The following is a 57,671-nucleotide window of genomic DNA, read 5'->3' on the forward strand; positions in this document are numbered from 1 at the left end:
AGAAGAAGTGGTGTTTCAGAGGATTGGCCGCCCCGGGACCGTCCGCGCCGATGCGTGTCCGGTGCTCCCTGCCGAGCGACTAGAGAACACTACCCCTGTCGGAGGCCGTGGGCAAATCCCAGTGCCCGATGATCCGGGTGCACGCCACGCGGCCGACCTTGACGTACTCGCTGTTCGGGTGGTCGTTGGACACGATCCAGTGGCGGGCTGCTTCGGGGGCCCGGCCGCCCTTGGTGTGGCGGCGCATGAGTCGGGTGTCCCGTACGTGGTCGGCGGCATCCACGTACCAGAGTTCGCTCAGCAGGGTGCGGACCTCGGACCAGGGAGCGTCAGCGTTGGCGAGGTAGTTGCCCTCGGTCACGACGAGTCGGGTGTGTGGTCGGATCACGTGCCGAGCGGCAACCGGTTCGTCGAGTGTCCGGTCGAAGTCGGGGGCGTAGATGTCGCGGAAGCGCTCGGCGAGGACTCGGCGCAGTAGGGCTACGTACCCTCCAGCGTCGAAGGTGGGCGGGGATCCCTTGCGGTCGCGCAGGCCGAGGCGTTCGAGTTGGGCATTGGAGAGGTGGAAGCCGTCCAGCGGGAGGTAGGCCGCTGTCTCGGCGCCCTCCCGGCGGTTGATCTCGTCGACCAGGTAGCGGGCCAGTGTCGACTTTCCGGCCCCGGGCGGGCCGGCCAAGCCGAGGATGGTGCGGCCGACGGCGCGGGTGCGACCGTGCAGCAGGTGGAGGGCCGATGCGACCAGTGCCGCGCGGCCGTTGAGCGGAGACGGTCCGATGGGCGACTGTCCCGGGCCTTCGGACGCCACCCGGCGGGGCTCCGCAGCATCTGGAACAGAGCTGATCAGAGCAGAGGCGTCGGGTGGGGTGCTGCTGCCGCTGTCGCCGTCCACGTGCATGGCCGCACCCTACTCATCAGGGTTGGTGCTGGGAACCCGAGTCATCGGTGCTGTTGCTGAGTACCGGAGCCTCCAGCGTCAGCGTGCCCGCGTCGGCATCCAATCGGGCGGGGACGCCGAGCGGCACGGTGAGGCTGCTGGGGCCGTGGCCGAAGCCGAGTTCCCAGAGGACCGGTACGCCGAGCGGACCGAGCCGGTCGAGCATGAGCTCGCGTACCTGGTCGAGCGGACCGCAGCCTTCCCAGGAGCCGAGCGCGATGCCCGCCACGCCGTCCAGGGCGCCGGAGCGGATCAGCTGGGTGAGGACGCGGTCCAGCCGGTACAGGTGTTCGTTGACGTCCTCCAGGAGAAGGATCGTTCCTGCGAAGGACGGGCGGGCGGTCGGGGCACCCCGGTCCGCAGCGAGGGTGGAGGCGCAGCCGCCGGCCGTGAGACCGCGGGCCCGACCGGGCACCAGCGCTTCAACGGTGGGCGACGTGAGCTGCAGCGTGTCCGCGGGGTGGAAGAGGGTGCGGCGCAGGTGCTCCGCCGTCGGACCGTCGGCGATGAAGGCTGCGCCCGAGGCCATCGGCCCGTAGAGCGTCGGGATGCCGAGGCGCCATGAGATGGTCTCGTGCAGGACGGTGATGTCGCTGAAGCCCACCAGTGCCTTCGGAGGCGCACTGCGGAGCGCGTCCCAGTCGAGAAGGTCGACCATCCGTTGCACGCCGAAGCCGCCTCTGGCGCAGATGACGGCGGCGATGGTGGGGTCGAGCCAGGCGCGCTGGAAGTCCGCGGCACGGGCGGCGTCGGTGCCGGCCAGGTGGCGGATGGTCGGATGGGTGTCCTGGAGGTGCTCGGCGGGCACGACCTCGAGGCCCCAGCTGCGAAGGATCCCGGTGCCGGCGGAGAGCCGGTCGGGTTCGAGCGGGCCACTCGGAGCGACCAGTGCGACCCGGTCCCCGGGGACCAGGCGGCGCGGCCGTCGGTCCGGGGTGGGAGGCTGGAACCGAACCATGGGCGAGGTCCTCTCTCGGGGAGGCGGCGTATGGCGTTCAGCCACCAACCGTATGCCCGCTCGGGTGGCTCCTGATCACCCGTCTGGTCCCGGTCTCTCGTCGGCAGGGCAACTCGTGGACAGAAGAGGCCCCAGTCATGTCGACGGCGGAGCTTTTCGTGGACGGAAACGGCCCAACCGGGTCGTCCACGGAGCATGTCATCAACAGAGACAGTCCCGAATGGAAGCGTTCCCCTGCCGAATCCTCCGCTCTCGGACAGACTCGTCGTCGGACCTTCGTATCGACAGCCGCGCACCCGTACCGTCCGGCGCGGTGGTCCGGCCCGGTCCAGCCCGGCCGCCAGGCGACGGCCGAGCCGGAGCGAGCGCCGACCTGAGAACCGGCGCGAGGACCGCTGCGCCGAGGCGGAGCCTTCAGCGCATGCCCATGACCTGTCGGACTTCGGCCAGCGTGGCGTCGGCGCAGGCGTTGGCGCGTTCGTTCCCGGCGCGGAGGACGGCACGCAGGTGGGCCCGGTCGGCCGCGAACTCGGCTCGGCGCTCGCGGATCGGGCGGAAGTACTCGTTGACCGCCTCGGTGACGCGCCGCTTCAGCACGGCCGAGCCGCCGTCACCGATCTCCTCGGCGATCTTCTGCGGCTCGCCGTCTTCGCACAGGGCCGCGAGCAGCAGCAGGCTGGACACCTCGGGGCGCTGCTCGGGGTCGTAGCCGATCCGCCGTTCGGTGTCGGTCTTGGCGCCCCGGATCAGGCGCGCGGTGTGGTCCTCGCCCATGCCGAGGGCGATGGCGTTGCCCCGGCTCTTGCTCATCTTCCCGCCGTCGGTGCCCAGTAGCAGCGGGGCGTCGGAGAGCAGGGCCTCAGGTTCGGCGAAGACCGCGGCGCCGTACCGGTCGTTGAAGCGGCGGGCGATGGTCCGCGCGGTCTCCAGGTGCGGCAGCTGGTCCCGACCGACCGGGACCAGGTTCCCTTTGCAGGAGAGGATGTCTGCGGCCTGGTGCACGGGATAGGTGAGCATCAGTCCACTGACCGAGCTCTGCCGGGAGTGCACGATCTCGTCCTTGACCGTGGGGTTCCGCTGGAGTTCCGCGACGCTGACCAGGCTGAGGAAGGGGAGCATCAGCTGGTTGAGGGCGGGCACGGCGCTGTGGGTGAAGATCGTGGCGCGTTCGGGGTCGATGCCTGCCGCCAGGTAGTCGAGGACGAGTTCCTCGGCGCGTTCGGCGGGTCGGTCGGCGGTGTCGCGGTCGGTGAGTACCTGGTAGTCGGGGATGACCACGAACAGTTCGACACCGAGCCGCTGCAACCGGACCCGGTTCTGCAGGGTGCCGAAGTAGTGGCCGAGGTGGAGCGGTCCGGTGGGACGGTCCCCGGTGAGGATGCGGTAGCGGCTGGGGTCCTGCTGGACCTGGGCGGTGCTGGTCTGCACTGCTGGTTCTCCTTCGGGCGGGCCGACGGCGGGTTGCCGGTGGCTGGCGGTGCGTCGGCACGACTGCGCCGCCAGCCGGCGGCGGTGTGCCGGTGGGGCGCGTCCATCGGTGCGGCCCGCGAGGGAGACGAAGCAACAGGGCCGCCCGTACGGACGGCCCTGCGGTCATGCATGAGTGGGAGCCGCCCTAGGACGGCCACCAGCTCAGGCATGGAAGATGCTTCATGGCTGCGAGGTTAGCGCTTCGCCACCGGTGGCTGCCAGGGCCTTTCCGGACTGCCGGTCGCCGGTCAGGCTTCGAACGATCACTGTCGGGGGTTCCTCACGGCGGGCATCCCTCCGGAGGAACTCGGCGGCCGCGACCTGACCGACCGTCCGCCCGGTCGGTAACGGCTTGTCAGTCTTCCGATTCCCCTTGGCTGGCCATGCGCCGGTACGGCAGGATCATCCGACCAGCTTTCGGAGGGCCCGTACTGATGACCTTGCTCGACCAGTCCGCATCCGACGACTCCCCGGACCGGTCCAGGCCGCCAGACCGCGCCGTAGCGGACGCCGAGGCCACCACGGCGGCCTGGCTCCTCGCCGGCCTGGCGAGCAGACTCCGCACGGCGTACGAGCAGGGCGCCGACATCCGGCTGCTTGCGGAGGCCTGCCGGCAACCCGAGTCGGAGGTGCGGCGACTGCTGGAATTCGCCGGGGCCAGGTCCGACCTGCGGCCGGGCGGACTTCCGCTCACCCGCACGGCAGGTCGCGCCGCCGGTCCGGCGGTGCCCTTCCCGGAGTGGCAGGAGTTCCGGCGGATCCGCCGGCCGACGCCCTCCCGCCGACTGAGCCGGCTGCACCCGCGCGGTGAGCCGGCGCCCGAACCCGAGCCGGCACCAGAGCCCGAGCCGACGACGCCCGAACAGGAACCCGCAGGCGGCGGGTCGGGCCATCCGGCGGAAGATGCACCCGCATCGGCCGAAGCGCCGACGCACGTGCAGCCGCACGACCACACGGCCGCCCCGCTGGGAGTCCTGATCGGCGCCTCCCCCGCTTACGCAGAACCGCCGAGCGCCCTGAGCTCCTCGGCCCCGCGCCGGGTACCGGTCGACCTGGTGCGGGTGAGCCGGGGCACCAGCCTGGTCGTACTGCCCTCCTGGCGCACCGCCATCGCGGTGTCGGTGCCGACCGAACAGCTGCTCGCGGAGACCGGGCTGGCCTTCGAGGACCTGGCCGGCGCCCGGCTCACCGTGCTGATGAACCCGGACGCGCTGCACGACCGCGAGCTTGACCTGCGCACCTGGCAGACGGAGGGCGGGCCGGCGGCCACCGGCGGATGACGTCCGTCAGCGCCCGGCGTTCGGCACGTACCCGAGGTGCACCGGGGCCGGCGGCTGGGCAGCGGCACCAGCCGGCGGCTGCGCCAGGCTCTCCCTGAGAGCCGAGAGCAGTGCGGGCAGTTGCGGTGGCCAGAGCGCCTCGGCCCGTTCGTCCGCCAGATCGGCCGGGCTCCACCAGCGCCAGCCCAGGATCCGGTCCACCGCGTGCGCCGCGCTGACATCGCCCAGCGGGCCGCGGCGGGGTCCGCTGGTGAAGTAGATGTGCTCGTGCTGACGGACCGGGGTGCCGTGCCAGGTGAAGTCGTGTTCCCAGGTGCAGAGCAGCGGGCCGGGCGCGAGATCCGTCCAGCCCGTCTCCTCCCACAGTTCGCGACGCGCGCCCTCGGCCGGCGACTCGCCGGGCTCGATCCCGCCGCCCGGCATGGTCCAGTGCACACCCACCTCGACGTTGTCGGACCTCAGCAGGAAGACCGCGCCGTCGGATGCCAGTACCGCGGTTCGCGCTGCTCGCCTCGGAGTTCGCATCGAATCACCCTCGCAGGGAGCGCTGTCGTTGTCGAGCGGGATCAGCGTCCTGCTCCCGGCGGTTGGCGGGAAACCCGGGCGCCTCGGGCGGCACCCCGGTTCTACGCTGTGCCCATGCCCGTACCTCTGATCCTCCTGCCCTCCGATCCGCTGACACCGCGCCGGCCGGACCCGCACTTCGTGTGGGAGGCCCAGCTCATCCGCGAGTCGGGTGGAGCGTACGCGCTCATCGACCATGACGCGCTGGTCTCCGGGGACGCCGTCGCGGCGGTCCGCCGGGTGCCGGAGGGGCACGGACCGCTCTGGTACCGGGGCTGGATGGTGCCCGTACCGGCCTACACCGCGCTCGCCACCGCCCTCACGACACGCAGCTGTTCGCTGCTGACCCCGCCTGCCGCGTACGCCGACGCCCACGAACTGCCCGGCTGGTACTCGGTCTTCGAGGGTGCGACGCCGCCGAGCGCCTGGATTCCCGGCGGCGAACCGGACTTCTCTGCACTCGCGGACGCCGCACGGCGGATCGGCGGGCAGGGTCCGGCCGTCGTCAAGGACTACGTCAAGTCCCGTAAGCACGAGTGGGACCAGGCCTGTTACGTGCCCGAGCTGGCCGATCTGGACGCACTTGGCCGGGTGGTGTCCCGGTTCGTGGAACTGCAGGGCGAGTTCCTGACCGGCGGCGTGGTGCTGCGCCGGTACGAGGAGTTCGTGCGGGACGCGGACGGGCATGCCGTCGAGGCCCGGGTCTGGTGGGTGGACGGCGAACCGGTCCTGGTCGGCCCGCACCCCGACTGCCCCCAGGCCAGAGTTGACCCGGATCTCTCCGAAGTCCAGCCGCTGGTGCGCGCATTGGGCTGCCGCTTCATCACCACCGACCTGGCCCAGCGGGCGGACGGGCCGGGCTGGCGGGTGGTCGAGGTCGGCGACGGCCAGGTCAGCGGTCTGCCGCACGGGATCGACGCCACCCCGCTGCTGACCTCGCTCCTCGCCGCGTGAACAGTCGGGCGGGGTAACAGGGGTGAGCAGCGGGGGCGTGGCCGGCGGTGCCGTCAGCCTGCTGCGGGGATCGCCGTGGGCTGCTCCCGGTCGAGCTCTCCGTCCGCGATGAAGGCGCGCCACAGCCCGGCGTACGCGCCGTCCCGGCGCAGCAGTTCCTCGTGCGTCCCGTCCTCGACCACCCGGCCGCAGTCCAGTACCACGATCCGGTCGGCGCGCTGAGCGGTCGTCAGGCGGTGGGCGATGACCAGGGTGGTCCGCCCGCCGGCCAGCCGGTCCGCCGCGTTGTTGACCGCCGCTTCGGTGGCCAGGTCGAGCGCGGCGGTGGCCTCGTCGAGCAGCAGGATGTCGGGGGCGACCAGTTCGGCGCGGGCGAGCGCGATCAGCTGGCGCTGCCCGGCGGAGAGGTTCCGGCCCCGGGCGGTGACCTCGTGGTCGTAGCCGCCCGACAGGCCCATGATCATCTCGTGTGCGCCGACCGCCCGGGCGGCGGCCTCGACCTCCGCGTCGGTGGCGGTGGTCCGGCCGTACGCGATGGCCTGCCGCACCGTCCCGGCGAACAGGTACGCCTCCTGCGGGACGACGCCGAGCCGCTGCCGGTACTGGGTGAGGTCGTACCGGGTGATGTCGGTGCCGTCGATCCGGACGGTGCCACCGGTCGCGTCGTAGAACCTGGCGACCAGCTTGACCAGGGTGGACTTCCCGGCGCCGGTCTCACCGACCAGGGCGACGGTCTGCCCGGCCGGGATGTGCAGGTCGACGGCCGACAGGACGTCCGGGTTGCCGTCGCCGCCGCCGTTGTAGGCGAAGCCGACGTTCTCGAACCGGATCTCGCCGCGCAGCTTCGCCACCCGCACGGGATCGTCCGCGTCGGGCGTACTGGTCGGTGTCCGCAGCAGTTCGCGGATCCGGTCGAGGCCGACGGACGCCTGCTGGTATCCGTCGAAGATCTGCGAGAGCTGGTTGACCGGCGCGAAGAAGAGGTCGATGTACAGCAGGTACGCGACCAGCGCGCCGATGGTGAGCGTCCCCGAGTCCACCCGTGAGGCGCCGGCGATCAGTACCAGGGCGGCCGCCGCACTGGACAGGAACTGCACGAACGGGAAGTACAGCGAGATGTACAGCTGCGCCTTGACCCGGGCGTCGCGGTATTCGAGGCCGCGCGCCACGAACCGGGTGGCGTTGGTCCCCTGCCGGCGGAACGCCTGGACGATCCGCATGCCGGCCACGTTCTCCTGGAGGTCGGCGTTGACCGTGCTGATCAGGTCCCGGGAGATCTGGTACTGGACGGTCGACTTGCGGCGGAACACCACGGTCGCGATCACCAGCAGCGGGAGCACCGTGAAGACGACCAGCGCCAGGCCGGCGTCGATGAACAGCAGCGCGACCAGGATCCCGGCGAAGGTCAGCACGCTGATCACGGCGGTGACCACACCGGTCTGCAGGAACGACGATATGGAGTCCACATCGGTGGTCATCCGCGTCATGATCCGGCCGGAGAGCTCGCGCTCGTAGTAGTCCAGGCCGAGCCGGTTGAGGTGGGCGAAGATCTTGAGCCTCAGGGTGTAGAGCACGCGCTCCCCGGTCCGTCCGCTGACCCTGGTCTCCGTGCTCTGGACCAGCCAGTCGAGCAGCACGATCGTGAGGGCTGCCAGCGCGGCGGCCGCCACCCCGGACATCGCGGCCTTGCTGACACCGTCGTCGATGCCGTGCCGGATCAGAACCGGGAGCGCGAGTCCGGCCGCGGTGTCCAGGGCGACCAGCAGGAGGGCGAGCACCAGCTGGCGGCGGAAGGGCTTCAGCAGGCGGACGAGGCTGAAGTCCGGGTCGCTCGCTTCGGCCTCGGGGATCGGGATGTCCGGGGTGTCCGTGGCCGGCGCGAGTGCGGCCACCTTGGTGAGCAGGTCCGCCCTGTCCTGGCCGGCCGAGGCGGACGGCCAGGACCGGCCGGCCCTGGGACGCCCGGCCCCGATGTGCCGCTCGCCTCGCTTGGGGTGCTCGACGCCGTTGACCCGCTTGACTCCGTTGACCCGTTCGATCCCCTTGACGCGCTCGATCGCGCTGACCCGCTCTGCTCCGTTGACCCGCTCGGCCCCGTGGACCTGCTCGGTCGGCTCACCGGAACCGATGGCCGTGGGCGCCGAGGCGCGGTGGCCGGACGCGGTGGGGGCCTCGGCGTCGGGATCGGTGATCAGCGCGCGGTACAGCGGACATCGCTGTTCGAGTTCCTCTTGGGTGCCGACGTCCACCAGGCGGCCGTGGTCGAGCACCGCGATCCGGTCTGCCAGGTGCAGGGTGGACCTGCGGTGGGCGATGAGGAGGGTGGTCCGGCCCGCCATCACCCCGCTGAGCGCCTCATGGATCTCGGCCTCGATCTGCGGGTCCACCGCGGAGGTGGCATCGTCCAGCAGCAGTACCCGCGGGTCGCTCAGGATGGCCCGGGCGAGGGCGATCCGCTGCCGCTGACCGCCGGAGAGGGTGAGGCCCTGCTCGCCGACCTTGGTGTCGTAGCCCTCGGGCAGCTCGCGGATGAAGCCGTCGGCCCGGGCGGCCACGGCGGCCGCCTCGATCTGCGCGTCGGTCGCGTCCGGCCGACCGTACGCGATGTTGGTCCGGACACTCTCGGAGAACAGGAAGCTGTCCTCGGGGACGATGCCGACGGTGGCCCGCACCGAGTCGAGCGTGAGCTCGCGCAGGTCGTGGCCGTACAGCCGGATGGTGCCCGCAGTCGGGTCGTAGAACCTCGGTACGAGCTGCGCGACGGTCGACTTGCCCGAGCCGGATGCACCGACCAGTGCCAGCGTCTCACCCTCGGCGAGTTCCAGGCTCAGCTGCTTGAGCACGAGCTCGCCGTGCCGCGAGCCGTCCGGTCCGCTGTCCCGGGAGTCGCCCTGCGCGTTGGCCGGCGCGCCGTCCCGTGCGGCGTCCGGTGCATCCTCTTGCACGTCGTCCCGTACAGCGCCGAAGCTGAAGTCCACCTGGTCGAACTGGAGCGCGGGGGCTCCCGGGACGGCGCGGACCACCGGCCGGTCCGACGCCTCGGGCCGGTCCGCGCCGGGCAGGACGCCGGGCAGGACGAGGTCGGCCGCGTCCGCGTGCTCCCGCACCACGGGTTGCTGGTCCACCAACTGGAACACTCGCTCCACGCCGGCGCGGGCCTGCTGGCCGACGGTGATCAGCATGGTGAGCATCCGGACCGGACCGGTCATCTGCGCCAGGTAGGCGGAGAAGGCCACGAAGGTGCCCAGCGAGACCTGGCCCCGCACCGCGAGCCAGCCGCCGAGGGCGAGCACGGCGACCTGCCCGAGCGCGGGCACCGCCTGCATCGCCGGGGTGTAGCGGCTGGTGAGCCGGATCGAACGGAGGCGAGCGCCGTACAGGCTGCGCGAGGCCTGCTCCAACTTCCCGCGTTCCTGTGCTTCCTGGCCGAAGCCCTTGACCACCCGAACGCCGCCGACGGCCCCGTCCACGACGCCCGCGACGGCCGCCGCCTCCTGCTGCGCCGCCCAGGTGGCGGGGAAGAGCCGCTTGCGGCTGAACGTCGCGATCCACCAGAGGGCCGGACCCATCACCAGTGCGACCAGGGTGAGCGGCGCGGAGAGCCAGAGCATCACCAGGATCGACATGCCGAACATCAGGAAGTTGCCGGTCATCATCGGCAGCATCGACAGCAGGCCGTTGACCAGCTGGAGGTCGGAGGTCGCCCGGCCCACCACCTGGCCGATGTCGAGCGAGTCCTGTCGGGTGCCGTCCAGCCTGCTGAGCGAGCGGAAGAGGTCCGCCCGCAGGTCGTGCTGGACGTCCACGGCGAGCTGGCCACCGCAGTAGCGGCGGACCTGGGTGCAGAGGAAGACGAGGACGGCGGCCAGCAGCAGCACGCCCGCCCACGGCGCGAGCGGACGGGTATGGGCCGTGATGACGTCGTCGATGATCAGCTTGGTGATCAGCGGCACGACGGCCGTGACGGCCATGCCCGCCAGCGAGGCTCCGAAGGAGAGCAGCACGTTCCGCCGGTAGCGCCAGCAGTAGTGCGCGAGCCTGGTGAGCCAGCCGGGCTCGGTCTCGGGCGCTTGCCGCCGGGCCGGCTCGGGACGGGGGTGGGCGCCGCTCGCCGAACGGGTGGATGCCGAGCCTGTACCGGACAGGTCTCGGTCTGCCCTGCCACCTGGCGAAAGCTCCGCTGCGGATCCATGAGTCTCAGGCATATTTAGGGATACTAACCATTCGGTCGAGCAGGAGTCCATCGGGTTTCCGGCGGGAGCCCGACGGGCGTGCAGTGACTCGAACAGCGCGCGGCCCGAGCTGCTTCCCGCCTCCCACCAGCCTGGACGAACCGACGGTCGCGCGACACCGGTCGGGCGGTCTCGACGGGGACCACCATTGGTCCTAGGCCTGCCCCAGGGCGGGCGCTTGCACCGTGCACCCGGCCGGGTTGCCCGAATCCCCGCCGGACTCGCCGTGCTCCCCGACCGGTCCGCCGTGCTCCCCGACCGGTCCGCCGTGCTCCCCGACCGATTCGCCGCAGACAGGGCGGCAGTCGGCCCGAACAGCCGATCACCCCGGCATCCTGGCCGGTCCGCCCACCGCGCCGCCCCGACCGACGCCGCGTCCGGAACCCGCCGACAAGCCGGGTGCATCTGGCGGCAGCGGGGCCGATCGGCCGGATGTCCGGGTCAGCCGGTCACATCTGCCGCGCCGCCGGCCGCGGCCGCGAAGGCACCCAGGGCCAGGCTGTGCAGCAGCGCCGCCATACCGTCCCGGCTCAGGCCGGACCGCTCCCCCTGCGCCAGCTGCGGTCCGGCGCTGTGGGGGGTCGAGTTGAGCAGGCCGAAGACCGCGTGCACCGCCGCCCGGGCTGTCTGCTCGGCGCCGTCCTCGGCCAGCGAGGGGAACGCCTGGCGGACGACGTCCACCCAGAGCTCGACATAGCCCCGCTGGAGGCGCCGCACGCGCCGCCGGTCCTCCTCCTTCAGATGGAGCAGCTCCCGGTCGTGCAGGACGATCAGGTCCCGGTCGTCCAGCGCGAAGTCCACATGGCCGCCGATCAGGGCATCGAGCGCGCCGAGGGCGTCCGGCGCGTCACCCGCCCGCCGGCGGCCCTCCTCCAGCAGCCGCTCGCTGATGCCGACCAGAAGGTCGGCGAGCATGGCGTCCTTGCCGGAGAAGTGCCGGTACAGGCCCGGGCCGCTGATGCCCACCGCCCTGCCGATCTCGTCGACACCGACACCGAGGAACCCGCGCGCCGCGAAGAGGCGCGCGGCCTCCTTCCGGATCTGGTCGCGGCGTGAGAGCGCGGAGGGAGCCTGGGCGTTCAGCATGCCGTCCATCGTAGACAGTCGAGTTATCGACGGTTAACCTGGCGACAGGAGTTAACGCTCATTAACAGGGCGGCGGACCCTCCTGTCCGCGTGCCCACCTGGCTCCGAGGGCAAGGGAGCTCTTGGGATGGTCTTCTCAACCGTCGGCCCGGCCGCAGCCCGATCCGCAGGCGCGGCCCCGGGACTCTTCACCGGCGCAGGCACGGGTCCGTTCGAGCCGGTCGCCTCGCCCGCCGCCGCTGCTCCCGCCCCCCGGCTGGAGAGCTCGGTGGACACCGGCTCGGCGGCGTTCCGCACGAACACCGCCGCACACCAGGCCCTGGTGGCCGAACTGCGGGAGAAGCTGGGGGCCGCCGCCCTCGGCGGCGGGGCCAAGGCCCGCGCCCGGCACACCTCCCGGGGCAAGCTGCTGCCGCGGGACCGGGTGGACACCCTGCTCGATCCGGGTTCCCCCTTCCTGGAACTGTGCCCGCTCGCGGCCGACGGGCTGTACGACGGTGCCGCGCCGGCGGCGGGCGTGATCGCCGGGATCGGGCGGGTGGCCGGTCGCGAGGTGGTGGTGGTCGCCAACGACGCCACCGTCAAGGGCGGCACCTACTACCCGATGACGGTCAAGAAGCACCTCCGCGCCCAGGAAGTCGCCCTGGAGAACCGGCTGCCGTGCATCTACCTGGTGGACTCCGGCGGCGCCTTCCTCCCGATGCAGGACGAGGTCTTCCCGGACCGCGACCACTTCGGGCGGATCTTCTACAACCAGGCGCGCCTCTCCGCCGCCGGGATCCCGCAGATCGCGGCGGTGCTCGGCTCGTGCACCGCGGGCGGCGCGTACGTCCCGGCGATGAGCGACCAGGCGGTGATCGTCCGCAACCAGGGCACCATCTTCCTGGGCGGGCCGCCACTGGTGAAGGCCGCGACCGGCGAGGTCGTCACCGCCGAGGAGCTGGGCGGCGGTGAACTGCACTCCCGCACCTCGGGCGTCACCGACCACCTGGCCGAGGACGACGCCCACGCCCTCTCCATCGTCCGGACCATCGTGTCCGAACTCGGTGCCCGGGCCGCCAAGCCCTGGCCCCTGGCCCCTGCCGAGCCGCCGGCACTGGACCCGACGAGCCTTTACGGCGCGGTGCCGGTCGACCCCCGTACCCCGTACGACGTCCGCGAGGTGATCGCCCGGATCGTGGACGGCAGCCGCTTCGCCGAGTTCAAGGCGGAGTACGGCGCCACCCTGGTCACCGGCTTCGCCCGGATCCACGGTCACCCGGTCGGGATCGTCGCCAACAACGGTGTGCTCTTCGCCGAGTCGGCCCTCAAGGGCGCCCACTTCATCGAGTTGTGCGACCAGCGCGGCATCCCCCTCCTCTTCCTGCAGAACATCACCGGTTTCATGGTCGGGCGGCAGTACGAGGCTGGCGGCATCGCCAAGCACGGCGCCAAGATGGTCACGGCCGTCGCCTGCACCCGGGTGCCGAAGCTGACCGTGGTGATCGGCGGCTCGTACGGCGCGGGCAACTACTCGATGTGCGGCCGGGCTTACTCACCTCGCTTCCTGTGGATGTGGCCCGGGGCGAAGATCTCGGTCATGGGCGGCGAACAGGCGGCCTCGGTGCTGGCCACCGTGCGCCGCGACCAGTTGGAGGCACAGGGCGAGGACTGGCCCGCCGAGGCCGAGGAGGAGTTCAAGCGGCCCGTCCGCGAGCAGTACGAGCGGCAGGGCAACGCCTACTACTCGACGGCCCGGCTCTGGGACGACGGCGTGATCGACCCCATGGACACCCGTACCGTGCTCGGTCTCGCCCTCACCGCCTGCGCCAACGCCCCGCTCGCCGACCCCCGTCCATACGGTGTCTTCCGTATGTGACCTCCCCCGTGACGCGACCTGCCCCGTGCGGCCTGCCGCATCCGGGCGGGCACGAACCAGCAGCCGCGAACCAGCAGCCGCACTGTCAGCCGACGGCCCGGAGACGACCGCTCAATCGTCCGCCGGGCCTACCCCCCGACCCCGGTGCCCGGCCCCATCCCACGGTTCCCCTCGACCCGGAGGAACGCCTCCCATGTTCGACACAGTTCTGGTCGCCAACCGAGGCGAGATCGCGGTACGGGTGATCCGTACCCTCCGGAAGCTCGGTGTCCGATCGGTCGCCGTCTTCAGCGACGCCGACGCCGACGCGCCGCACGTCCGCGAGGCCGATGTCGCCGTCCGGCTCGGGCCGGCCGGGCACAGCGACAGTTCGGCCATCGAGACCTACCTGCGGACCGACCAGATCCTGGCCGCCGCCCGCCGCACCGGCGCCCAGGCCGTCCACCCCGGGTACGGCTTCCTGGCCGAGAACCCGGCCTTCGCCCGAGCCTGCGCCGAGGCCGGTCTGGTCTTCGTCGGCCCGCCGCCCACCGCGGTGGAGCTGATGGGCGACAAGATCAACGCCAAGGAGGCCGTCCGCGCCGCCGGGGTGCCCGTCGTCCCCGGCAGTCAGGGCGACAACCCGACCGACGCCGAACTCACCGCAGCCGCAGCGGAGATCGGCTACCCGGTACTGCTCAAGCCCTCGGCCGGCGGAGGCGGAAAGGGCATGCGCCTGGTCCGCGACCCGGACGACCTGCCCGCCGAACTGGCCGCCGCCCGCCGGGTCGCCCGGACCGCCTTCGGCGACGACACCCTGCTGCTCGAACGCTGGGTGGACCGGCCGAGGCACATCGAGGTGCAGGTCCTGGCCGACACCCACGGCCGGACCGTCCACCTCGGTGAGCGCGAGTGCAGTCTGCAGCGCCGCCACCAGAAACTGATCGAAGAGGCACCCTCCGTTCTGCTGAACCCGGAAACCCGGGCGGCCATGGGAGCGGCCGCCGTCCGGGCCGCCGAGGCCTGCGGCTACACCGGTGCCGGCACCGTGGAATTCATCGTGCCGGGCGTCGACCCCGACGGGCCGGCCCCCGACGGCGTCCTCGACTTCTTCTTCATGGAGATGAACACCCGTCTCCAGGTGGAACACCCCGTCACCGAACTGGCCATCGCCATCGGCGCCGACGCCGGACAGCCCGAGCGACTCGACCTGGTCGAGTGGCAACTCCGCGTCGCCGCGGGCGAATCCCTGACGTTCGGCCAGAACGACATCTCCTTCCTGGGCCACGCGATCGAGGCCCGCATCTGCGCCGAGGACCCAGAGCGCGACTTCCTGCCCACCGGTGGGCGGATCCTGCTGCTGGACGAGCCGCACGGCCCCGGTATCCGCGTCGACTCCGGCATCGGCCCCGGCACCGAGGTCGGCAGCCGGTACGACCCCATGCTGGCCAAGGTCATCGCCTACGGCCCCGACCGACCGACCGCGCTGCGCCGCCTCCGCGCCGCGCTCGCCGAGACCCGGATCCTCGGGGTGACCACCAATACGGGCTACTTGCGACGGCTGCTCGGCCACCCCGATGTCGCAGCCGGAAGGCTCGACACCGGCCTCGTCGAACGGACCGCAGAGCAGCACCCCGAGCTGCTCGCCTCCCCGTACGCCGCCCACCCGGCCGTCGGCGGACCGTCGGAGACGGCACACATCGACAGTTCCGCTGGTGCACCTCCTTCCGCCACGGACGGCGCTTCCGCCACCCCCGTCGGCGCTTCCCCCGTCGAGACGCTCTACTACGCCGCCGCCCTCAGTCGACATCTGGACCTGGTGCCAGCCGTCGCCTCCGACGGCTGGACCGACCCGTTCTCCGTCCCCTCCGGCTGGCGCCTGGGCGGCGCGCCCGCCTGGACCACCCACCGGCTCCGGCTCCCGGGGCACGAGCCCGTCTCCGTTCTTGTCCGCCCCGCCGCCGACCGCAACGTATCGGACACCGCTGACAAGTCCCCGAGCACCATCTCCGACCTCTCTGTCCGCCTCGGCGAGGGCCCGACCAGGCGCGCCCGCGCGACCCGGGCCAGCGGCCGGCTGCACCTCACCGTGGACGGCTTGCAGAGCACCTTCACACACGCCACTGACATCGGCCCCGGCAACACCGCCGGCCCGGTCACCTGGCTGGGCATCGACGGCGACGCCTGGCCGCTCCACCCCCACGACCCGGTCGCCGACCGGACCTCGGCGGCCGCCGCCCACCACGGCGCGCTCACCGCACCGATGCCGGGCACCGTGACGGTGGTCAAGGTCACCGTCGGCGAACAGGTCCGACGCGGCCAGCCGCTGCTGGTCCTGGAGGCCATGAAGATGGAACACGTGATCGCCGCGCCACACGACGGCACGGTCAGCGAGCTGCGCGCCACCGCCGGAACCACGGTCGCCATGGAGGAGTTGCTGGCCGTGGTGGCGCCTTCCGACGAGGACCCCACCGAGGTGACACCATGACCTCCGCCCCGTTTCCGGCCGCGACCGCGGCTGCGACGCCGTCCGCGGCCCGAGAGCCAGACACCGTCGACCTCGGCCTGCCGCAAGCCGTGAAGGACCCTTCGCTGCCCGCCAGGGTGCGCATCCACGAGGTCGGTCCGCGCGACGGGCTGCAGAACGAGAAGTCGCTCGTGCCGGTCGGGGTCAAGGCCGAGTTCATCGAACGACTCGCCGCCGCTGGGCTGCGGACCGTCGAGGCGACCAGCTTCGTCCACCCCAAGTGGGTGCCGCAGCTGGCCGACGCCGAGGAACTGATGCCCAGGCTGACCGGACTCGCGGAGCGCCACCCGGGCCTGCGGCTGCCGGTCCTGGTACCGAACGAGCGCGGCCTCGACCGCGCCCTCGCCCACCACGCCACCGACATCGCGGTCTTCGCCAGCGCCACCGAGGCCTTCGCGCGGCGCAACCTCAACCGGTCGGCCGACGAGGCCCTGGAGATGTTCCGGCCGGTCATCGGCCGGGCCGCCGAGGCGGGCGTCCCGACCCGGGGCTATCTCTCGATGTGCTTCGGCGACCCGTGGGAGGGACCGGTCCCGCAGTCGCAGGTGATCGACTTCGGTCTGCGCCTGCTCGATCTCGGCTGCACCGAGCTCAGCCTCGGCGACACCATCGGCGTGGCCACCCCCGGCCAGGTCACCGAACTGCTCGCCGGCTTCGCGCGGGCCGGGGTGCCCGCCGATCGGATCGCCGTCCACTTCCACGACACGTACGGCCAGGCGCTGGCCAACACCCTGGCCGCGTTGCGCAGCGGGGTCACCGTCGTGGACGCCTCCGCCGGCGGTCTCGGGGGCTGCCCCTACGCCAAGAGCGCGACCGGCAACCTCGCCACCGAGGACCTGGTCTGGATGCTGCACGGGCTCGGCATCGAGACCGGAGTCGATCTGCGCGCCCTGGTCGCGGCCAGCGGCTGGATGGCGCGGCAGCTCGGCCGTCCGAGCCCGTCCCGTGCCGTCCAGGCCCTGTACCACCAGCCGGCCTGACCGTTCCGGTCTTTCCCGGGCCACTGGCCTCTCCCGGACTCCGGATCCCCCGGGGCTCCGCCCATGAACCACCGGCCGCTGCGGCCGCCACACAGTCGGCACCGTCGGCCTTCCGAGCCGCGACCCAGGAGGATCACCATGCTCGACCACCGTCTGGACCACGAGTACGAGGAATTGCGGCGTACTGTCGCCGAGTTCGCACAGGACGTGGTCGCCCCGAAGATCGGGGAGTTCTACGAGCAGGGCGAGTTCCCGTACGAGATCGTCCGGGAGATGGGGCGGATGGGCCTGTTCGGCCTGCCGTTCCCCGAGGAGTACGGGGGCATGGGCGGTGACTACTTCGCGCTCTGCCTCGCGCTGGAGGAACTGGCCCGGGTGGACTCGTCGGTCGCCATCACCCTGGAGGCGGCGGTCTCGCTGGGCGCGATGCCGATCTACCGTTTCGGGACGGAGGAGCAGAAGCGCACCTGGCTGCCCCGGCTGACCTCGGGCGAGATGCTCGGCGCCTTCGGGCTGACCGAGCCCGAGGGCGGCTCGGACGCGGGCGCCACGCGGACCACCGCTCGTTTCGACGAGGCCACTGACGAGTGGGTGATCAACGGTACGAAGTGCTTCATCACCAACTCCGGAACGGAGATCACCGGCCTGGTCACCGTGACCGCACTGACCGAACCGATCGCCCGTTCGAGTGAAGATGGCTCGGATCTCTCGCCACGGCGCGAGATCTCCTCCATCATCGTCCCCACCGGAACCCCGGGGTTCACCGTCTCGAAGAAGTACTCCAAGGTCGGGTGGAACGCCTCCGACACCCGCGAACTGTCCTTCACCGAATGCCGAGTCCCCGCCGCCAACCTGCTGGGCGCGCGTGGCCGCGGCTACGCCCAGTTCCTGCGGATCCTCGACGAGGGCCGTATCGCCATCGCCGCCCTGGCCACCGGCCTGGCCCAGGGCTGCGTCGACCAGTCAGTCCTCTACGCCGGTACCCGCCGGGCCTTCGGCCGACCGATCGGCGCCAACCAGGCCATCCAGTTCAAGCTCGCCGACATGGAGATGCGCGCACACACCTCCCGCCTCGCCTGGCGGGACGCCGCCTCCCGGCTGCTGCACTCCGAACCCTTCAAGAAGGAGGCGGCGATCGCCAAGCTCTACTCCTCCGAAGCCGCCGTCGACAATGCACGGGAGGCCACGCAGATCCACGGCGGGTACGGCTTCATGAACGAGTTCCCGGTCGCACGGTTCTGGCGCGACTGCAAGATCCTTGAGATCGGCGAGGGCACCTCCGAGGTCCAGCGGATGCTGATCGCAAGGGAGTTGGGCGTCACGTCCTGAGGCGCTGCGTCACGCCCCGGGGTGCGGCGCACGTACTGAGGTGAGGAGCCGTGCCACATCCCGAGGCGCTGCGTCACGCCCCAAGGCGCTGCGCTCCAGGACACCAGGCCTGCCCAGCCCCCCAGGCTCGGGACACCAGGCTCGGGGCGCCGCGCCCGAGGGCACCGGGGCCCGAGCCACTGCATCCGGATCCGGAGGCACTGCGCCCCGGGGCATTACCTCCTGCGCCTCCAGGCTCTCCGGTGGCCCGCGATCAGGGCCGCCGGAGAGCAAGGGCCGATCCTTCGTCAGGGAATCACGATCACAGGCCGGTTGGCCCGCCTGGCCAGCCGGCCGGAGACCGAACCGAAGAGTTTGCCGAGCAGGCCGTGGGTGCTGCCGACCACGATCGCGTCCGCGGCGTACTCCCGGCCGACCTCCTCGATCTCGTGGCAGATGTCACCGCCGCGCTCGACCAGGATCCAGGGCACCCCGGCGAGGAAGTCGGCGCAGGCCAGCTCCAGGCCGAGGACCTCCGTCCGGTGGTCGGGCAGGTCCACGAAGACAGGGGGCTCACAGCCGGCCCAGACCGTGGCCGGCAGGCGGTTGGCGACGTGGACGATCACCAGTCCGCACTGCGAGCGGCGCGCCATCCCGACCGCATACGCCAACGCACGCTCGCTGGAGAGCGAGCCGTCGAAACCGACCACGACACCATGCTGGAAGGCCGGGTCGCAGGAGCGGACGGGCTGCTCCTGGGGGATCGGGCCTTCCTCCCCGTCGGCGCCGCCCGCTCCGCGAGGTCCACGCGGCCGGCCGACGGGCGCCCCGGCGCCATCCGTCATGGCGTCTCCCATCTGCTCTCCCCTGTGCTCACCCCTGCGCTGCCGGGGCTTCGGCCAGCCTCTGCGGACGACATCGCTGACGAAGGCCGCTCTGGGCCGCCAGCTGCCCGCTCCGAGCCCTGAGATGGCCTCACGCGCCTCGGCAGGCTCGGCAGGCTCGGCAGGCCCAGCCGACGTGCCGTGCCCAGCAGTCGCGGCATGCCCCGTCTGTGCCCCACGGCCGGCAGAGCCCTCCTGGCTGGCGGATTGTCCGCACGCAACGGAAGCCGCGGACACGCCGGAAGACCCCGGCGCAGCGGACTGACCCGAGGCGGTGCCCCCGCTCGGTTCAGGGGGCCTTGGCCCAGTGGGCGCGGGGATGTTCGGAACCGCGTCCACCGGCCGCGCGGCAAGATCTGCATCAGGAGATCTGGAGGACTCAAAACCGGCCATGGCTCAAGGCTCTTCGAGAAGGGTTGGCCAACAGGAAACGACGTGGTTATCGAGGCAACAGGCCCGCCCATGACACCTATTCGGTCTCCGCAGAGCAGCACCGATTGTGACCTGTTCCTTTCAGAGTACGACGGGTGTGAGGCTCGGCCCAGCAGCAGAGCGTTGAAACGGCGACGATCCCGCTAACGGGCGATGCGTGCACCGGGCATTTCGCGCCCCCGATCGGCAATCTCGCGCCTGCCGAGAAAGAGGTTCCCTGGAGCTTCGCCGAGGAGACGCGTCGACGCAACAGGACCACCACACAACGTGACCCGACTGTCATCCGAGCACCTTCGCTCCGTCGATGGCTCCGGGGGCAGTTGGCCGATCGGGCGCCCATACCACCCCATAGATCCCAGCTGTCCCGTTGGCCCATGACACTCCGATTTCAGCCAATTACGTTCGGTTCGGGACTACCTCTGGCAAGTGCCTGATGCATACCCCGGGGCGCTGGCAGCATGCAGCGCATGCCCCTGCTCCTGTTCGATCTCGACAACACGCTGCTGCCCAGGGATGCCGCGTTCATGGCCTGGGCCCAGGACTTCCTCGACGAACACCAACTGCCCACCGGCGACCTGAGCTGGTTCGCCACCATTGACGGTGGCGGCTACGTGCCGCGCAGCACCGTCCTGGGCGCAGCCAAGCGCCGCTACGGACTCGACCACTCCCTCGACTTCCTCCTCGCGCACTACCGCCGAGGCATCAACTCACACATCCACTGCCCCGCCTCGCACATCGAGGCCCTGAAGTCCGCCAGAGCGGCGGACTGGACGCTCGGCATCGTCAGCAACGGCAACACCCGGCCGCAGTTGGAGAAGATCCGCCGCACCGGGCTCGGCCCGCTGGTGGACGGCTGGGTGATCTCCGAGGAGGCCCGGTGCGTGAAGCCGGACCCGAAGATCTTCGAGATCGCCGCCAAGCGCTGCGGCGTCCCGCCGACCCACGGCTGGACCTCCCGCACCTGGATGGTCGGCGACTACGGACCCGCCGACATCGCGGGTGCCGAAGTAACCGGGCTGCGCAGCGTCTGGCTGCACCACGGCCGCCCCTGGGCCGAGGACGGCTACCGACCCACCCTCAGCGCGGCCGGCCTGCCGGAGGCCGTCGGCCTGGTCCTTAGCGCGAGCAGCGCCCCCTCCCCCAAGCCCCGCCAACGGCCGGTCGGCCGGAGGAAGTTCGCCACGCCAGCCTCAAGTCTCGCACCACGGGCAGCAGTTGCCGGGGGACGGCTCTCGCTCAGCGGCGACGGTTCGTCGGCGCGCCGGTACGCCGCGTTCTCCCGACTGGCCGAACGGGCCGACGGCACGACCGGCTGAGGCGGCACGGTCGGCTGAACCTGGCTGGATCGGGCGGGCCGGCGAGCGGTGCGTCGACTGTGCCGGGCTCCGGTCGGACGGAGCGCGCTGCACCGGTGAGGTGCGATGGCGGTGCGGACCTCGGGCGGGCTGCCCCACCGGCCCACCGGGGCTCGCTCGGGGTGGCACAGCCCCGCCAAAGCCTCCGTGGGCCCCCTGGGGCTTGCGGCCCCCTGGAGCCATACGAACGCGGCAGGGCCGCCAGAACGCCGCGTACCGCGCTCGCACAGTCCGCCGAAGCCCCGCCAACGCGTCATCACCAGCGCGTCACCACCAGCGCGTCATCGCCCACGCGGCCAACCCCGATCGGGGGCACGGCAGTAGGGTGCTACGGCAGTACTTCCGTGTCGGCAATACAGCGGTTCACCGAAACTGGTGGCGGTGCACACACCCCTACCCGGGCGGGTCGCCGGGGCTCGCAAGATCGCAGCGCGGCGGGCCCGTCGACCGCTGTGAAGCGACCACCCGTCACTTTCGTCCATCCGGTTTGTCCATCCGGGCAGTTGGCCCCGGAAGGCCGACCGATCCGGCAGCACAAGCAATCGCAGTCACCCGCAGCAGAGGACTGCCGTACTGCCGGCAGAAGACCGTCCCCCGCGTCCGCTCACACCGATGAGTCCGTGGACGGCGACTGTCCCACCCGGCGTCAGGGATCCGGGAGATCCGGGCGCGTGTGCCACGCCGATCGAGCGTCCCCGGCCTCGCATCGACTCGGTGGACCCGCCTGCAAATCGGCTTCGCGGGTCACCAGTACCGTCGCGAGCGAGTCGCACCATCCAGAGCGCCATGCACCACCATGCACCACCACGCATCGCCGCACCTCGCCACGCACCACCGCACGGCCCGCACACCCCGGACGGCGGCGGCGACCTGAGCCGTACGTCGGCACCGCCACGAGTCAGGAGTCCACCGTGTCGTCGTTGGCCTGTTCGAGCCTGCGCCGAGGCCCTGCGACAAGTCCCACAAGGCGACCCCGACCACCTGTCATGATGACCCGTTCAGGCGCTTGATGGCGGGGAAGTGGGCCGCGCAACGGGCTCGCGGCAGCGCACGTTGAGAGGGCGCACGCCCCCTTCTTGAACCGTCTGTTTTCAGTCAATCTCAGCCCACCCCCTACCCCTTGGGCAAAGCCGCAGTCCAGACCGTTCCGCGCTGCACAGCCCGCCCTGATCCCGAGTGACGGGTCGTGCGACAACAAGCCACCGTTCCTCCTGCCCCCTTCCCAGAGGGGTCGCGGGATGCCACGCTTCGTGATCGAATGCATCACGCCAAATTGCCATGTCGACATAGCGTCGGATGGTGAACTTGTCACAACGGCAACGGTCCACCCAGTAGATTCGATCTTGGCGAACAGTGCGGCACCACGGCACCACCACACCACACCACCGAGGGGGCTGGAGCGCCTTGAGCAGGGTGAGCAGGAGCGACGCGGGTCCTGACGGCGGCCAGTCGCCGACCGGTCGCACGAGCCGGGCCGCCGGAGGGGGCGCACCCGCGCAACCGCCGATGCCGACTCCGGCGACCAGACTGCCTCGGCTGCCGCAGACCGGCCTGCCCGCCGCCGTCCCCCGTTCCGCCAGCGCCGCCCAGTCCGCGAAGCCCTACTACGGCCCGCACGGCCCGCACGCATCCCGCCCGGGCATCGCGACCCCCTCCGCCAACCCGTCTGCGGGACAGGCAGGTTACCCGGTCACCGCCGCTCCCCAGTACTCGGCCACAGGTCCGCTGGCCGACCTGGCGTCGGAGGGCGGCGTGCCGCTGGTTCCGGGATCCGGCGCCGGTCACTTCCCGGTCCAGTTCGCCGGTCATGCCGGCGGCCAGCACGGCCCGACCGCCGGCATCGCGACCGTCACCGGCGCGGCGTCGACGGCATCGACGGTCGCCACGGCTGCCGCGGCGGCCGCCGGTTCGGCAGGCGCCGTGGGTGCAGCCGGTTCCGCTGGCCCATCCTCAACCGTACTGACCTCCGCACCAAGGAAACTGTCGGGTCGTCGGCGGCGCGAGACCGTCGCCGTGCTGATCTTCGGCGGCGCACCCATCTTCGAGAGCTCCATCCCGCTCTCGGTCTTCGGGGTGGACCGCCAGGACGCGGGAGTACCCCGGTACCGGCTGCTGGTCTGCGCCGGCGAGGAGGGCCCGCTCGCCACCACCGGCGGCCTCACCCTCACCGCACCGTACGGCCTGGAGGCGCTCGCCCGGGCCGGCACGATCGTCGTACCGGCCTGGCGCTCCATCTCCCAGCCGCCACCGGTCGAGGCCATCGCCGCCCTGCGCAAGGCGCACCACGAGGGCGCCCGGATCATCGGACTGTGCACGGGTGCGTTCGTCCTGGCCGCCGCGGGCCTACTGGACGGCCGGCCGGCCACCACCCACTGGATGTACGCGCCGACGCTGGCCAAGCGCTACCCCCGGGTCCACGTCGATCCGCGCGAACTCTTCGTCGACGACGGCGATGTGCTCACCTCGGCCGGCACGGCGGCAGGGATCGACCTCTGCCTGCACGTCGTACGGACCGACCACGGCGCGGAGGCGGCCAACGCGCTGGCCCGCCGGCTGGTGGTGCCGAGCCGACGCAGCGGCGGAGGACAGGCCCAGTACATCGACCAGTCATTACCTGAAGAGATCGGCAACGACCCACTCGCCGAGGTCGTGACCTGGGCGCTCGAAAACCTCAATCAGCAGTTCGACGTGGAGGTGCTCGCCGCCCGCGCCTACATGAGCCGCCGGACCTTCGACCGGCGCTTCCGCACCCTGACCGGCAGTGCGCCGCTGCAGTGGCTGATCACTCAGCGGGTGCTGCAGGCGCAGCGGCTGCTGGAGACCTCCGAGCTGTCCGTGGACGATGTCGCACGCCGCTGCGGCTTCCGCTCACCGGTCGCGCTCCGGGGCCACTTCCGGCGCCAGCTGGGGGTCTCGCCCGCCGCGTACCGGACCAGCTACCGCGCCCGGCGGCCCGCTTCGGGCGGCGCCACCGTGCCGCCGCAGGGGCACCCGGCCCAGGGCCACGGTCATCACGCGCCGGGGCATCCGGCGGCGAGCGGCTACCCGGCCGAGCGGCTGTCGGGTCTGACCGGTGCCACCGGTCCGCTCGGTGCGGCCTCCGCCCCGGCGGGCATGCCCGCCGGGGCTCTTGGGGCCACCGGACCGGCCGGGGGTGCTCCGGGCGCCGGGTTCGGCGCTCAGGCCGGTGCCTCCGGGGTGACCGGGACGGCGGTCACCGGAAGCCAGGCGGGCGTGGGTCCGACGGGCGGGACCGCGCCGGCCGGCGCTGCGGCGGGTGCGCCACCCGCGTACCACGCGCCGAGCGCGCCGGGGGTCGGGGGCTCGCCGACCGCAGGCGCACTCGGTCGGGGACGGTTCCGTCCGGGCGTTCCGCCGCAGCCGGGCACGGGCTTCGGCAGGATGTCCAGGCCCGGCGACCGCCCCACGGAGCGGCAGGAACGGCCGGAGCGACCGGCACGGCAGGCGGACCAGCTGACGGACCGCCTGGCCGATCGGTCGCCGGAACGAGCCGTCGAGCACGCGGCCGCGGCGGACGAGGCCCATGACAGGCCCTCCGCTCGGGGCCTCGGCCAGCGGCACCGCAGCGACGGCAGCGCTCTTCCGCACGCCCATGCGTCCGGGGTTCCGGCGTCCGGCAGGCCCGGCGCCGGGGACCATCCGGGTAGCGGCTTCGCGGACGGCGATTCCGACGGCGCCCGTACGGGCGGCCCCGGAGTCGAACACCACAAGGTCGACGACGCGGTCCACGAGGCCGACCGGGCGGAGGACCCCGCCGACGGGAGCGCCGACACCGGCGGCACGGCACGCCCTCCCGAGGCTGACCGTCAACTGTCCGGCTCGCGCGACCGCGCCGTAGGGTGAGTGCGTGAATGACCGTTTGGTATGGATCGACTGTGAAATGACGGGGCTCGACCTCGGCCGGGACGCGCTGGTCGAGGTCGCCGCCCTGGTGACCGACTCCGAGCTGAACATCCTCGGTGAGGGTGTGGACGTCATCATCCGCCCGCCCGCCGAGGCGCTGGCCGGCATGCCCGAGATCGTGCGCACCATGCACACCTCGTCCGGGCTGCTGGACGAGCTGGAGCACGGCATGACGCTGGCCGAGGCCGAGGAGCGCGTCCTCGCCTACATCCGGCAGTACGTACCGGAGGCCGGCAAGACCCCGCTCTGCGGCAACTCGGTCGCCACCGACCGGGGCTTCCTGGCCCGCGACATGCCCACGCTCGAAGGCCACCTGCACTACCGGATCGTGGACGTCTCCTCGATCAAGGAGCTGGCCCGCCGCTGGTACCCGCGCGCCTACTACAACAGCCCGCAGAAGGGCGGCAGCCACCGGGCGCTCGCGGACATCCGCGAGAGCATCGCCGAACTCCGCTACTACCGCGAGGCCGTGTTCGTCGAGCAGCCCGGACCGGACACCGACGCCGCCCGCGCGATCGCCGCGAAGCACCAGCTGCCGACCGGCTGACCCGGGCCGGACGCCCGCCGTCGCGACCCGAGCGACGACCCGAGCGACGACCCTGGCACGAGCACCCCTTCTGATCCTGTAGAGTTCTCTGTGTCGGAGCGGGAACGCGAAAGCGGGAGAGCGCCGGACAGATGGTGGGCGTAGCTCAGTTGGTAGAGCACCTGGTTGTGGTCCAGGTGGTCGCGGGTTCGAGTCCCGTCGCTCACCCCAAAAGCCTTGAGGGGCAGATCTCTTGGAGATCTGCCCCTCAAGGCTTTTCTGCGTTGCGGGTTTTCGCGCCCCGATCGGCCCGGGCCGCGCCGGCCCGACCCAACCCCGACCAGGGCGGGGCCGGGTCGAAAAGATCTCCAGTTCCCCTCCCCGAAAAAGCTACCCACTAGTAACATCATCGCCATGACCACACCTTCGATCGGCCAGCTGCTCGACTCCACCGTGCCGATGGCCCACACCCTCAAGCTCGAGTACCTGGAGACCAGCCCCGAGCGGGCCGTGCTCCGGCTGCCGGACCAGCCGGAGTTCCACAACCACGTCGGCGGCCCGCACGCCGGTGCGATGTTCACGCTGGCCGAGTCGGCGAGCGGCTGCATCGTCCTCGCGGCCTTCAGCGACCAGCTGTCGCGCGCCGTGCCGCTGGTCGTGAACGCCGAGGTCTCGTACAAGAAGCTGGCGATGGGCCCGGTCACCGCCACCGCGACGCTCGGCCGGCCGGCCGCCGACGTCGTCGCCGAGCTGGACAAGGGCGAGCGCCCGGAGCTTCCGGTCACCGTCGAGCTCACCCGCGCCGACGGCGCCGTCACCGGCGTGATGACCATCACCTGGACCCTGCGCCCCAACTCCTGAGTTCCAACTCCGGAGCTCCGGGCGCTTACTGGACTCCCGGCGGGGAGCCGCCGGGTGGGGGAGCAACGGCCTCGCGCGCGAGTGCTCGTGCGGGAGACCCCCGCCCGGCGGGCCGGGCCGCCAGGACGCGCACCGGCGTGCCTCGGCATCGGGCCCTGCCCGCGACGCCCGCCACGCCCCCGAAGCCTGGCCCTGCCCGCGTCGCCGGACCCTCTCGGAAAACCGGACCCGCTCGGAAAACCGGACCCGCTCGGAAGCCGGACCTTTCCGAGGCATCGGAACGAGAAGTACGCCGCCCGCCCGAAGCCGCGTCAGATCGTCCGAAACCCGCCTTCGCGTTCGTCGCCGCCGCCTGGTGCCGAGGGCTCGGGCCGCCGGCAGGCCGAGACGCCGACCATCGCGATGACGGAAAGTCACCGACGCGCGTGACCTGACGCCCCGGGTGCTCGTTCTCGCTTCACGTGCGAGCCAATCACGCGATCCCGGTGCAGCCGCAAGCCGTCTCCGTCCGTTCCGACGGCCCGGGCCGCAACCAGCGGCGGGCGGGTGGACGGCTGCCCCGCTCTCACGCCCTCGCGGCAGGCGGCGTGCTGCTGGCCCAGGTGTGGGGTCTGGGGCTGGGTGCCACCGGTGCGTACGCCGCGACGGCCGAACCCGACAGCGCGTTGGTCGGCAGGGCCGACGTCCCCGCCCTGCTGGACGGGCTGACCGGCACCACCGCACCGGTCCTGCGGCATCCGGCCGCACCGGTCGAGCAGGTGCTCCAAGACCGGATCAGGGCCGGCGGGCTGCCGCTCCCCGGCCAGGCGGCCGGCGTGCCCGACGCCTTCGCGATCGCCGCCGTACTGCTGCCCGCCGCTCCGCCGCAGCCGCGCGGGGACGCCCTGCGCCCCTCGCGGTCGAAACCGGTGGAGGGCGCGGACCGATCCCCCTCCACCGCGGGCGTACCGGCCCGGCGGGGCACCGACATCGCCACCGACCCGGCCGCCGTACCACCGCCGCTACCGCCCGGCGTCGCCGCTACCGGCGGTGGCGTCGCCGTCCCGGGGGCGGCCACGACCGGGCGCCGGACGGACATGGTGCCGGTGCGGTTCCAGGATCCGGCGCAGCCGGTCGCCGATGATCCTCTCAGCCTGACCGCGGCCACTCCCGTCGAGCCGGACGACGACCTCACCGCCGTACTCGTCCCGATCGCGGGCGGCATGTTGCTCACCGGGGCCGCGATGTACAAGCACCGGGGGCTGCCGCGCGGACACTGAGCGCGCAAACCGGGCCGGGGCTCAACAGCGCGTGCCGGGCCGGGACCGGCGCGCCGGGGCTCAGTGGAAGACTCCGGGTGGCGGGGCCGGCGACGGGGCTGCCGTGGCATCGGTGGCCGGTACCGCACCGGCGGTGAAGTCGGCCAGCGAGCGACCGTGCTCCACCCGGCCGAAGTAGGAGTCCGAGGCCACCCGGCGGCTCAACTCGTCCAGCGGGAGCGGCTTCTGGGCCGCCACCAGGATCAGGTTCCCGAACCGCTTGCCCCGCAACACCGCCGGGTCGGCCACCAGGCAGACCTCGGGGAAGACCGCACGCAGCGTGGCCACCTGGGACCTGGCGAAGAGCAGCGCCGAACCGTCCGTGATGTTCACGGCGTACCGCCCGCCGGGCGCCAGGGCCCGCGCGGCCAGGGTGGCGAACTCCACCGTCGCGCAGTGCGCCGGAACCCTGGCCCCGGCGAAGACGTCGGCGATGACCAGGTCCACCGCCCCTTCCGGGGTGCGCTCAAGCACCGCTCGGGCGTCCGCGCCGCGGACCTTGACCTGCCAGCCGCGCTCCAACGGGAGCTCCGCCCGGACGAGTTCGGTCAGCGCGGTGTCGATCTCGGCGACCTGCTGGCGCGAGCGGGGGCGGGTGGCCGCGACGTAACGGGCCAGGGTGAGGGCACCGCCACCGAGGTGCAGTACGGTGACGGGCTTTCCGGGAGCAGCGGCCAGGTCGATCACATGGCCGAGCCGGCGCTGGTACTCGAAGCCCAGATAGGTGGGGTCGGCGAGGTCCACCAGGGACTGCGGCGCACCGTCGACCAGCAGGCTCCAGGCGTGCGGGCGGTCCCGGTCGGGGACGAGTTCGGCCAGTCCGGAGCCCACCTGGCGGGCCAGCGGGCCCTGAGAACGGGTACGGGCCGCGCCGGACGGTCCGCCCGGGGCGGCTGGGTTCGGCTCGGTCTCGGTACGAGCCCTGCCGGCCCTGCTACTGCGTCCCATGGCCTCATTATCGCCAAGGTGACGGACAGCGCCCCAGCTCAGCGGCGGTCGGGCAGGGCGGAACGAGAGGGGACGGGGAGGTCCGGGGGGACGGGCGCCGCGCGACCGGCTGCGGACGCGAACTCCACGGTAGGCCGTTCGGCCGGGCCCAGCGGGACGGTGCACCGTGTACCGCGTGGCGGAGCGGAGACGGCAGCGCGGGTGTGCGACTACGCGGCGTGCGGCGTGGGCGGCAGCGCGGGTGTGCGGTCACGCGTTGACACGGCTGTGCAGCTCGGGCGACTGCGCGGCACGGCCTCAGAAAGGCCCGAACCCGCCTGCAGTCAGCGTGCAGGCGGCTTCGCAGAGTGCCGAGCGCAGCACCCAGGCGTCTGTGGGCCGGGCCGCGGAGTCCGGGCCGGACGGTGGCATCACCCAGCGCGGATCGGTCGGTGGGTAGAGGACGGCACCGGGTGTACAGCTGCTGCCCGGCAGGTGCCAGAGGTCGGCGGTACCGGCCGGGACCAGGAACGCGATCGCGGAGCCGCCCGCGGTCTGGAGCACCGCCCCGCAGGCGCGGCGGAGCCGGAGGATGTCGACCGTCTCAAGGCCGTGCCGGACCGCGACGGTGACCGTGTCGTAGCCGGCCGGGGGCGGGGCGGTCGCGCCGCCGCCCCCGGTACAGGCCGAGAGTTCACCCTCGACGCCTCTGGCCGCTCCGGCCCCTCGGACGCCCTCGGCGCCGCGCGGGCCGTCCGGGCGCAGCGCGGGCGCCAGCCCCTGGGCGGCCCCGCCGGCGACCGTCCGTCGGTACTGCGGTACTCCGATGACCATGGCGGCCCTCCTGTCACCTCGTCAGGTCGGAAGCCCGGTCACTCGGGCAGGTGGGGGTGCGGATCGGGGCTTCCACGTATCAGGACAACGCGAAGAGTGCTCCCGAAGCCACGGGGCCGCCTACAGCAAGCCATGGCATTTCATGGCAGATCTCGGCAATGACGTCCGAAATGTGGGGAATTGAGGGCACATCATCCGGCAACTCACCGTATTCGCCCGATGACTCCGGGTACTGTCATGGGCGTCCCGTCCGACCCACGACCACATGCCATCACAGCGGCCGTCCGCGACACCAACCGCCCCCACGGGCCCCAACCCCGCTGACCCACCCCGCCCCGGCCGGCCCCGATCGCCACCACCGATCACGACCTGCCGACCGCGGCCGCACCCGGCCGCCGTTCACTCCGCACCAGCCGCCCCACCGACCTCCCGAACCGCCATAACGACAACCCCCAGAGACAAGCCCCCAGAGACAAGCCCGCGGCGACAACCCACGGGGACAGCCCACAGCGATCGCGACCTTCACAGCACGAGCTCGGAGCGCAGACCATGGCAGCCAAGCGACCCGGCGGAACGCAGTCCACGCCGACCGCCGCCGTCACCCCCCACGTCGCCGTCCCCAAAGCCGCCGCCCCCAATGCTGTGATGCGGGAGTTGCGGGGCGACCGCTCCCCCGGCGAGTTCGCCACCGCGATCCGGCGGGCCGCCCGCGAGATCGGCGAGCACGTGTCCTGCGACGCCCGCTACGTAGGGCGGGTCGAGTCCGGTGAGATCCGCTGCCCCAACTACGCGTACGAGCGGGTGTTCCGGCACATGTGGCCGGACCGCTCACTGCAGGATCTCGGCTTCGCCCCGCGGGCGGCGGTCCGCCGCCGCAGCGTGCGAGGCGCTGCAGCCGGGCCGCCCGCCCCGGGGCCCGACGGCCGGGCCCCGCTCACCGATTCGCACCATCCCCACGAGGAGAACGACGACGTGCGTCGCCGTACGTTCCTGAGCGGCGGCTCGACCGCCCTGGCGGCAGCACTCGGCCTTGACCGGCCGGCCCACGCCGCAGCCCCCACATCCGCCGTCTCCACGGAAGCACTGCCGGTACCGGGCGAGTTCGCCGCGGCCCAGGTCGGAACGGCCCGACAGGTGAGCCAACTCCCGCCCCGGCGCCGGGTCGGCGCCGCTGAGGTGCTCGGAGTCGAGCAGGCCGTCCGGGACATCAGACTGCTGGACGACGCGCACGGTGCGGACACCCTCTTCGAGCTCGCCGGTCAGTCGCTGCGCAGCGCGTACGCCCTGCTCAACGACGGCGAGTACAGCAGCGCCATCGAGCGCCGACTGCAGTCCGGGGCCGGGGAGTTGGCCATCTCGGTCGGCTGGCTGGCCCACGACTCCAACCGGCTGACCGACGCCCGCTCGTTCTACTCGGAAGCGCTCGCCACCGCCCGGATGGCCGACGACACCGCACTGGAGGCGCACGTGTTCTGCAACAGCGCCTTCCTCGCCAGGGACGCCGGCCGCCCGCGCGAGGCACTGCGCGCCGCGCAGGCCGGCCAGGCCGCGGCGCGCAAGCTGGACTCGGACCGACTGCTCTCGCTGCTCGCCATGCGCGAGGCGGGGGGCTGGGCACTGCTCAAGGACCGGGCGGCCTGTGAACGGGCGCTCGCCCGCGCGCACACGCTGTTCGACCGGGGAGAGTCGGAGGCCGACCCGGAGTGGATGTCGTTCTTCGGCGAGGCTGAGATCGCCGGCCTGGAGGCGCAGTGCTGGTCCGCCCTGGGCGAGTGGGACCGGGCCAGTGAACGGGCCGGGCGGGCCATAGCGCTCCAGGACCCGCACTTCGTCCGCAACCGGGTGCTCTACACCGCCGAACTCGCCCACGACCGGCTGGGCCAGGGGGATCTGGCGGGGGCGGCGAGCCATGGTTCGGCGGCGGTGGCGCTGCTCGGCGAGGTCCGCTCGGCGCGGATCCGGAACATGCTCGCCGACTCCGCCGAGAACCTGCGGCCGCACCGGTCGGTGGCGGAGGTCGCCGACTTCCTGACGGCGTACCACCATGCCGTGGCCGCCTGACGGCCACCAGGTCCGGCCCCGAGGCCGCGCGACCGGCCGCGCACTACCGTGACGGGCTGATCGCACGGCCCACACGCACCGGGACGCTGCGCCCCGCTGGCGGCGTGCCGGAGTCTCCCTGGAGCACGCTGCCCGCACAGCCCTTCCGCCTCGGGGCACCGCCGCGCCCCTGGGGCCGCTGGCCCCTCCGGCCGGTACGCCGCTGTGGACGACGGGGGCTCCGCCACACCTCCGGGGCACTGTTCCGCCCGACCGCTCGGCTCAGTGGGCGTCGAGGTGGCTGAGGTCGTTCCAGACCTCCACCGCGGGCAGGCCGTACTCCCAGGAGAGGACCGACAGCGCCGCCGTCCCCAGCTTGAAGCGCTGGGCGTACTCGGGCGCCAGGCCGAGCCAGCGGGCCGTCATGATGCGCAGCAGGTGGCCGTGGGCGAAGAGCAGCACATCGCGGTCCGCGCAGTGCATGGTGGTGGTGTCGGGGTGCGGGGTGCCGTGCTCTTCGTTGAGTCCGGCGAGGAAGGCGTCGACCCGGTTGGCCACGTCGGAGAGCTTCTCGCCGCCGGGGACGCCGTCCCGCCAGATCAGCCAGCCGGGGTGGTCGGTGGCCCTGATGTCCTGCCCGGTACGGCCCTCGTACTGGCCGTAGTCCCACTCCATCAGCTCGGGGCGGTCCACCGCACGGTCGCCGAAGCCGGCCAGTTCACAGGTCTCCCGGGCCCTGGAGAGCGGGCTGGTGTAGACGACGGCGTCCGGCAGACCGTTCCACGGCGCCTTCGCCAACCGGGCCCCGAGGGCGCGCGCCATCGCGCGGCCCTCCTCGGTGAGCGGGATGTCGGTACGGCCGGTGTGCCGGCCGGTGGCCGACCACTCGGTCTCACCGTGCCGGACGAGCACGATTCGAGCGGGCATGGGGAACTCCTCGCAGCTGGGGTGGCGGTTAGCCAGGGTGGGCGCGGCCGGGCTCGCCATCGAGTCGCCGGGGACCATGATCCCCCACCTCCGGGCCGGCGTCCGGCACCGGCCCGCGACCGCCCGCCCCACCCTGTCGGTTCGCCTACGTCCCACCTGCTCCGCGAGAGTGCCCGCGCCGTCCGGCAGGTGCGCCGCGCCGCTACGGACGATGCCGTGACAGCAGCCGCCCGACCCGCGCCCCCGTGACGAACCCCATGCGGACGATCCGGAGTCCCCTGCCGGACGACCGCGCACCGCCCGCCCGAACTCGGCCGTCCAGACGCAGCCGCCGCGCCGGCCCGCCCCGCAGTGCCGGTACCGCGTGGAATGCAGTGGAAAGCAGCGGCCGCAGCGGATTTGTCAGACCCGGATGCGACACTGGGCCGCACCATGAACGTCTCGACCATCGGGCAGGCAGAGCCGCTGGCACAGCGGCTCTCCGAGCTGCGCGGCCGGGCGCCGCAGCGCAGCCTCGACGCCCGTGCCCTCGCCGCGCTCGCCGCCAACCCGGGCTGCCGCCGCCGCGCCGTACTCGACGCCGCCGGGGTGGACAAGGCAGCCGTCGCCGGACACCTCGGCCATCCGGCGCCCTTCGGTCAGTCGCCGTTCGCGATAGCGCGCGGCAATGTCTTCGAGTCCCGGCTCAAGGAGAACGGCTACGCCGCGCTGCTCGAACCGCTGCGCCGGCGGCTCGGCCTGCCGCCGGACGCGACCGCGCTCGCGGTGCCCGACCTGCTGCCGCGTTCCGCCCCGGCGGTCCGGGCCGAGCGCACCCGCGAGGCGCTGGCCGAGGCCGCGGCCGCACCGGGGGCCTGGACCTTGCTCGACCACCCGATGCTGCGGCTGACCGTGGCCGGCGGCCCGGCGTACCTGGAGCCGGACGCGGTGGTGGTGCACGACGGCCGCTGCACCGTCGTGGAGATCAAGTCGTTCCCGGTCCTGGACGGCTCCGCCGACCCGGCGAAGGTCGGGGCCGCGGCCCGGCAGGCGGCGGTGTACGTGCTGGCGCTCCAGGAGGCCGCGGCCGCGGCGGCCGGGCAGCCGGTGGACGACTCGCCGTACGCGGAGCAGAAACTGCCCGGCAGCCCGGAGTCGAGCGTGCTGCTGGTCTGTCCGAAGGACTTCGGCAACCGTCCGACGGCCGTCGCCGTGGACATCCGGCGCGAGCTGGCCACCACCCGCCGTCAGCTCGGCCGGCTCACCCGGGTCGAGGAGCTGCTGGCCGCGCTGCCGTCCGGAACCACCTTCGACCTGGCCCCGGACGAGGCCGGCTGCCCCACTCGCCCCGCCGGTGAACTGGCCGCCGCCCTGGAGGCGTTGACCGCCGCGTACAGCCCGGACTGCCTCTCCAGCTGCGAACTCGGCTTCCACTGCCGCGCGCAGGCCCGCTGCGCCGACTCGGTCGAGCAACTCGGCCGCACCGTCCGGGGCGAACTCGGCAGCCTGCGCACCGTCACCGAGGCACTGGCCGCCGCGGTGGGCCTGGGTGCCGGCGAGCCCGCCGACGCCGACGGTGCCGAGCAGGCCGAGGCCGCCGCCCGGCTCGCGCACGCCGCCGCGCTGCGCGCCGAGGCCCTGGGCAGGAGCGCCGGATGACTCCGCACCCCGCCGCGCTCGAGGCCCCGCAGCGGGCCGGGGCTGTCAGGAGGTCCACCCGATGAGCCTGTTGAGCACCCTGGCCCGGTTGGAGGCCGTCCGCAGCGGCCGGGCCGAACCGCTCGCGACGGTGCGGCACCGGCATCTCTCGCAGCGCCCCATGGTGCTGGTCCCGTTCGCCGCCGCCGGTGAGTCGGGGGCGCCGCTGGCCATGCTGCTGGGCACGGACCGGGACGCACCGCGCCTGCACATCGTGCCGCAGCCGCTGAACCGCACCCAGCGGTTCGACTTCCTCGCCCGGGTCGCCGCCGACCTGCTCCCCTACCTGGAGTCCTTCGGTACCGAGGTCGAGCAGATCGAGGGTTCCGAGAAGGACCCGGAGACCGGCGAGAAGTCCCAGGTCCTCCGGGAACTCTGCACCGACGCACCCCAGTTGATCGTCCCCAACGGCGCGTCCGTCCAGCACCTGTCCCTGCTCGGCCGGTCCACCAGGTTCCGCCGCACCGCCGAGGACGCCGACCCGGGGCCGTACCCGGCGCCGACCCAGGTCCCGCTGCTGGGGCGCTGGTTGACGCACCTCACCGAGCGGGCCCAGGTGCCGGGATCCGGCCTGCTGCTGTCGATGACGGCACTGCTGGCCCGCCACTGGGCGACCGGCCAGAGCCACCTGGAGGACCAGCACCTCGCCGCCCAGCTGGCCTGGCACTTCCCGCGCCCCGGCCTGACCGGCGCCGAGACGGCCCTGCTCACGGAGACCGAGCGGGACGTCCACGGGCGGCTCACCCACCCACCGGCCGGTCCGGTCACCGATCCGCGCTTCGACGAGCTGCTGCTCGCCCCCGCCATCAGCCGCCACGACTCCGCCCTCGCCACCCTGGCCCATCTGCAGCAGACACCGGGCCGACCGGAGCAGGTCGAGCAGGCCCGACTCCACGTCAAGCAGGCGTCGGCGCAGCTGCGCTCGGTCCTCGAACAGGAGCTTCTGCCCACCTGGCGGGACGTCTGGCGCGGCCTCGACCTGCTGTACGCGCTGCCGCCGGCCGCCCATCTCGGGGAGCGTTGGGAGTCCGACCGCTGGTCCTACACCGGCCACCGGGACCGGCTCGCCGCCGGGGAGCCGCCGCAGCCCCGGCAGGACGACGCGGTGACCGCCGCCCGCAAACTCGCCCAGCGCGAGCGCGAGCAAGCCAGGCTGGCGGTCCAGGAGGCGCTGGACGACCCGCTGGCGATGGCCGAACATCGCTTGGCGGGCGAGGCGTTCGCGGGCACCGTGGTCGGGGTGGCCATGGACTACGACACCTCCGGCCGCTCACCCAAGCCCCGCCCGCTGGTCACCGTCCGCACCGGCGACCGTCCGCACGCCGATCCGGGCCGCGAGGTGCACCGGGCAGGAGGGTCCCCCCGGCCGGAGGCTGGGGGAGGCCCGGTCGCGCAGAAGGCCGTGATCGTCGAGTCCGACCCGGCCGGCGGTACCGTCACGGTCCGGGTACTGTCCGGGATGGGCCGGAAGAAGGAGCCCGAGCCCGGCAGCCTGCCCGAGCCCGGCGAGCAGATCGTCTTCACCCTGTTCGAGCTGACGTCGCGCCAGTCCGCGCCGCTGCCCGAGCCGGACGACACCCCCTGGACACACGGTGGACCGCCGGGCGCCGCCGATCATTCGCTCACCGCTGCCGAAGAGTGGGAATGACCGACACCATGACCCTCGACCCGGACTCCACACCCGGCCCCGGCCCCGGCCCCGACAAACCATCGGCCCTCTCCCCCGGTGCCGCGGCGGACGCCGCCGTGGCCAGGATCCTGGCCGCCACCGTCCGCCCGGCCCCCGGTGCGCCGCGCGGTGTGGTGGTGGACTCGCCGCCCGGCGCCGGGAAGTCGACGCTGGTGGTGAAGGCTGCGAAGGAGCTGGTCGGCGCGGGTGAGCGGCTGATCATCGTGGCCCAGACCAACAGCCAGGTGGACGATCTGGTCGACCGGCTGGCCGCGAAGGGCCCCGAGCTGAGCATCGGCCGGCTGCACGCGAGTGACTCCCGCCCGTCGCCCGAGGCGCTGCGCCACGGCAACGTCACGCCGTCCGACAAGGTGGGCACCCTGTTGGAGCACGACGTGGTGATCTCCACGGCCGCCAAGTGGCAGTGGGTGAAGACCGAGGCGCCGTGGCGGCACGCGATCGTGGACGAGGCGTACCAGATGCGCTCGGACGCGCTGCTCGCGGTGGCCCGGCTGTTCGAGCGGGCGCTGTTCGTCGGCGACCCGGGTCAGCTGGACCCGTTCACGGTGGTCGGCACGGACCAGTGGGCCGGGCTCTCGTACGACCCGTCCGGCAGCGCGGTGGTCACGCTGCTGGCGCACAACCCGGAGATCGAGCCGCACCGCCTGCCGGTCTCCTGGCGGCTGCCCGCCTCGGCGGCGCCGCTGATCTCCTCGGCGTTCTATCCCTGCGCGCCGTTCCGCTCGGGCACCGGGTTCGGCGAGCGGCGGCTGGCGGCGGCGGTGGCGGCGGACGGTTCGGCGTTCGACGCGGCGATCGACGAGGCCGCCGAGAGCGGCTGGGCCCTGCTGGAGCTGCCCGCCCGGCACACCGTCCGAACGGATCCGCAGGCCGTCGCCGCCGTGGCGGCGACGGTCCGGCGGCTGCTGGAGCGCGGTCTCACCGCCCATTCCGAGCAGGGCTCCACACCGCTGACCCCCGGCCGGATCGCGGTCGGCACCGCCCACCGGGACCAGGCCTCGGCCGTCCGCACGGCGCTGGCCGGGCTCGGCGTACCGGTGGATCCGGCCGCCGGTCCGGCCGTCACGGTGGACACCGCCAACCGGCTGCAGGGCCGGGAGTACGACGTCACCGTGGTGCTCCACCCGCTCTCCGGCCGCCCCGACGCGACGGCCTTCCACCTGGAGACCGGCCGGCTGTGCGTGCTGGCCTCCCGGCACCGGCACGCCTGCATCGTGGTCGCCCGCGCGGGCATCGCCGAGGTCCTGGACGAGCACCCCGCTACCGAGCCGGTCCAGCTCGGTGTCACGGTCAAGTTCCCGGACGGCTGGGAGGCCAACTACCGGATGCTGCAGCACCTGGAGGAGCACCGGGTCCGGCTGTGACCCGGGGCCCCGGTGGGGCGCTACGCGTCCGGGGTGTCGGCCGGGGCGGTCGAATTCGCCACCCCGGCGTGCGGGCCGGGAATAGCGCTCTGCTCTCACACCGTTCCGCTACCGGCCGCCGCCGAGCGACAATGGACGGCGGCCGATACCGGTGGCCCATACCGGCCGCCCATGCCACGAGGCAGCGAACCGACCCGCACCCCGGAGGTGTCCCCCCATGCCCGATCGCCACTCGCCGGTCTCCGGCCAGAGCGGCCAGCACGTCCCGAGCGGCCCCACCGAACCGGCCGTACCGGGTCAGGGCACCCCCGTCCGCCGACTGCGCCCGGCCCACCTGCTCTTCGAGCCGCAGGCGAGCGAGCCCGAACCGGAGCGCTTCTTCGACCTGGAGGCCATCGAGGACCCGTCCGAACTGCTGCGCCGCGCCACCGAGTTGACCCTGGCCTTCAGGGCCGCGGCCGAACGCGCCACCGACTTCCAGGCGATCGCGGCGGCACAGCTCGCCGACACCAGGCGGTTCGACGCGCTCTCGCCCGCCGAGATCGCCGACCAGGCCGATTGGACGCCCGACTACGCGGCGCGGATGGTCGAGTACGGACAGACGCTGCTGAAGCAGCAGGCCGTGGGCGAGCACTGAGCCACCCAGCCGTACCCACGGCTACGCCGACGGCATCCTCCGGCACCCCTTGAGCCCCACCCGCCCATCGCGGCAGGCCCCGCCCCAACCGGTGTAGCCAGTGGCATATGCGGTCGGGAAGGGTACGCCTGCCGGGTCGACGCTGTCCGGCGAATGGGGCTTTTCTTCCGCACGGGGCGGTTCGGGGGTCAGGCTGCTGCACGTGGACATCTGGACCTATCAATCCGTGGAGTACGTCACCGTCGCCGGCGAGGCGTGGCTGGCCTCGGCGAGCGAGTACCCGCGCAGCATGCGGGCACTGTGGCAGTCCCGGCCGTGGGCGCCGTCGGTACTGCCGTGCGGACGGGTCTTCGACGTGATCAGCATGCCCTCGCTGTTCGGCCGCCGGGTCCTGGACGAGCTGTGGGCGTCCGGCCCGGGTTGCGGCCCGGTGGCGCTGTTCCGCGGGCGGACCCTGCTCTTCGTACAGCCGGGCGCGGCTCCCCGGCTGCGGACGCTGCTGGCCTGGGAGGAGTGGGCCCGCGAGGTGCCGCCGCTGCTCTGCCACGGGGCCGGCGACGCGGTGACCGTCCCGCCGGTCCAGCGGATGGTGGACGCGCCCGACTCCCCCGGCCAGGGCGCGGGCCGCTGGATCGTGGCGCCGGACACCCGCGAGCCGTGGCTGCCCGGCGCCGCCACGGTGCTCTGGGCCTGCGTCCGCGCCTCCAGGGGGCAGGCCGACGGCCCGGCCGCCTGCGACGGGCCGCTCCCGGCACCCGCGGGCCTGGACGGCGAGCCCGACCCCCTGCCCTCGGCCTGAACCCGGTCCGGCCGGTATTCGATTTTGGTTCCACCCGGGGCCACTGCTAGAGTTTTCTCTGTCAGCAGGCGCCGCTAGCTCAGTTGGTTAGAGCAGCTGACTCTTAATCAGCGGGTCCGGGGTTCGAGTCCCTGGCGGCGCACAGACAGCCGGAAGGCCCCTCGCAATAGCGAGGGGCCTTCCGGCGTTTTCGGTCACCGGCAGCCCCGCGGTGGGCCGCCGCGAACCGGCGACCCACTCGGGAGGACGGTCAGCGCCCGCGCAGCGAACGGTAGTTGGCCACCAGAGCCGCGGTGGAGCTGTCCAGCTGCTCCGCTCCCTCACCGGTCAGCAGCACCGGCTCGATCCGCTTGGCGAGCACCTTGCCGAGCTCGACGCCCCACTGGTCGAAGGAGTCGATGTTCCAGACGGCACCCTGGACGAAGACCTTGTGCTCGTACAGCGCGATCAGCTGGCCGAGCACCGACGGGGTGAGCTCGGCGGCCAGGATGGTGGTGGTCGGGTGGTTGCCCTTGAAGGTCTTGTGCGGGACCAGCTCGGCCGGGACCCCCTCGGCGGCGACCTCCTCGGGAGTCTTGCCGAAGGCGAGCGCCTGGGTCTGGGCGAAGAAGTTGGCCATCAGCAGGTCGTGCTGGGCGACCAGGCCGGGCCGCAGGTCGGCGACCGGCTTGGCGAAGCCGATGAAGTCGGCCGGGATGAACTTCGTGCCCTGGTGCAGCAGCTGGTAGTAGGCGTGCTGGCCGTTGGTGCCGGGGGTGCCCCAGACCACCGGGCCGGTCTGCCAGGAGACCGGGTTGCCCTGGCGGTCCACCGACTTGCCGTTGGACTCCATGTCCAGCTGCTGGAGGTAGGCGGTGAACTTGGACAGGTAGTGCGAGTAGGGCAGCACCGCGTGCGACTGGGCGTCGAAGAACTCGCCGTACCAGACGCCGAGCAGCCCGAGCAGCAGCGGGACGTTCTGCTCGGCCGGGGCGGTGCGGAAGTGCTCGTCGACCAGGTGGAAGCCGTCCAGCATCTGGCGGAAGTTGTCCGGGCCGATCGCGATCATGAGCGAGAGGCCGATCGCGGAGTCGTAGGAGTAGCGGCCGCCGACCCAGTCCCAGAACTCGAACATGTTCGCCACGTCGATGCCGAAGTCGGCGACGCCCTGGGCGTTGGTGGAGAGGGCCACGAAGTGCCTGGCGACCGCCTCGGTGCCGCTGTTCAGCTGGGTGAGCAGCCAGTCGCGGGCGGAGACGGCGTTGGTGATGGTCTCGATCGTGGTGAAGGTCTTGGAGGCCACGATGAACAGGGTCTCGGCGGCGTCCAGGTCGCGCACCGCCTCGTGCAGGTCGGCGCCGTCCACGTTGGAGACGAAGCGGACGGTGAGGTCGCGCCGGCTGTAGGAGCGCAGCACCTCGTAGGCCATCGCGGGGCCGAGGTCGGAGCCGCCGATGCCGATGTTGACGATGTTCCTGATCTGCTTGCCCGTGTGGCCCTTCCACTCGCCGGAGCGGATCCGGTCGGCGAAGGAGGCCATCTTGTCCAGTACGGCGTGCACGGCGGGGACGACGTTCTCGCCGTCCACCTCGATGACGGCCTCGCGCGGGGCACGCAGCGCGGTGTGCAGGACGGCCCGGCCCTCGGTGATGTTGATCTTCTCGCCGCGGAACATGGCGTCCCGCAGCTCGGCGACACCGGTGACCTCGGCCAGCTCCCGGAGCAGGCGCAGGGTCTCGTCGTTGATCAGGTGCTTGGCGTAGTCCACCCGGAGGTCACCGACCTGGAGTGCGTAGCGGTTGCCGCGCTCCGGGTCCGCTGCGAACAGCTCACGCAGGTGCTGCTGCCCGATCGACTCCCGGTGCTTGGCCAGTGCCGCCCACTGCGGCAGCCGGTCCAGCGGGGTACGGCCGCCGACAGGGTTCTCCGTCATCGGTTGCTCCTTGACTCATCCGGTTTCTTGGATACCGGCAGGGCCCAGCGGGGAGGGTTGCGCGAGGGTCTGGCGGTACGGGGTGCTGTGTGCGCCGACTCCGTTGACGGCCTGCCCCGGCACAGCCTACGCGTCCGACCGGCCCGTCTGGCCCGGCGTCACCTGCGCCCCGGAAACGCCGTCACCTACACGTCACCGAGGCTCCGCCGGAGCGTCACGCGGGCGTCCACCGCGGCGTCATACCCGCCTGCTGCGCAGGTCGAGGCCGCGCATCACCTGGTCGACGATCTCGGGGTCGGCGCCGACCTCACTGCGGGCTGCCAGCACCTCGCGGCGGGAAGCGGCGATCATCTCCTGCTCGACCGCGGCGGCGGCCCGCCACTGGCTGGCCCGCAGCCGGACCTCGGCGGCTTCCTCCTCCTCGTACTTCTCCGGGCAGAGTCTGGCCAACCGGTCGTGCTGGCGGTCGCGCAGCCGCTCGGCGACCTCGGGCGGCAGCCGGCGCTCCTCCTCCAGCTCGGCCAACCGGTCCAGGCCGGCCTTCGCCGCCCGCCACCACATCTCCCTGAGTTCCCGCTCGTGCCGGTCGTGGCCGGTGTCCAGGTGGAGCAGACGGACCAGCCAGGGCAGGGTGAGGCCCTGGACCAGCAGGGTGAACAGCACCACACCGAAGGCGACGAAGACGATCTCGCTGCGGCCGGGGAAGCCGCTGCCGTCGGCCAGCAGCAGCGGCACGCCCAGCGCCAGCGCGACGGTGGCCACCCCGCGCATGCCCGACCACCAGAGGACCACGGTCTCCTGCCAGCTGATCGGGGTGTCCTCCTCCCCGTGGCTGACCCGTTTGGAGATCCAGGCGGCCGGCAGCAGCCAGACCAGCCGGGCCAGCACCACGGTGGCGATCACCCAGGCGGTGTCGCCGAGCATGCCGTACCAGCGGCCCCCGACGTCGGCGAGCACGGTGGACAGTTCGAGCCCGATCAGGCCGAAGGCGACCCCCGTGATCAGGATCTCGACGATCTCCCAGAAGGCGTTGCCGACCAGCCGGTAGGAGACGTCGTCGGCGCCGGCGGCCCGGTCGGCGAGGTAGAGCGCGCAGACCACCACGGCGAGCACGCCGGACCCGTGCGCCTCCTCCGCCAGGACGTACGCGGCGAACGGGACGAGCAGGTTGAGCGCGACCTGCTCGGTGGGGTCGTCCAGAATTCCGGCCAGCCTGGTGTTGAGCCAGCCGAGTGCGATGCCGAGGACCACGGCGACCACTGCGGAGAGGATGAAGCGCAGCACCGCGTGGACGGGTGAGAAGTCACCGCTGACCTGGGCCTCGATGGCCAGCGAGTAGATCACGATCGCGGTGACGTCATTGAACAGGCCCTCGCTCTCCAGCACCGCCACCAGCCGGCGCGGCAGGCCGATGCTGCCGGCCACCGCGACCGCCGCGACCGGGTCGGGCGGGGAGACCAGGGCGCCGAGCACGACCGCTGCGGCAAGCGGAAGGGCGGGGGCCCGCCAGTGCAGGACGCCCGTGACCGCCGCCGTGGTGATGACCACCAGGGCGACGGCGAGCAGCAGGATCGAACGGATGTTGGCCCGGAAGTAGCGCACCGAGGAGCGTCTGGCCACCGCGAAGATCAGCGGCGGCAGCACCAGCGGCAGGATCAGCTCCGGCTCGACCTTCACATTGGGGATCTGCGGCACCAGGGCCATCACCAGCCCGACCACCGTCATCAGCACCGGCTGCGGAACGCCGGTCCGCCGCGCCACCGGGATGGTCACGATCGAGGCGAGCAGCACCACGAACAGCAGCGACAGTTGGTTCACCGATTCAGCATAAATCTGACAAACCGTAGTTTTCGGGTCACGCATCCGGCGCCTGCCCTTGATCTCAGGCGCGCTTCACCGTGCAGGTCGGGGCCATCCGGGGGCGCGGACGCACGGACGTGCCGCCATCGGCCTTCGGCGCGCCCGGCGGCCCCGAGGCACCGCGGCCGGCCGATTCCCACCGGCCGGTCGAGGACGGCCGGGTCCGGCGCAAGGCCGTGATCACCCCGCGGTCGGCCGGCTGACACCCGGCGTTCGGGGCCGATTAGGACTTCGGGCCGCTGACCAGGTAATGTTCTCTTCGTCAGCAGGCGCCGCTAGCTCAGTTGGTTAGAGCAGCTGACTCTTAATCAGCGGGTCCGGGGTTCGAGTCCCTGGCGGCGCACAGACAGCCGGAAGGCCCCTCGCAGCAGCGAGGGGCCTTCCGGCGTTTTCGGCGGCGGGTTCCGGTGCCGCTCGTCATCAGGCCGGGACTCCCGCCCCGAGGCGCCCTGGACGGGCCGCCCCGCCGACTTCCAACGACCGGACGGCGGCGGTCCCCTGGCGCACCGTCCACGCCGTCGGCCGACCGGAGCACGGGGAGCAGTCCCGGTTGCGGCCCGCAGCAGCCCACCGAAGCATGGAGTCGTGACCGCGCCCGGCTATCTGAGGTTTCCCCATCTGCGCGGCGGCCTGCTCACCTGCACCGCCGAGGACGACGTCTGGGCCGCCCCGCTCGCCACCGACGGCACGGTCGGCCGGGCGTGGCGGGTCAGCTGCGACCGGACCAGGGTCAGCCACCCCCGGCTCTCCCTCGACGGCTCCACCATCGCCTGGACCAGTTGGCAGACCCTCACCCCCGAGGTGTGGACCGCGCCGACCACCGGCGGCGAGGCCGTCCGGCTCACCTACTGGGGCAGCCAGGACACCCGGGTGCGCGGCTGGCTGCCGGACGGCGAGGTTCTCGCGGTCACCTCGTACCACCAGCCGTTCAGCCACTACACCTGGGCGTACGCGCTGCCGCCGGACGGTTCGCCGGGCCGCCGGATGCCCTGGGGACCGGTCAACGACGCCCAGGTCGGGGCCGAGCACACGGTGCTGCTGACCGCGGCCGCCCCGCACGAACCCGCCTCCTGGAAGCGCTACCGGGGCGGCGCCACCGGCCGGCTCTGGCTGGACCGCACCCAGCTGCTGCCCGACCACAAGGGGCATCTCGCCTCCCCGATGCCGGTCGGCGACCGGATCGCCTTCCTGTCGGACCACGAGGGCGTCGGCAACGTCTACTCCGTCCGTCCGGACGGCACCGACCTGCGCCGCCACACCGACCACGCCTCGTACTACGCCCGCGAGGCCACCACCGACGGAACCCGGATCATCTACCAGCACGCGGGCGACCTCTGGCTGCTGGAGAGCCTGGACGCCCCGCATCCGCACCGGCTCGACGTCCCGCTCGGCGGCTCGCGGGCCGGGCGCCGCTCGTACCAGGTCAGCGCCGCCCTGCAGGTCAAGGACCTGGTCTGCGACGCCACCGGCCGGGCCGCGGTGGTCACCGTGCGCGGCAGCCAGTACTGGCTGAGCCACCGGGACGGCCCCGCCAGGGCACTCGCCGACAGACCCGGGGTGCGGACCAGGCTTCCGGTGATGCTCGGCCACACCGGCCAGGTGGCCTGGGTGACCGACGCCGAGGGCGAGGACGCGATCGAGATCGCCGTACTGCCCGCGCCCGGCCGGTCCGAGGACGGCCCGGACGGCCCGTGGGCCGCCGCGCCCCGCCGGATCGCCGCCGGCCGGATCGGCCGGGCGCTCGAACTGGCCGCCACCCCCGACGGCCACACCCTGGCGGTGTCCGCCTCGGACGGGCGGCTGCTGCTGGTCTCGGCCGTCGACGGCGCCGTCCGCCAGGTGGCCGCCTCCTCCTACGGGCCGGTGAGCAGCCCGGCCTTCTCGCCGGACTCGCTCTGGCTGACCTGGTCGCAACCGGTGGCCGGGCGCTCGCTGCGGAGCATCAAGCTGGCCCGGGTGGACGCGCCCGAGCACGTCGTCGAGGTGACCGGCGGACGGTTCGAGGACGAGCATCCGGTGTTCACCCGGGACGGGCGCTTCCTGGTCTTCCTGTCCTGGCGCGGCTTCGACCCGGTGCACGACGTGCACACCGGGGACATGTCCTTCCCGCTCGGCTGCCGCCCCTACCTGGTGCCGTTGGCGGACGACACCCCGTCACCGTTCGCCGCGGCCGCGGAGGGCAGGCCCCCGGTCGGCCTCGACCCCGGCATGGCGCAGGGCGACGGCACGGTGCGGGTGGATCCGGCCGGACTCGCCTCCCGGCTGGTGGCCTTCCCGGTGATCGCCTCCAAGTACTCGGCCACGGCGGCGGTTCGCGGCGGCGTGCTCTGGCTGCGCTGGCCGATCTCCGGCGCGCTGGGGCAGACCTTCGCCAACCCCGCCGACATCTCGGGCCGCCCGTCGCTGGAGTACTTCGACCTGGCGCACGGCACCCGCAGAACCGTGGTGGACCGGCTGGACGGCTTCTCGGTCTCCGGCGACGGGAGCGCCGTCCTGGTGTACACGGGCGGTTCGCTCACCCTCCACCAGCTCGGTTCGGCCGCGCCGCCGCTCTCCGTCGACCTGCGCCGCATCACGCACACCGTGCACCCCGCCGCCGAGTGGCGGCAGTCGTACCGGGAGGCGGCCAGGATCGTCCGCGACCAGTTCTGGGACGCCGACATGTGCGGCCTGGACTGGCCCGAACTGATCGCCCAGTACGAGCCGCTACTCGAACGCATCGCCAGTCCGGACGACTTCGCCGACGTGCTCCGCGAGCTCCTCGGCGAGCTGGGCACCTCGCACGCCTACGTCACCCCGTCCCGGCGCGGCGAGGGTCCGGCGCCCGTCCAGCAGCCGTTCGGCCTGCTGGGCGCCAACGTCCACCGGACGCCGGACGGGCGGTGGGTGGTGGACCGGATCCTGCCCGGCGAGTCCTCCGATCCCCGGGCGCGCGCCCCGCTGGCCGGGTTCGGCCTGCGCGACGGCGACGAGCTGCTGGCCGTCGACGGGCGGCCGCCCGACCCGGTGCGCGGGGTGGGGCCGCTGCTGGCCGGCACCGGAGGCAGCACCGTCGAACTCACCTTCCGCAGCGGGCCGCAGCAGCAGGTACGGCGGATCGCGGTGACCCCGCTGACGGACGAGCGGCCGATCCGCTACCAGGACTGGGTGATCAAACGCCGTTACCTGGTACGGGAGTTCAGCGACGGCCGGTGCGGCTACCTGCACATCCCGGACCTCGGCGGTTCCGGCTGGGCCCAGTTCAACCGCGACCTGCGCCGTGAACTCGACCGCCCGGCGGTCGTGTTGGACGTCCGGGGGAACGCCGGCGGGAACGTCTCCGAGCTCGTCCTGGAGAAGCTCAGGCGCCGGGTGATGGCCTGGGACTTCAGCCGGGGCAGGGAGCCGGTCCGCTGGCCCAGGGACGCGATGCGCGGCCCGATGGTGGCACTCGCGGACCACGCCACCAGCTCGGACGGGGACGTCATCATCACCGCCATCAAGCTGCTCGGGCTCGGCGCGGTGGTCGGCACCCGTACCTGGGGCGGGGTGGTCGGGATGACCGGCCGGCACGTGCTCGGCGACGGGACCGCGATCTCGGTGCCGAAGAACGCGTCCTACTTCCTCGGGGGCATCGGCTTCTCGGTGGAGAACTACGGGGTCGACCCGGACGTCCAGGTGCTGCGCTCCCCGCACGACTGGGCCAAGGGCGAGCACACCGAGCTGGTCACCGCGGTCCGCATGGCGATGGACCTGCTGGAGGACCACCCCGCCACCGTACCGCCGCCGCCCGACGTGCCGCGACCGGACCTGCGGCGCCCGCCGCTACCGCCGCGCTGAAGGCTTGACGCCAGAACTTGACGCCATCAGGGGCTGGGGGGGCTCCCCGGCACATGGCACACCGCCGGGCGCGCCCTGTCCGGTCGGGTGCGCCCCCCGCTGTGCGCTGGTTGGCCGGCTGTGCGCTGGTTGGCCGGTGGGACCGGTCGGTCCCACCGGCCGGTCCTGGGCCGATCAATCCCAGGGGTCGCCCTCGGAGGTCATGTCCGAGGCGCGCCTCTCGTCCTGCTCCTTGAGCTCCGCCGCTCGCTGGGCCTCCTCGCGGGCCCGCTCGGTCTCGGCGCTGTAGGCATCGGAGGCCTCGTCGTGGGCGAGAGCCTCGCGCTCGTGGGCGAGGGCGGCGCGCTCCTGCTGGCTCTCGTGGTGCTGGTGGGCCTTGCCACGCAGCCTGTCCAAGATGCCCATGTCTCCTCCTCGGGTCCTGATCGGACAATGGGCTTCCCTTACTGTCACACTACGCCGCCGGGTATGCCACCGGTGCGACCCCGGCTCCGCGCCGCTCCGGGCGGCCCGTCTCGCCGCCGGGCGGCGCGGCGGCGGCTCTCGGGGGACGCACTGGCCCGCCTGGTCAAACGTGTTCCTTTGACAGTGGCCGCCACTCCACCGCGCAGCAGTACTTCATCGAGTCCGTGAAGCTTGCAGCCGAGGCCGGCGGCCCACCGATGGCCGCCCATGTGCTGCGGGCCATGGCACACCAGGCGATCGACCTGGGTCACCCCCAGGAGGCCGTCAACCTCGCCGCGGCATCCGTGGACGGCGACCGGTACGACCTCGCCGGCCCCCGCGAGCGGGCGCTGCTCGGCGTTGTCCACGCCCGCAGTCTGGCCGCCTCAGGCCGCAGGAACGCCGCCGCCAAAGCGCTCCTCCGCGCCGAGGACGCCTTGGCCGCCGCACACGAGGGCGCGGAGGAACCGGACCGGGTGTTCTTCTTCGGCGAGGCGAGCCTCGCCCACGAAACCGCGTGCACGCTGCGCGACATGGGTGACCTGGACGGTGCGGTACGGGAGTTCCTCCGTAGCGTCCGCACCCGGAAGGCCGCGAAGTTCACCCGGACTCACGCGGTCACACTCGGATACCTCGGATCCGTGCACATGAGGATGAACAACATCGACGAAGCTTGTGCCACCTGGTCCAAGGCACTGGACGCGATGGACGGCGTACGGTCCGGCCGCACTCGGCAGGCCGCCGTCGGCATGCGCAACCTGCTCGCCCCGTACCGGCGGCGCGGAATCACGATCACCAGCGAGGTGGACGTCCGCGCAGCCCGCCACTTGTCCGAAACAGCGTGATGAGGAGTGCAAGTGACAGATCGTGAGACATTCCAGGTCGAGCCGCTCGGCCACGTGGTCGGCGGCCGCACCGAGCCCACGGACGACTACTGGGGCGGCACCCGGGCGATCATTCGCCTGGACGGCACCCGGTTCACCCCGGAGGCCACCAGGGGGCTGGAGGACTTCTCACACCTGGAGGTCGTCTTCCGGTTCCACCTCACCGACCCGACCGACCTGAACCTGGGTGCCCGCCGGCCCCGGGACAACCCCGACTGGCCCGAGGTCGGGATCTTCGGGCACCGCAACATGCGCCGCCTCAACTGGCTCGGGGTCTCCCGCTGCCGCCTGCTCAAGGTCGACGGGCTGGATCTCCACGTCGAGGACCTCGATGCCGTGAACGGGACACCCGTGCTCGACGTGAAGCCCTGGTTCGCCGAGTTCGGCCCGCGCGGCGAGCAGCGGCAGGCCGAGTGGACGACCGCCATGCTCGCCGACTACTTCGCCCCCACCCGCGACCGGTAGCCGCACCGACACCGGCCCCCGCCCCGCGAGTCCGCGGGGCCGGGGCCGGACGTGGGCGCCGGCCGGCTCAGCCGGAGATGCTCGGGTCGCCGGTCTCCAGGTGGCCCGTGAAGCGCTGGGACCAGGTGGAGTCGGAGCTGACGGTGACGGTGAAGTCGTACCAGCCGTTGGTGTAGGCGACGGCGTTGAAGTAGTCGCTGGTGCTGCCCCCGGGCTGGACGGTGTAGGTCCAGGGGCCGTCGGTCCGGTAGGCGTTCGGGGCGATGGTGAAGGTGACCGCGCTGCTGTCGGCGTTGTCGAGCTTGAACCAGACGGCGAGCCGGCCGGTGTCGGGGGCGGGCGCGTACGAGGCGGTGACGGTGACCGACTTGCCGGGCTTGGTGGCGTCGCCCTTGAAGCGGCGCAGGAATCGGTTGGGGCCGGTGACGCTGAGGTCGTAGGGGCCGTTGCCGAAGTTGGTGCCGCAGTTGAAGAAGTCGCTGGTGTTGCCGCCCGGGTCGACGGTGTACTGCCACGGACCGCCGCCGCGGTAGGCGTTGGCGTAGGCCGCGAAGTGCGCCGAAGTGGCGCCCGGGGCGCCCTCGTTGGCCATCCTCAGCCAGACCTTCATCACGCCGCCGGAGCCGAACTCCAGGTGGTCGAGGTTGGCGTTGGGCTGGTAGGGCAGGGCGCGGGCCGGGCGGGTGCCGGGCTCCTGGGCGGGGAGCGCGTTGCTGGTCGGCGAGGGGTTGAGCTGCGGGCCGCAGGTGGCCAGGCCGATGGTCTGCGAGGTGTCCGGCAGCGAGGGCATCCCGTACACCGGGTTGGCGAAGTCGAAGACGCCGGTGAGGTCGCCGCAGACCTTGCGGCGCCAGTCGCTGATGTTGACGCAACCAGCGGGCGAGCCGATGGCCTCCGTCCAGACCTCCAGGAAGCGCAGCACCGAGGTGTGGTCGAAGACCTCGGAGCTGACCCAACCGCCGCGGCTCCAAGGTGAGATGGCTATCAGCGGGACCCGGAAGCCGAGACCGATGTTGGTGCCGTTGTAGAACTCGTCGGGAGTGCCGGACGGAGCGACCGGCGGCGGGACGTGGTCGAAGAAGCCGTCGTTCTCGTCGTAGTTGAGCAGCAGGATGGTGGAGTTGAAGACGTCCGGGTCCGCGTTCAGGGCGTCCATCACCATGTGCACGAAGTGCGCGCCGTCCTCGGGGGTGGCGTACGGGTGCTCGGAGGACTGCTGGTCGGCGACGATCCAGGAGACCTGCGGGAGGGCGCCGGCCAGCACGTCGGCCTTGATCGCGGCGGCGATGTCGTCCGGGGTCCTGCCGGTGGCCTTGGGGACGGAGCCCGTGCCCTTGACCGCCAGGGCGCTGCCGGCCGGGGCGTTCGCGAACTGGTTGAAGTACGCGAGGGCGTTGTCACCGAAGTTGTCGGCGGCGTTCTGGTAGACCTTCCAGCTGACCCCGGCGTTCTCCAGCGCCTCGGCGTAGGTCTGCCAGTGGAGCCCCTTCTCGTCGCCGCCGTCGTAGGCCGGACCGCCGGCGGTGCCCGCCGGGTCGATCATGCCGCTCCAGTGGTAGGTGCGGTTGGGACCGGTGGCGCTCAGCACGGAGCAGTGGTAGGCGTCGCAGACCGTCCAGTTGTCCGCCAGTGCGTAGTGGAACGGGATGTCGGAGCGCCGCAGGTAGCCCAGCGTGCGGACGGTGCCCTTGGCGGACACCCAGGAGTCCATCTTGCCGCCGTTCCACGCCTTGTGCTGGTCGGACCAGGCGTGCGCGAGGTCGCCGTTGCACTGGGCCTTGATCTCCGCGCTTGAGGTGGCACCGGAGTCGGCGGCGTTGAAGGCCCACGGGTACTGGCGGGAGAACAGGCCGTTGGGCTGGTTGAAGACGCTGTAGCCGCCGGCGATCTGGATGGCGCTGCGGTCGGCGAAGCCGCGGACGCCCTTGAGCGTGCCGAAGTAGTGGTCGAAGCTGCGGTTCTCCTGCATCAGGATCACGATGTGCCGGGCGTCGGTGATCGTGCCGGTGGTGCTCAGGCCGGCACCGGTGGCCGCCGCGGCGGACGGCGCGTCGGCACCGGCCACCGTTCCGGCGACCGCCGCACTCGCCGCCGCACTGGCGGACAGCGACATGAACTTCCTACGACTCAGCTCAGCCATCTGGGGCCGACCGTCCCTTCAGTCGCGATGTTGTGCACACACGTTGTGTCCACGCCATCGATCGCGCAGCATCTTTGCGCAGGTCCGGGCGCTGGGCCATGGTCTTGCAGCAAGGATTGTCGGACTGTTCAGCCTCGCTTCGTCCGGCTAAGCAGAAGTGAACGGATTGTCAGCGGTCCTTGACGGAGATGCCCAGCGCCTGAGCGAACTGCGGTGCCAGCTCGAAGAGTTGGGCCGTGGAGATGAGCGCGCCACGCAGCCCGTCCGGTCCGTCCGCGAGGCCGAGGCGGACGGCGCCGCGCAGATCCACCTGGCGCAGCCGCGCACTGCCGAACCGGACCTCCTCCAGGGTGCTGCCCGGGAACGAGACGTCGGTCAGCTTGGCTTCGCCGAAGTCGACGTCGCGCAGCAGGCAGTCCTCGAAGGCCACGTCGCGCAGCACCGCGCCGCGCAGGTTGACGGACTCCAGCTTGCAGCGGCGGAAGACCACCCGGCGCAGCGCGGAGCCGTAGGCCGAGACACCGGCGAGCACCGTGCCGAGCAGCTCGGTGTCCTGCCACTCGCTCTCGGGGACGGAGACCGCGACCCAACGGCTGTCCTGCATCCAGACCTCGTTGAACCTGGCCTGGCGGAGCTTCACGCCGCTGAACTCCACGCCGGTGAAGGCGCACTCCAGGAAGCTCGCGCCGCCCGCGGCCTGGTCCTGGTAGCAGCCGCCGTCGAAGTGGACGGTGTCGTAGCGCCCGTCCTCGCCGAGCGGGCCGGTGTGCGGGCGGAGCAGGTGCCCGTACGGCAGGTCGGAGAGCTTTTCACGGGCGGAGGGCATGGCGCCTCTTCTCCTCGGAACGACGGAACGACGGAACGACGGAACGACGGAACGGGCCATGCTCGCACGGCCCGCCGACAAAGCACCGAAAACGCGGCGCACAGGCCTCAGCGGCCCCGCCGAGCGCTGAGGGTGCTCCCCGCGGCCACCGCGGCGGCGGTGACCAGCCCGGCCGCGAGGACGCCGTTGCCGCCCGCAAGGGTGCACAGCAGCGTGCCCGGCGCGGCGACGGACAGCACCAGTCGGGCCGCCCGTGCTTGACGTGCCGGACGTGCAGCAACCACACCGCGGGCAGGTGGAGCGCCGCGGGCAGGTGGAGCGCCGCGGGCACCGTCGATCAGCGCTGTCCGGTTCGGTCAGCGTGATCCTGGCACCCCGAAACGGGCGGCGCACGCACTGCTGCGGCACGCCGTATGGGCTGGTTCCAATCGTTTTGCCCTGGTGTCAGCGACAGTTGACGGCGCAGTGCGCGAACCGGGTGACAGCTCGCCGTCTCCCGGGCGTGCCCCGTGGAAGCTGCCCGGTCCGCTCCGAGCGGCCGGATAGATTCCCTCCCAACGTTGGGACGGGACGACACGGGCGGTCTGCGAGCAACGCGGAAGGTCAAGGCCGATGGCGAGACTTGGGGGCGGAGCCACCGTCCTCCCGCGTCCGCACCATCGACCCCGTGATCACCGCGCTGCTCGCCAGCTCCGCCTGCCGTTCGCCAGGCTCTCGACCGGCCCGGCGGCGCCGGTTCACTTCAACCAGCCGATCTTGGTGATGTCGGGATTGGCGAGGCTGCTGGCCCCTTCGTTGGCCAGGTCCTTGCGGACGGCCAGGATGCTGGGCCGCTGGTAGATCTCGATGGTGTGGCCGAGCTCCCAGATCTTGGCGTCCGCCTCGTTGTAGAGCTTGTCGGCCTCGGTCTTGTCCAGGGTGGCGGCAGCCTTCTTCAGCAGCGAGTCGATCTCGGGGGTGCTGAGCTTGGAGAAGTTGCCGAACACGTTGTCGCCCTCGGGCGCCCGGAAGTTGGTGACGCCCTGGGAGAGCGGGAAGGAGTCGGTGTTCCGCCAGCTGGCCAGGTCGAACTTGCCCTGGTCGATGTACTTGGCGAAGTACTCCTTGCTGGACACCTTGTCGATGTCCATCTTGATCCCCACCTGCTGCAGCATGTTCTGCACCGCGGAGACCATGTCCAGCTGCTGCTGGGTGCCGCCGTCGCTGACCACGAAGTGCAGCTCCAGCGACTGGCCGTCCTTGGTGCGCGGCTGGCCGGCCGCGCCCTCCTTCCACCCCGCCTTGTCCAGCAGCTGCTTGGCGACGTCCGGCGAGTACCTGGCCCAGTCGCCCGAGTTGTTCCGGTAGCCCGCCTGGTTGAGCATGTAGAGGTGGTTGTCCAGTTTCTTGAACTGGATCGGCATGCCCTGGTTGACCACCTTGATCAGCGCGTCGCGGTCGATCGCCCGGCCGATCGCCTGACGGAGGGTCTGGTCGGCCAGCGCACCGTTGCCGCCGAAGGAGATGTGCACCTCGTCCCACGGGGTGCCGGTGCTGATCCGGGTGCCCTTGGCGTCCTTGAGCTGGTCGTACGCGGTCGAGGTGCTCGCCGGGGCCTCGTCGATCTCGTTGTTGAGGTAGGCCTGGGTCATCGCGGGGTAGTCCATCGCCCGATAGGTGATCTTGTCCAGCTTGGCCGGAGTGCCCCACCAGTCGGGGTTGCGCACCAGGGTGATGGTCTGGGCGCTCTTGTCGATGCTGCCGATCTTCATCGGCCCGCCGAAGACGGCGACCTTCTCGACCGAGCCGGTGTTGAACACGTCTGCGGTGGCCAGCATGGAGGCCGGCACCAGCGGGTTGAACAGGTTCTGCCAGTCCGCGTACGGGGTGCTGAAGGTGACCTTGACCTCCTGGTCGTCCGCGCCCCTCTCCACACCGGAGATCTGGTCGTAGCCGGAGGAGTCCGCGATGTTGTACCCCTGGGCCTTGCCGTTGGTGGACTGCCAGACCGCCTTGAAGTCCTGGTAGGAGATCGGCTTCCCGTCGGACCACTTGGCCTTGGGGTTGATCTTGTACGTCACCACCTGCGGTGAGGTGGAGGTGAGTTCGGCCGAGACCAGGTACTCCGGCACCGGATGGAAGACGCCCTTGGCGTCGGTGCGGAAGATCTTCGCCTCGACGTAGCCCATGATGTCGACCGCGTCGCCGTAGCGGCCGTCCACCTGGTACGGGTTCCACTGGGTGATCCACTGCGGCACGGCCACCCGCAGCTCGCCACCGTCCTTGATCTTGTCCAGCGGCTGGGCGTTGATGTCGTCGGCGTCCTGGACGGGGGCGACCGTCTTGGCCACATCACCGGTGGAGCCCGAGCCACCGGAGCTGCAGCCGGTGACGGTCAGCGCCAGGGCGATCGCGGCGACGGCGGCCCGGCCGAGGCCGCGGGCGGTGGTGGATGCGTCCATGAGGGGTTCCCCCGGGGAGTCTTCGAATGATTGGGCGCGGCCGGGCATGGCAAGCCTTGAAGGTGGGCAGCCAACTCGGGCGTCCAGTGAGGAGGAACGTAACAGGCGATCAACTCGGCCACCAGAGGGGCGCGTTGGCGGCTGATCGAATCGCAATGGACCGAAACACTGCCGCAATACTCCGTAAGCACCGGCCTGCAAGACTCTGACCTGCGGCTTCCCCCGCCAGGCTGAAGCCGCGGGCGCCGCACCCTCTGGACGACCGACCGCATCTGCCGTACAACTGCTGCGCGAAAGTGCGTCAAGTCCCCGCTCACCGAAGGCCATTGATCATGCACAGCAGGCTCCCGAACGGCATCCCCGGTGGTGGGCGGTGATCCGCTACCTGGTCAAGCGCCTGGGGTACTACGTCGTCCTGCTGGTCGTCGCGGTCTTCCTGGCGTACGCGCTCTCCAGCGCCGCGCTCGGCCCCAGGACGTACTTCGAGGCCAAGCAGCCCCGCCCGTCCGCCGCCTCGGTGGACCGGCAGTTGACCGAGCTGAACATCAACGACCACACCCCGGTGGTGGAACGTTTCGGCACCTGGGCGGGCGATCTGGTGCTGCACGCCGACCTCGGCCGGACCATCCACAACACCTCGGTCAACGCCGAGTTCGGGCGCCGGCTCCTGGTGTCGCTGCGGCTGCTGCTGATCGGCAGCCTGCTCGGGATGCTGCTCGGCGTGGCGGGCGGCGCCTGGAGCGCGATCCGCCAGTACCGGATCTCCGACCGGGCACTTACCCTGTTCTCGTTCGTGCTGCTCTCCACCCCGGTCTTCCTGGTGGCCCTGCTGCTGAAGAACGGCGCCATCGCCGCCAAGGACGCACTCGGCCACGAGGTCGTCCCGTTCACCGGGTACGAGACCCCCGGGCTGACCGGCGGGATCGGGGCCCATCTCGGTGACTGGGCGCTGCACCTGCTGCTGCCCACGCTCTCGCTGGCCCTCGGCGGGCTGGCGATGTACAGCCGCTACCAGCGCGGCACCATGCTCGACGTGCTCGGCTCCGACTACCTGCGCACCGCCGAGGCCAAGGGCCTGACCCGCAGCCGGGCACTGCTCAAGCACGGGCTGCGCACCGCGATCATCCCGATGTCGACCATGTTCGCCTACAGCTTCCTGGGCATCTTCACCGGCGCGACCTTCACCGAGACCATCTTCGGCTGGCACGGCATGGGCGAGTGGTTCATCCAGGCGATCAACGAGCAGGACGTCAACTCGGTGGTCGCGGTCAACCTGTTCGCCGCCGTGGTGGTGCTGGCCTCGGGCTTCCTCGCGGACCTGCTGCACGCCGCGCTCGACCCGCGCGTACGGTCCTGAGGAGCCGATCGACATGACCGCCGTCTTCGCCGACAACCCTCCCCTCCAGGCACCCGAGGAGGCCGCTCCCGCCGGCCGGCTCAGACTCGTCATGGGCCGGATGCTGGCCGCACGCGGGGTGCTGGTCGGCTGCGCCATCGTGCTGCTGCTCTTCCTGCTGGCCTTCGGCGGCCCGTACCTGACGCCGTGGAACTACGCCACCCCCGACTACCTGGCGATCCGCCAACCACCCTCCGGGCAGCACTGGTTCGGCACCAACGGCCTCGGTCAGGACGTCTTCGCGCAGACCGTGCGCGGCCTGCAGAAGTCACTGATCATCGGCCTGCTGGTGGCGCTCTGCTCCACCGTGCTGGCCTCACTGGTCGGCGCCTGCGCCGGCTACTTCGGCGGCTGGACCGACCGCGCGCTCACCTTCCTGGTGGACCTGATGCTGGTCTTCCCCAGCTTCCTGATCATCACCATCGTCTCGCCCAAGCTTCGCGGAGCCGGCTGGATCGCCTTCGTCGCACTGCTGGCCGCCTTCAACTGGATGATCACCGCCCGGGTGGTCCGCTCGATGACCCGCTCGCTGGGGGAGCGGGAGTTCGTCCGGGCGGCCCAGTTCATGGGGGTCAAGCCGCTGCGGATCATCCTGCGGCACATCCTGCCGAACGTCGCCTCCTTCCTGATCACCGACGCCACCATCGCGGTCGGCGGCGCCGTGATGAGCGAGACCGCGCTCTCCTACTTCGGCTTCGGCGTCCGCGCCCCGGACGTCTCGCTCGGCACCCTGCTCGCCGCCGGAACCGACCAGGCGCCCGTCTACCCCTGGCTGTTCTACTTCGCCGCCGGGCTGCTGGTGCTCTTCGTCCTGGCGGTCAACCTGATCGGGGACGGGCTGCGCGATGCCCTGGACCCGACCTCGGAAGGGGCCCGCGAGCCCCGCAAGTCCCGTCGCACCCCCCGGAGCAGCAAGTGAAGGCGGCCGTGGAAACGGACCTGCTCAACGTCGACGGCCTGACCGTCGAGTTCAACGGCACCCCGGCGGTGCGCGGAGTGGACCTGCGGCTGCGGCGCGGCGAGACCCTCGGCATCGTCGGCGAGTCCGGGTCCGGCAAGTCCGTCACCTCACTGGCGGTCCTCGGCCTGCTGCCGTCCACCGCGACCGTCGGCGGCTCGGTCCGGCTGGACGGACGCGAGCTGCTCGGCCTGCCCGCAAAGGAACTGGCCGCGATCCGGGGCCGCCGGGTGGCGATGGTCTTCCAGGACCCGCTCTCCGCCTTCACCCCGGTCTACCGGATCGGCGACCAGATCGTCGAAGCCCTGCGCATCCACCAGGACCTGGACAGGCCGACGGCCCGCGGACGGGCCGCCGAACTGCTCGACCTGGTCGGCATCCCCTCCCCCGAGCGCGCGCTGGACAGCTTCCCGCACGAGTTCTCCGGCGGTATGCGCCAACGCGCGATGATCGCGATGGCGATCGCCAACGACCCCGACATCCTGCTCGCGGACGAGCCCACCACCGCCCTGGACGTCACCATCCAGGCCCAGGTGCTCGACGTGCTGCGCACCGCGCAGCGCGAGACCGGCGCGGCACTGGTCCTGGTCAGCCACGACCTCGGCGTGATCGCCGGGATGGCCGACCGGGTCGCGGTGATGTACGCCGGGCGCGTGGTCGAAACGGCAGGCGTGGACGAGCTGTTCGCCCGCCCCAGGCACCCGTACACGCTCGGACTGATCGGCGCGGTGCCCCGGCTGGACGGCGGCGGCGGCCCGCTGGTCCCGATCCCCGGCAGCCCGCCGTCGCTCGCCGCCCTGCCGCCCGGCTGCCCGTTCGCGACCCGCTGCCCGCTCGCCGATGACCGCTGCCGCACCGCCGAACCGCCGCTGAGCGGCGCCGACGGCCACCTCGCGGCCTGCGTCAAGGCCGAGGAGCTGGCCGAGCGCGCCCCCGCGCCGAGCGAGGTCTACCCGGTGCCGGAGCTGCCGGTCGGACCGGCGGACCCGACGGCCCGGGACGAACGCGAGCCGGTCCTGCGGGTGACCGGACTCGCCAAGACCTTCCCGGTGCTCAAGGGCAGCGTCTTCAAGCGGAAGATCGGCGAGGTCTACGCCGTGGACGGCGTCGAGCTGGACGTCCGGCGCGGCGAGACCCTGGGTCTGGTCGGCGAGTCCGGATCGGGCAAGTCCACCACGCTCTTCGAACTGCTGCGCCTGGCCAGGCCGGAGGCCGGCACCATCGAAATCCTCGGCCAGGACACCGCACGGCTCGACCGCGCGGCCGCGCACCGGCTGCGCTCCGACATCCAGATCGTCTTCCAGGACCCGATGGCCAGCCTGGACCCGCGGATGCCGGTCTCCGACATCGTCGCCGAACCGCTGCTGGCCCAGGGCGCCTCCCGCGAACTGATCGGACGGCGGGTGCCCGAACTGCTCCGCCAGGTCGGACTGGAGCCGGCGCACGCCACCCGCTACCCGCACCAGTTCTCCGGCGGGCAGCGGCAGCGGATCTCCATCGCCCGGGCGCTCGCGGTCCGGCCGCAGCTGCTGGTACTGGACGAACCGGTGTCGGCGCTGGACGTGTCGGTGCAGGCCGGCGTGCTCAACCTGCTCCAGCAGCTCAAGGCGGAGCTGCGACTCGCCTACCTCTTCGTCTCGCACGACCTGTCGGTGATCCGACACCTCTCCGACCGGGTCAGCGTGATGTACCTCGGGCGGACGGTCGAGTCCGGCGCTGTCGCGGAGGTGTTCGAGCGGCCCCGGCATCCGTACACCCGGGCCCTGCTCTCGGCCGTCCCGCTGCCCGACCCCGCCGCCGAACGCGGTCGTGAGCGCATCCTGCTGGCCGGCGACCCGCCCTCTCCCACCGAGCGGCACACCGGCTGCCCCTTCCGGGCGCGCTGCCCCGTCTACGCCGCCCTCCCGGCCGACCGCCGCGGACACTGCGAGACCGAGCCCCCCGCACTCGCGGCCGCCGCCGGGGGCCGGGACCACGCCGCCGCCTGCCACTTCCCGGACATCTGACGCTCGACCGACGGTGACCGACCGATCACGATTCGGAGATCCGGGCGAAGTCGCGTAGAGTCTTCCACGTCAGCAGGCGCCGCTAGCTCAGTTGGTTAGAGCAGCTGACTCTTAATCAGCGGGTCCGGGGTTCGAGTCCCTGGCGGCGCACAGACAGCCCGAGGGCCTCTCCGTTTCGACGGGGAGGCCCTCGGGCGTTTCGGCATTCCGATCAC

The 57,671-nt window shown here is 72.2% G+C and carries 38 protein-coding genes, 4 tRNA genes and 2 pseudogenes; 27 read left to right on the plus strand and 17 right to left on the minus strand.

Translation table 11 applies throughout. The features are described from left to right. Positions 1 to 79 precede the first annotated feature (79 nt). The 3 genes from ACZ5ON_RS28155 to trpS form a co-directional block, all read right to left on the minus strand. Entirely contained in the window at positions 80 to 805 is a 726-nt protein-coding gene (locus tag ACZ5ON_RS28155; protein ID WP_465598543.1) for a nucleoside/nucleotide kinase family protein, read from the minus strand. A gap of 106 nt (positions 806 to 911) precedes the next feature. After that, positions 912 to 1,892, minus strand: coding sequence for a S66 peptidase family protein (locus ACZ5ON_RS28160; RefSeq protein WP_465598546.1), 981 nt, complete (start codon positions 1,890 to 1,892; stop codon positions 912 to 914). Positions 1,893 to 2,306: 414 nt separating this feature from the next. Further along, positions 2,307 to 3,320 carry a tryptophan--tRNA ligase gene (trpS, locus tag ACZ5ON_RS28165; protein WP_465598549.1) on the minus strand — a complete coding sequence of 338 codons (1,014 nt, stop codon included), beginning with the start codon at positions 3,318 to 3,320 and terminating at the stop codon, positions 2,307 to 2,309. A gap of 476 nt (positions 3,321 to 3,796) precedes the next feature. On the opposite strand from trpS, the gene ACZ5ON_RS28170 reads away from it, so the two are divergent. Further along, the gene (locus ACZ5ON_RS28170; protein WP_465598552.1) at positions 3,797 to 4,642 is read left to right on the plus strand and encodes a hypothetical protein; all 846 of its coding nucleotides are present in this window, start codon (positions 3,797 to 3,799) and stop codon (positions 4,640 to 4,642) included. A gap of 6 nt (positions 4,643 to 4,648) precedes the next feature. Here ACZ5ON_RS28170 and ACZ5ON_RS28175 read toward each other — a convergent pair whose 3' ends face one another. Beyond that, positions 4,649 to 5,167 (minus strand): NUDIX hydrolase, encoded by a 519-nt coding sequence (locus ACZ5ON_RS28175; RefSeq protein ID WP_465598555.1) that lies wholly within the window; start codon positions 5,165 to 5,167, stop codon positions 4,649 to 4,651. Positions 5,168 to 5,281: 114 nt separating this feature from the next. Between ACZ5ON_RS28175 and ACZ5ON_RS28180 the strand changes: the two genes are divergently transcribed. Beyond that, positions 5,282 to 6,160 (plus strand): ATP-grasp domain-containing protein, encoded by an 879-nt coding sequence (locus ACZ5ON_RS28180; protein WP_465598558.1) that lies wholly within the window; start codon positions 5,282 to 5,284, stop codon positions 6,158 to 6,160. 53 nt (positions 6,161 to 6,213) lie between these two features. Here the strand turns inward: ACZ5ON_RS28180 and ACZ5ON_RS28185 are convergent, their stop codons facing one another. Together ACZ5ON_RS28185 and ACZ5ON_RS28190 are read right to left on the minus strand one after the other, a co-directional pair. After that, positions 6,214 to 10,365, minus strand: coding sequence for an ABC transporter ATP-binding protein (locus ACZ5ON_RS28185; RefSeq protein ID WP_465598561.1), 4,152 nt, complete (start codon positions 10,363 to 10,365; stop codon positions 6,214 to 6,216). 468 nt (positions 10,366 to 10,833) lie between these two features. Further along, a complete protein-coding gene (locus ACZ5ON_RS28190; protein WP_465598564.1) occupies positions 10,834 to 11,478 on the minus strand; it encodes an SACE_7040 family transcriptional regulator in 645 nt (214 codons plus the stop codon). A 127-nt stretch (positions 11,479 to 11,605) separates the two neighbouring features. On the opposite strand from ACZ5ON_RS28190, the gene ACZ5ON_RS28195 reads away from it, so the two are divergent. The 4 genes from ACZ5ON_RS28195 to ACZ5ON_RS28210 all read left to right on the plus strand — a co-directional run bounded on the left by ACZ5ON_RS28195 (position 11,606) and on the right by ACZ5ON_RS28210 (position 18,151). Next, positions 11,606 to 13,336 (plus strand): carboxyl transferase domain-containing protein, encoded by a 1,731-nt coding sequence (locus tag ACZ5ON_RS28195; protein ID WP_465598567.1) that lies wholly within the window; start codon positions 11,606 to 11,608, stop codon positions 13,334 to 13,336. Between the two features lie 193 nt (positions 13,337 to 13,529). Beyond that, entirely contained in the window at positions 13,530 to 15,803 is a 2,274-nt protein-coding gene (locus ACZ5ON_RS28200; RefSeq protein WP_465598570.1) for an acetyl/propionyl/methylcrotonyl-CoA carboxylase subunit alpha, read from the plus strand. Next, entirely contained in the window at positions 15,800 to 16,822 is a 1,023-nt protein-coding gene (locus ACZ5ON_RS28205; protein WP_465598573.1) for a hydroxymethylglutaryl-CoA lyase, read from the plus strand. The genes ACZ5ON_RS28200 and ACZ5ON_RS28205 overlap by 4 nt, the downstream gene beginning before the upstream one ends. 138 nt (positions 16,823 to 16,960) lie before the next feature. Further along, positions 16,961 to 18,151: an acyl-CoA dehydrogenase family protein gene (locus ACZ5ON_RS28210; protein WP_465598576.1), complete on the plus strand. Its 1,191-nt coding sequence runs from the start codon at positions 16,961 to 16,963 to the stop codon at positions 18,149 to 18,151. A 287-nt stretch (positions 18,152 to 18,438) separates the two neighbouring features. On the opposite strand, the pseudogene ACZ5ON_RS28215 reads toward ACZ5ON_RS28210, so the two are convergent. After that, a pseudogene (locus ACZ5ON_RS28215) lies at positions 18,439 to 18,879 on the minus strand (universal stress protein); the annotation flags it as partial. Positions 18,880 to 19,913: 1,034 nt separating this feature from the next. On the opposite strand from ACZ5ON_RS28215, the gene ACZ5ON_RS28220 reads away from it, so the two are divergent. The 6 genes and pseudogenes from ACZ5ON_RS28220 (at position 19,914) to ACZ5ON_RS28245 (ending at position 27,371) form a co-directional block, all read left to right on the plus strand. Beyond that, complete coding sequence (locus ACZ5ON_RS28220) at positions 19,914 to 20,762, plus strand: HAD family hydrolase (RefSeq protein WP_465598579.1); 849 nt, start codon at positions 19,914 to 19,916, stop codon at positions 20,760 to 20,762. Positions 20,763 to 22,721: 1,959 nt separating this feature from the next. After that, positions 22,722 to 23,924: pseudogene (locus tag ACZ5ON_RS28225) on the plus strand (helix-turn-helix domain-containing protein); the annotation flags it as partial. 745 nt (positions 23,925 to 24,669) lie between these two features. Then, positions 24,670 to 25,272, plus strand: a complete 603-nt coding sequence (gene orn / locus ACZ5ON_RS28230) for an oligoribonuclease (RefSeq protein WP_465598582.1) — start codon at positions 24,670 to 24,672, stop codon at positions 25,270 to 25,272. Positions 25,273 to 25,406: 134 nt separating this feature from the next. Continuing rightward, positions 25,407 to 25,482 (plus strand) — tRNA-His (locus tag ACZ5ON_RS28235). A gap of 183 nt (positions 25,483 to 25,665) precedes the next feature. Continuing rightward, complete coding sequence (locus tag ACZ5ON_RS28240; RefSeq protein ID WP_465598585.1) at positions 25,666 to 26,112, plus strand: DUF4442 domain-containing protein; 447 nt, start codon at positions 25,666 to 25,668, stop codon at positions 26,110 to 26,112. Positions 26,113 to 26,597: 485 nt separating this feature from the next. Beyond that, complete coding sequence (locus ACZ5ON_RS28245) at positions 26,598 to 27,371, plus strand: hypothetical protein (RefSeq protein WP_465598588.1); 774 nt, start codon at positions 26,598 to 26,600, stop codon at positions 27,369 to 27,371. Positions 27,372 to 27,431: 60 nt separating this feature from the next. Here the strand turns inward: ACZ5ON_RS28245 and ACZ5ON_RS28250 are convergent, their stop codons facing one another. Beyond that, positions 27,432 to 28,358 carry a spermidine synthase gene (locus ACZ5ON_RS28250; protein WP_465598591.1) on the minus strand — a complete coding sequence of 309 codons (927 nt, stop codon included), beginning with the start codon at positions 28,356 to 28,358 and terminating at the stop codon, positions 27,432 to 27,434. Between the two features lie 297 nt (positions 28,359 to 28,655). After that, positions 28,656 to 29,171, minus strand: coding sequence for a hypothetical protein (locus ACZ5ON_RS28255; protein WP_465598594.1), 516 nt, complete (start codon positions 29,169 to 29,171; stop codon positions 28,656 to 28,658). A gap of 549 nt (positions 29,172 to 29,720) precedes the next feature. Here ACZ5ON_RS28255 and ACZ5ON_RS28260 point away from each other — a divergent pair. Next, a complete protein-coding gene (locus ACZ5ON_RS28260; RefSeq protein ID WP_465598598.1) occupies positions 29,721 to 31,232 on the plus strand; it encodes a tetratricopeptide repeat protein in 1,512 nt (503 codons plus the stop codon). Positions 31,233 to 31,493: 261 nt separating this feature from the next. On the opposite strand, the gene ACZ5ON_RS28265 is transcribed toward ACZ5ON_RS28260, so the two are convergent. Beyond that, a complete protein-coding gene (locus ACZ5ON_RS28265) occupies positions 31,494 to 32,138 on the minus strand; it encodes a histidine phosphatase family protein (protein WP_465598601.1) in 645 nt (214 codons plus the stop codon). 432 nt (positions 32,139 to 32,570) lie between these two features. Between ACZ5ON_RS28265 and ACZ5ON_RS28270 the strand changes: the two genes are divergently transcribed. The 6 genes from ACZ5ON_RS28270 (at position 32,571) to ACZ5ON_RS28295 (ending at position 38,447) form a co-directional block, all read left to right on the plus strand. Next, positions 32,571 to 33,776: a hypothetical protein gene (locus ACZ5ON_RS28270; RefSeq protein ID WP_465598604.1), complete on the plus strand. Its 1,206-nt coding sequence runs from the start codon at positions 32,571 to 32,573 to the stop codon at positions 33,774 to 33,776. Between the two features lie 61 nt (positions 33,777 to 33,837). Next, a complete protein-coding gene (locus tag ACZ5ON_RS28275) occupies positions 33,838 to 35,463 on the plus strand; it encodes a hypothetical protein (RefSeq protein ID WP_465598607.1) in 1,626 nt (541 codons plus the stop codon). 8 nt (positions 35,464 to 35,471) lie between these two features. Beyond that, on the plus strand, positions 35,472 to 36,869 hold the full coding sequence (locus ACZ5ON_RS28280) for an AAA family ATPase (RefSeq protein ID WP_465598703.1): 1,398 nt from the start codon (positions 35,472 to 35,474) through the stop codon (positions 36,867 to 36,869). A gap of 217 nt (positions 36,870 to 37,086) precedes the next feature. Then, entirely contained in the window at positions 37,087 to 37,506 is a 420-nt protein-coding gene (locus ACZ5ON_RS28285; RefSeq protein ID WP_465598610.1) for a hypothetical protein, read from the plus strand. A gap of 202 nt (positions 37,507 to 37,708) precedes the next feature. Next, positions 37,709 to 38,305, plus strand: a complete 597-nt coding sequence (locus tag ACZ5ON_RS28290; RefSeq protein WP_465598613.1) for a bifunctional DNA primase/polymerase — start codon at positions 37,709 to 37,711, stop codon at positions 38,303 to 38,305. 68 nt (positions 38,306 to 38,373) lie between these two features. Further along, positions 38,374 to 38,447, plus strand: a tRNA-Lys gene (locus ACZ5ON_RS28295). A gap of 108 nt (positions 38,448 to 38,555) precedes the next feature. On the opposite strand, the gene pgi is transcribed toward ACZ5ON_RS28295, so the two are convergent. Continuing rightward, positions 38,556 to 40,217 carry a glucose-6-phosphate isomerase gene (gene pgi, locus ACZ5ON_RS28300; protein ID WP_465598616.1) on the minus strand — a complete coding sequence of 554 codons (1,662 nt, stop codon included), beginning with the start codon at positions 40,215 to 40,217 and terminating at the stop codon, positions 38,556 to 38,558. 237 nt (positions 40,218 to 40,454) lie between these two features. Continuing rightward, a complete protein-coding gene (locus tag ACZ5ON_RS28305; RefSeq protein ID WP_465598619.1) occupies positions 40,455 to 42,035 on the minus strand; it encodes a Na+/H+ antiporter in 1,581 nt (526 codons plus the stop codon). A 311-nt stretch (positions 42,036 to 42,346) separates the two neighbouring features. Here ACZ5ON_RS28305 and ACZ5ON_RS28310 point away from each other — a divergent pair. Together ACZ5ON_RS28310 and ACZ5ON_RS28315 are read left to right on the plus strand one after the other, a co-directional pair. After that, positions 42,347 to 42,420 (plus strand) — tRNA-Lys (locus ACZ5ON_RS28310). Positions 42,421 to 42,662: 242 nt separating this feature from the next. Further along, positions 42,663 to 45,896 (plus strand): S41 family peptidase, encoded by a 3,234-nt coding sequence (locus ACZ5ON_RS28315; protein WP_465598622.1) that lies wholly within the window; start codon positions 42,663 to 42,665, stop codon positions 45,894 to 45,896. A 174-nt stretch (positions 45,897 to 46,070) separates the two neighbouring features. Here the strand turns inward: ACZ5ON_RS28315 and ACZ5ON_RS28320 are convergent, their stop codons facing one another. Further along, positions 46,071 to 46,301, minus strand: a complete 231-nt coding sequence (locus ACZ5ON_RS28320) for a hypothetical protein (RefSeq protein ID WP_344636219.1) — start codon at positions 46,299 to 46,301, stop codon at positions 46,071 to 46,073. Between the two features lie 224 nt (positions 46,302 to 46,525). Between ACZ5ON_RS28320 and ACZ5ON_RS28325 the strand changes: the two genes are divergently transcribed. Both ACZ5ON_RS28325 and ACZ5ON_RS28330 read left to right on the plus strand, forming a co-directional pair. Then, positions 46,526 to 47,185 carry a hypothetical protein gene (locus ACZ5ON_RS28325; RefSeq protein ID WP_465598625.1) on the plus strand — a complete coding sequence of 220 codons (660 nt, stop codon included), beginning with the start codon at positions 46,526 to 46,528 and terminating at the stop codon, positions 47,183 to 47,185. A 12-nt stretch (positions 47,186 to 47,197) separates the two neighbouring features. Beyond that, a complete protein-coding gene (locus ACZ5ON_RS28330) occupies positions 47,198 to 47,689 on the plus strand; it encodes a TrmO family methyltransferase domain-containing protein (RefSeq protein ID WP_465598628.1) in 492 nt (163 codons plus the stop codon). A 67-nt stretch (positions 47,690 to 47,756) separates the two neighbouring features. Here the strand turns inward: ACZ5ON_RS28330 and ACZ5ON_RS28335 are convergent, their stop codons facing one another. The 4 genes from ACZ5ON_RS28335 to ACZ5ON_RS28350 form a co-directional block, all read right to left on the minus strand. Continuing rightward, positions 47,757 to 49,829, minus strand: a complete 2,073-nt coding sequence (locus ACZ5ON_RS28335) for a phosphocholine-specific phospholipase C (RefSeq protein WP_465598631.1) — start codon at positions 49,827 to 49,829, stop codon at positions 47,757 to 47,759. 169 nt (positions 49,830 to 49,998) lie between these two features. Further along, positions 49,999 to 50,655, minus strand: a complete 657-nt coding sequence (locus ACZ5ON_RS28340) for a pentapeptide repeat-containing protein (protein ID WP_465598634.1) — start codon at positions 50,653 to 50,655, stop codon at positions 49,999 to 50,001. Positions 50,656 to 50,762: 107 nt separating this feature from the next. Continuing rightward, complete coding sequence (locus ACZ5ON_RS28345; protein WP_465598637.1) at positions 50,763 to 50,939, minus strand: hypothetical protein; 177 nt, start codon at positions 50,937 to 50,939, stop codon at positions 50,763 to 50,765. Between the two features lie 453 nt (positions 50,940 to 51,392). Then, positions 51,393 to 53,096: an ABC transporter family substrate-binding protein gene (locus tag ACZ5ON_RS28350; RefSeq protein ID WP_465598640.1), complete on the minus strand. Its 1,704-nt coding sequence runs from the start codon at positions 53,094 to 53,096 to the stop codon at positions 51,393 to 51,395. A 373-nt stretch (positions 53,097 to 53,469) separates the two neighbouring features. On the opposite strand from ACZ5ON_RS28350, the gene ACZ5ON_RS28355 reads away from it, so the two are divergent. The 4 genes from ACZ5ON_RS28355 (at position 53,470) to ACZ5ON_RS28370 (ending at position 57,606) form a co-directional block, all read left to right on the plus strand. Further along, positions 53,470 to 54,453, plus strand: a complete 984-nt coding sequence (locus ACZ5ON_RS28355) for an ABC transporter permease (RefSeq protein WP_465598643.1) — start codon at positions 53,470 to 53,472, stop codon at positions 54,451 to 54,453. A gap of 13 nt (positions 54,454 to 54,466) precedes the next feature. Continuing rightward, complete coding sequence (locus ACZ5ON_RS28360; RefSeq protein ID WP_465598646.1) at positions 54,467 to 55,411, plus strand: ABC transporter permease; 945 nt, start codon at positions 54,467 to 54,469, stop codon at positions 55,409 to 55,411. 8 nt (positions 55,412 to 55,419) lie between these two features. Next, the gene (locus tag ACZ5ON_RS28365) at positions 55,420 to 57,456 is read left to right on the plus strand and encodes an ABC transporter ATP-binding protein (RefSeq protein ID WP_465598649.1); all 2,037 of its coding nucleotides are present in this window, start codon (positions 55,420 to 55,422) and stop codon (positions 57,454 to 57,456) included. A 76-nt stretch (positions 57,457 to 57,532) separates the two neighbouring features. Then, positions 57,533 to 57,606 (plus strand) — tRNA-Lys (locus ACZ5ON_RS28370). The last annotated feature ends 65 nt before the right edge of the window (positions 57,607 to 57,671 follow it).

The organism is Kitasatospora sp. NPDC032150, assembly GCF_055579945.1.

Bases quoted from the DNA above. Each gene is read 5' to 3' on its own strand.
- ACZ5ON_RS28160 (WP_465598546.1), bottom strand. From the start codon at position 1,892: ATGGTTCGGTTCCAGCCTCCCACCCCGGACCGACGGCCGCGCCGCCTG.
- ACZ5ON_RS28170 (WP_465598552.1), top strand. From the start codon at position 3,797: ATGACCTTGCTCGACCAGTCCGCATCCGACGACTCCCCGGACCGGTCC.
- ACZ5ON_RS28175 (WP_465598555.1), bottom strand. From the start codon at position 5,167: ATGCGAACTCCGAGGCGAGCAGCGCGAACCGCGGTACTGGCATCCGAC.
- ACZ5ON_RS28180 (WP_465598558.1), top strand. From the start codon at position 5,282: ATGCCCGTACCTCTGATCCTCCTGCCCTCCGATCCGCTGACACCGCGC.
- ACZ5ON_RS28185 (WP_465598561.1), bottom strand. From the start codon at position 10,365: ATGCCTGAGACTCATGGATCCGCAGCGGAGCTTTCGCCAGGTGGCAGG.
- ACZ5ON_RS28190 (WP_465598564.1), bottom strand. From the start codon at position 11,478: ATGCTGAACGCCCAGGCTCCCTCCGCGCTCTCACGCCGCGACCAGATC.
- ACZ5ON_RS28195 (WP_465598567.1), top strand. From the start codon at position 11,606: ATGGTCTTCTCAACCGTCGGCCCGGCCGCAGCCCGATCCGCAGGCGCG.
- ACZ5ON_RS28200 (WP_465598570.1), top strand. From the start codon at position 13,530: ATGTTCGACACAGTTCTGGTCGCCAACCGAGGCGAGATCGCGGTACGG.
- ACZ5ON_RS28205 (WP_465598573.1), top strand. From the start codon at position 15,800: ATGACCTCCGCCCCGTTTCCGGCCGCGACCGCGGCTGCGACGCCGTCC.
- ACZ5ON_RS28210 (WP_465598576.1), top strand. From the start codon at position 16,961: ATGCTCGACCACCGTCTGGACCACGAGTACGAGGAATTGCGGCGTACT.
- ACZ5ON_RS28220 (WP_465598579.1), top strand. From the start codon at position 19,914: ATGCCCCTGCTCCTGTTCGATCTCGACAACACGCTGCTGCCCAGGGAT.
- ACZ5ON_RS28240 (WP_465598585.1), top strand. From the start codon at position 25,666: ATGACCACACCTTCGATCGGCCAGCTGCTCGACTCCACCGTGCCGATG.
- ACZ5ON_RS28250 (WP_465598591.1), bottom strand. From the start codon at position 28,358: ATGGGACGCAGTAGCAGGGCCGGCAGGGCTCGTACCGAGACCGAGCCG.
- ACZ5ON_RS28255 (WP_465598594.1), bottom strand. From the start codon at position 29,171: ATGGTCATCGGAGTACCGCAGTACCGACGGACGGTCGCCGGCGGGGCC.
- ACZ5ON_RS28260 (WP_465598598.1), top strand. From the start codon at position 29,721: ATGGCAGCCAAGCGACCCGGCGGAACGCAGTCCACGCCGACCGCCGCC.
- ACZ5ON_RS28265 (WP_465598601.1), bottom strand. From the start codon at position 32,138: ATGCCCGCTCGAATCGTGCTCGTCCGGCACGGTGAGACCGAGTGGTCG.
- ACZ5ON_RS28270 (WP_465598604.1), top strand. From the start codon at position 32,571: ATGAACGTCTCGACCATCGGGCAGGCAGAGCCGCTGGCACAGCGGCTC.
- ACZ5ON_RS28275 (WP_465598607.1), top strand. From the start codon at position 33,838: ATGAGCCTGTTGAGCACCCTGGCCCGGTTGGAGGCCGTCCGCAGCGGC.
- ACZ5ON_RS28280 (WP_465598703.1), top strand. From the start codon at position 35,472: ATGACCCTCGACCCGGACTCCACACCCGGCCCCGGCCCCGGCCCCGAC.
- ACZ5ON_RS28285 (WP_465598610.1), top strand. From the start codon at position 37,087: ATGCCCGATCGCCACTCGCCGGTCTCCGGCCAGAGCGGCCAGCACGTC.
- pgi (WP_465598616.1), bottom strand. From the start codon at position 40,217: ATGACGGAGAACCCTGTCGGCGGCCGTACCCCGCTGGACCGGCTGCCG.
- ACZ5ON_RS28320 (WP_344636219.1), bottom strand. From the start codon at position 46,301: ATGGGCATCTTGGACAGGCTGCGTGGCAAGGCCCACCAGCACCACGAG.
- ACZ5ON_RS28335 (WP_465598631.1), bottom strand. From the start codon at position 49,829: ATGGCTGAGCTGAGTCGTAGGAAGTTCATGTCGCTGTCCGCCAGTGCG.
- ACZ5ON_RS28340 (WP_465598634.1), bottom strand. From the start codon at position 50,655: ATGCCCTCCGCCCGTGAAAAGCTCTCCGACCTGCCGTACGGGCACCTG.
- ACZ5ON_RS28350 (WP_465598640.1), bottom strand. From the start codon at position 53,096: ATGGACGCATCCACCACCGCCCGCGGCCTCGGCCGGGCCGCCGTCGCC.
- ACZ5ON_RS28360 (WP_465598646.1), top strand. From the start codon at position 54,467: ATGACCGCCGTCTTCGCCGACAACCCTCCCCTCCAGGCACCCGAGGAG.